Source organism: Methylobacterium sp. Leaf88, assembly GCF_001422795.1.
Taxonomy (GTDB): domain Bacteria; phylum Pseudomonadota; class Alphaproteobacteria; order Rhizobiales; family Beijerinckiaceae; genus Methylobacterium.
This window is the reverse complement of record NZ_LMMK01000055.1, coordinates 52,648-107,671: the sequence shown is the minus strand read 5'-3', so window position 1 is coordinate 107,671 and position 55,024 is coordinate 52,648. Positions and strand designations below refer to the sequence as shown.

Sequence of the window (55,024 nt, the reverse complement as noted above, 5' to 3'; positions counted from 1 at the left end):
GGCGAGGGCTTCCTGCACACCGTGGTGGCCTTCGCGCGCCCGTTCCGCATCCCGGACTTCTTCCTGCTGTCGGGCCTGTTCCTCGGCCGGGTCATCGACCGCGACTGGCGCCTGTTCCTCGACCGGCGCCTCGTGCACTTCGTCTACTTCTACGTCCTCTGGGTGCTGATCCAGTCGGCCTTCAAGTACGGCCCGATCACCGACGGAGCCGGGCCGGGCGCCTTCGTCGTCCACCTCGCCCTGGCGGTGGTCGAACCCTACTCGACCTTGTGGTTCATCTACCTGCTGGCGGTGTTCTCGGTGCTGACCAAGGCGCTGCGGCCGGTGCCGACGGCCTGGCTCCTCGGCGGGGCGGCACTGCTGCAGGTCCTGCCGATCCATACCGGTTTCGAACTGATCGACGAGTTCTGCGACCGCTACGTCTGGTTCCTGGTCGGCTACCTCTTCGCCGCGCGCATCTTCACCTTCGCCGATCTCGTGCAACGCCACGCCCGCGCCGCGCTGCTCGGCCTGGCGCTCTGGGCCATGGTCAACACCGCGATGGTCTTCGTCCCCACGGGCTTCCCAGCCGTGCCGGTCCTGGCGAACCTCCCGGGCCTCGCCCTCGTCCTGAGCGGCGCCGGCGCCCTCGCGATCGTCGCCATCGGGGCCCTGATGTCCCGGGCCGGCGGGCCGGTGACGGCGGCGCTGCGGGCCTGCGGCCAGCGCTCGATCGTGATCTACCTCGCGTTCTTCTTGCCGATGGCCCTCACCCGCACGCTGATCGTGCGGTCGGGAGCGATCACCGACATCGGCTGGGCGAGCCTCGTCGTCACGGTGGTGGCGATCCTGGTTCCGCTGGGCTTCGAGCGGATGATCCGTCACACGCGCCTGTCGTTCCTTTTCGTGCGACCGCGGGCCTTCCACATCGTCGGCGCCCGCCCGCGGCCGGGCGCTCCCGCCCTGCGCGCGGTCTGAGCCCTCAGGCCGCGGCCTCGACCCGCGGCCGGACGAGACGGTCGAGGAAGTTCCCGATCTCCGCCCGCCGGCGGGCCGGCTCCAGCAGGTCTGGGCCGAGCCGGTGGCGGGCGATCCGGTCCCGGTGTCCCTCCGGGTCAGCATGGATGCGGCAGAGGTCCGCCGCATAGGCCTCCACCGCCGCGCGGTCGGGCAGCGCGCCCGCCTCCACCACGTCCTCGGCGCTGAGGCGCAGCATCGCGGCCAGGGCGTCGAGATCGAGTTCGGGGTGGTACTGCGTGCCCCAGAACACGCCGGCCCCGTGCCGGATCTCGATCGCCTGGACCGATAGGACCGCGTTGCCCGCCAGCACCGTGGCGTGGGCCGGCGGCGTGATGACGGCGTCGAGATGCATGGCGGGAGCATCGAAGCGCTCGCCCCGCCCGGCGAGGAGAGGGTGCGCCCGCCCGGCCTCGGTGCGCACGAGATCGCGCGAGAATCCGTATTCCGGACCCTTCGGGTTGCGGGCCGCATGGCCGCCGGCCACCACCGCGGCGACTTGGACGCCCCAGCACGAGCCGAAGACCGGAAGCCCGGCGCCGAGGGCTTCGCGCACGAGGTCGATCTGGCGCCGCACGGCGTCGGACGCGTCGCAGACGTGGAGCGTCGATCCCGTGAGGAAGAGGGCGTCGAAGCCGGCGAGCCGCGTCCCGGGGGATAAAGCCGCATCAGCGTCGGCCGGGGTGATCAGGGTGCAGTCGACCCCGGGCGAGATCTGGCGCAGGACCTCCGCATAGGCTTCCGCCGAGGTGACGCCGGTGGCTGAGACGTGATCGGCCCGTCCGGACCGGTCGTTCCCATCGGCCACGAGGAGGTGCAGCATGGATGCGGTCCCATCCGGCCCCGGGGGCCGGCCAAAGGGACGGGGAACGATCCCTGCCTGCCCTCGTTCCCGTCAGGCGGGACGCCGGATCGCCGCATGGCGGTCGGCGGCGATTCGCACCGAGAGCCCACGATCGGAGGCTTCGATGGCCACGCGACGTCCCGCGACCGCCCCACTCGGTCGCGCCCGCCCTCGGTGGGCCTCCCTGGGTCTCGCCCTCGCCGGTCTGGTGCCCGGCCTCGCTCCGGCGCCCGCCGCGGCGCAGTACATGGCCCTGACCGCCCCCGCGCCGAAACCGGCCGCGCCCGAGCCGCCGAAGCCGGTTCCGCCGCCGACCCGCGCGGCGGAGCAGGCCTTCGACGGACACCTGCCGAACCAGCGCACGGGACACGGGCGCGAGCGCGTGGTGCGCGACATCTGCATCGGCTGCGACCGCTGACCCCGATCGATCAGGTGTCCGCGCGGGCGCCTCGCGTGATCGCCTCCACCATGCCCTGCGACAGCCGCACGAACTGGCCGGTGCCATGCCCGCGCGCATCGAGGAGTTCGGCGAAGACTGGCTTGGCCGGCTCGTAGGCCAGGGCGTCGCGGGACCGCGGCCTTCGGCGCTTCTCCCGGAGGCGGTCGGCAAGGGCGGCAGGAACGAACGGATCGCGCAAGTCCGGCAGGCTCCTCGTCACGGCCCGCGCGGGTGGGAACCCGCCGGGCGAGGCCCGGGCTTAGGTCCAGGGTGGTTGCGGGAAGCTTAAGGCCGGGCCGCCCGTCACGCTCAGAACCCGCGATCACGGAACCGTATTCCCGCGGCCGTGGTTGGGTCTGCCGAACAGGGAGAAAACTTGATGTCTGACAGCGTGTTGGCGACCGTGACCGTTCCGTCTCTCAGGGCCGCCCGCGTGGCACGGGATCGTCTGTCGCGCGCCGGCTTCGCCCGCAACAGCATCGAGATCGACCGCGTGGACGACGACGCCTTCGAAGTGTCGATCGCGACCCGGCCGGAGAACCATGCCCGGGCCGAGCGCATCCTCAGCGGCTCGCCCCTGGGCAACGACCTGCGGGCCGCAGGACAGGCCGCGGCGAGCCGCTTCCAGGACAATCGCGGTCTCGCCCTCGGTCTCGCGGCCCTGGCGGGCTTCGCCCTGTTCGGCCTGATGCGCCGGGACTAGAACCACCCGCAAGACCCTCGCTCCGCCGGCTCCGGCCGGGGGAGCCGACCGGAGCGATGCGTGGCGAGCCGTTACGGGCTGGAGATGCGGTCGGCGAACGGCAGCGACGCGGCGGGCCTCGCCGAACTCCTGCGCGGCTCCGGCCACCCCGCCGCGAGCGAGACTTTGGCCGAGCGGATCGAGGCCCTGCGGCACGGCTCGGGCGCGGCCCTCGTCGCGGTCGAATGGGGTCCGCCGAGCGGCCTTGTGGTCCTGCACTGGTATCCCTCCCTCACGGCCAGCCTGCCCACGGCGCAGATCACCACCCTGCTGGTCGATCCCGAGGCCCGACGGCGCGGTATCGGCCGCCTTCTCCTTAAGGCGGCCTCGCAGGCGGCGCGCTCGGCCGGATGCGGCGAGATCCAGTTGCTGGCCCGCCACGACCAGGCGGATCTGCAGGCCTTCGGCGCCGCCACCGGATTCAGCGATCACGGCTCCGTCTCGGTCCGGCCCCTGCGCAAGAAGGGGTGAGCAGGCCCACCGGGTTGCGGGGGTCGAGCGGGCGCCCGCGCGGCCGCTCCCGCCGCCCCGGTCGCCCCCTGAACATCCGGTGCACGAACCGCGCGGGCCGTCGAATTTCCCCTGGTTTTTCAAGGCTTTGAAAAATCAGCCGGTTAACACCCCTTAAACCCGCCGCAATTACCGTGCGCAAGCAGGGTCGCTCGAATCGCGAACGAACCTTGGGGCAGACGGGACGCATGGCGAAGGGACGTGGAGGCGCGGGCAGGGGGGAGCCGAACTTCGACGTGCCCGAGGGCCGTGTCGGGGACCCGGCCGATCTCGATCTGCGGCTCTCGCGCGCCGATCGCGCGGGAGGCGGCGTGGCACGAGGCGAGTCAGGTTCACGGGGCGGCCGCGGCGCGAAGAGCCGTGCCCCCGCCCCATCACGGGCGCTGCGCAAGGCGCCGCGCCGGGCCCGCCGCTCGATCCTCGGCCGGCTCGTCTACGGCGTCCTCGTCCTCGGCCTCTGGGGGGTGATCGGCATCGCGGGGCTCGTGGCCTACCACGCGTCGCAGCTGCCGCCGATCGACCAACTCGCGGTCCCCAAGCGCCCGCCCAACATCGCCATCCTGGCGAGCGACGGTTCGCTCCTGGCCAATCGCGGCGAGACCGGCGGCCGGGTGGTCGGCATCAAGGAACTGCCGCCCTACCTGCCGCGTGCCTTCGTGGCCATCGAGGACCGGCGCTTCTACAGCCATTTCGGCGTCGATCCCGTCGGCATCGCCCGCGCGGTCGCCCAGAACGTGACCCGCCGCGGCGTGTCGCAGGGCGGCTCGACCCTGACGCAGCAGCTCGCCAAGAACCTGTTCCTCACCCCGGAACGCTCCGCATCGCGAAAGATCCAGGAGGCGATCCTGGCCCTCTGGCTGGAGCACAAGTACAGCAAGGACGAGATCCTCGAGCTCTACCTCAACCGCGTCTATTTCGGCGCCGGCGCCTACGGCGTGGAGGCCGCGGCCCAGCGCTATTTCGGCAAGCCCGCCAAGGCCGTGACGCTGGCGGAGGCGGCCATGCTCGGCGGCCTCGTGCAGGCGCCGTCGCGCCTGGCGCCGAACCGCAACCTGCCCGCCGCCCAGGCCCGTGCCGCCCAGGTGCTCGCCGCCATGGAGGAGCTGGGCTTCGCCAAGCCCGCCGACGTCAAGCTGGCGCTCGCGACCCCGGCCCGGCCCGCCGGCGTACGCGGCGGCGGCTCGGCCAACTACGTCGCCGACCTCGTCATGGATGTCCTCGACGACTTCGTGCCGAAGTTCGAGAGCGACATCGTCATCGCCACCACCGTCGAGACCGGCCTTCAGGCCGCCGGCGAGAAGGCGCTGGTGGACGAGCTGAACCAGAAGGGCGGCCGCTACAACGTCGCCCAGGGCGCCCTCGTCTCGATGAAGCCGGACGGGGCGATCCGCGCCCTGGTGGGCGGGCGCGACTATGCCCAGAGCCAGTTCAACCGCGCCACCACGGCCAAGCGCCAGCCCGGCTCGTCGTTCAAGCCCTTCGTCTACCTCGCGGCGGTCGAGCACGGCCTGACCCCCGATTCCGTGCGGGAGGACGCCCCGATCAGCATCAGGGGCTGGAGCCCGGAGAACTATTCCCGCGATTACCGGGGCGCGGTGACCCTGCGCGACGCCCTCGCGCTCTCCCTCAACACCGTGGCTGTCCGCCTCGGCCAGGAGGTCGGGCCCAAGACCGTGGTGCAGACGGCCCAGCGCCTCGGCATCTCCTCCCCGCTGCAGGCCAACGGCTCGATCGCGCTCGGCACCTCGGAGGTGACGCCCCTGGAGATGGTGGGCGCCTACGCCGCCTTCGCCAATGGCGGCACGGGGGTGATCCCCTACGTCATCGCCAGCGTGAAGAGTGCCGACGGCAAGGTGCTCTACCGGCGCAAGGACGGCGGCCTCGGCCGCGTCATCGACGCCAGCGCGGTCTCGATGATGAACGCCATGATGCACGAAACCTTCGTGAGCGGCACCGCCAGGAAGGCGGAGGTTCCGGGCTGGGATCTCGCCGGCAAGACCGGCACCAGCCAGGACTTCCGCGATGCCTGGTTCATCGGCTACTCGGCCACCCTGGTGACCGGCGTCTGGCTCGGCAACGACGACGGCGAGCCGACGAAGAAGGTCTCGGGCGGCAACCTGCCGGGCGAGATCTGGAAGGCCTACATGACCGTGGCGCTGAAGGGCCAGAGCCCGGTGATGCTCCCCGGCGCCAATCGCTGGCGCAACCGCGGCCCGTCGTCCGAGCCCGCCGTCACCAACAGCACCCCGGGCGGCCTGATCGGCGCCCTCCTGGGCGAGCCGCAGGCCGCCGCCCCGCCGCGCCCGGCCGCCCGCCACGCGGATGCGAGCCGCGGCCCAAGCCAGGACGACCGCAACTTCCTCGAGAAGCTGTTCGGGGTCGGCGAGTAGCGCCGGCTCCGGATCCCCTCCAATCGTTACTGCGGGGTGACAGGTCCGCGCTTCGCCCAGGCGCAGCGCGAGCCGGCGGATACGGTCCTGGCTCCGGTCCAGCCGGACCAATGTCAGTCGTCCGGTCCCCAGGTCAGCCCGTGCTGCGCCTGGAAGGCGGCCAGCGTCGAGACGGAGGCTTGCCCATCGGCGAGGGCCACGTAGCCGTCGGGCCGCACGAGGTAGAGGGCGTCCCGGGCAAGACCGACGCGCTCGGCCTCGGGGCTCCAGGCGCAGACGTGCAGGCGCAGACCCTGCTGACCGCACCAGCGCGCCAGGTCCGGCGCCGCCGCCCCGTGGACCCGCACCCGCCATTCCGGGTCGTCCACGTCCGCGCCCGGCACCCAAGGCAGCCGGTCCCCGCCATGGATCCGGCCCGCCCGGCCGGCGCTGAGCGCGCTGTGCCGGTAGGCCAGGGCGATCTGCGCGATCGTTCGGAACAGGTAGCGCCGAAGGGCCGGGGAACCGGCGACGAGCCGTGCCAGCAGAGGCGCGAGGGTGGTCCGCCCGAGCTGCGCCAGCGGGGTCTCCGACGTCGCCAGGGTAAACACCCGGTCCGTCGTCGCGACGAGCCGGCGGGCAAAGCCGATCCGCTCGGTCTCGTAGGTGTCGAGCAAAGCGTCGTCGGCCCGCCCCCGGAGACAGGCGGCGAGCTTCCAGCCGAGATTCATCGCGTCGCCGATGCCGGTGTTCATGCCCTGCCCGCCGGCCGGGCTGTGAATGTGTCCCGCATCCCCGAGCAGGAAGGCGCGCCCGTCGCGAAAGCGGTCGGCGACCCGGTGATGCACCCGGTAGGTCGAGAACCAATTCACGGTCCGCGGCGCGATCCGCAGCCGCTCCAGCGCAGTGACGGCGATCTCGTCGAAGGTCAGGCGCTCGCCGCGACCGGCCTGATCGTCGCGCATCGTTCCGACGAGACGCGCCCGCCCGCGCTCCGCCAGGGGGAACACGGCGAGGAAATCGGCGGCCCCGTCGAGGTTGATATGGATCTCGCCGTCGATGGCCGGGCCGTCCGCGGCGAGATCGGCGACGTAGAAGAAGCGCTCGTAGGTGCCGCCCGGGAACCCGATGCCCAGGGTCTCGCGCACCGTCGAGCGTGCGCCGTCGCACCCGGCGAGGTAGGCGGCCGCCACCTGGGCCGGCGCTCCCTCGGCCGTGCGCAGGGTGGCGACGACGCGCGCCCTGTCCTGCGTGAACCCGATGAGTTCGGTGCCTCGCTCAACCCGGATCCCGGCCGCGGCGAGGCGATCGATCAGGAGCCGCTCGTGCGCGTCCTGCGGGTAGATCAGCAGGAAGGGATAGGGCGTCGGGTCCCGCGGGTCGGCCGCGAAGGCCACGCGGGCGCGCCGGGTGCCGGCGGCCCAGACGTTGACGGCCGGCACCCGGTGCCCCGCGGCGGCGACCGCCTCGGCGAGGCCGAGGAGGCGGTAGAGTTCGAGGGTGCGCGCCTGGATTCCGAGCGCCCGGGAGGCGGTGCCGGGCCCCGCTGTCCGGTCGATGATCCGGACGCGGATGCCGAGCCGTGTCAGCCACAGGGCGAGGACCAAGCCCGTGGGCCCGGCGCCGACGATCAGGACTTCCGTGCGTTCCATGGATCGTCATGCCGACCCGGATCGCCGGGCGCGGCCCGGCCTGCCGGCGCATCGTAGCATCGCCCCGGGGGCCGGCCGCAAGCCTGCCCAACGGGCTTAGGCCATCCCGAACCGCCTACCAGTAGAGCTGAAACCGCCCGATGAAGCTGTCCGCGTCGATGGTGCGGCCGCCCTGCACCGCCGACGGGCTGGTATGCGAGCGGACGTAGTCGGCGACCACGCGGATGTTGCGGTCGGGGTACCAGTTCAGTCCGACCGTGACGTCGCGCTCGATGCCGCCGCGAATGCCGGCATCGTCGAGGTCGATGGCGCTGAAGCGGGTGCCGAGTTCGAAGACGCCGATCCCGCCCCGCGAGACACGGTCGGCCTCCGCCACCTGCACGCCGGAGAAGATCGCGTAGGTGGCACCGTAATCGGGGGCGAGCTTGTAGGCGCGGCCCTTGCCGTTGAGAATGAGGCTGGCCTGGACGTAGCCGCCCTGGAAGCCGACCGTGCGGGCGCCCCCGAAGCGCTCCACCTCCGTGCGGATGTACTCGGCCTGGACCAGGAACGGGCCGTCGCGATAGGCCGTCTCGAGGCCGATGCGGCGGACGCCCGACGCGTCGCGGATGGCGCCGGTGTCGACGAAGTCGCGCTGGTACAGGAACGCCTCGGACCGGCTCGACAGCGACAGCCCCTGCCCGTCGCGGGGCAGATCGCGAAAGCTTCCGGCGAGGCCGAGATGCAGCACCCGGTCGTCCTCGTGGATCGGCGCGTAGGTGGCGCGCCCCGTGGCGGCGACACCCTCGCTGCCGACCCCGGTATTGGCGTTGCCGCCGAAGACGCTGGCGACCACCGTCCAGTCCTCTCCGTGGCGGCCGAGCGCGAAACCGAAATTGCGGGCCGGCGCGAAGGCGTCGGCGAGCGAGCGCTCGGTGAACAGGGTGTTGTTGTCGCCGGTCAGCTGGTCGAGGCTGAAGGGCTCCTTCATGTTGCCCACCGTCAGGAGGGTGTTCGCGAAGCCCGTATAGGCGGCGGCCGCGTCGTTGATCGGCCGCATCGGGTCGGCGAAATCGTACTGGAGGGCGAGCTCCAGGCTCTTGCCGAGGGTGAGATAGCTCTCAATCCAGGCCCGGCGCACCGCGAAATTCTCCGGGAAGGGCTCGGGAAAGCCGGGCTGCCGGATGGCCGCCGCCCCGTAATCGAGCTGCAGCTTGCCGCCGATGCGCAGCTTGGCGACATCGGGGAAGCGCAGGGTGATGCCCTTCTCGTCGATCGTCAGGGTCTCGCCGTTGGGCTGGTCGGGATTGCGCGTGTCGGGCCGGCTCTTGTCGGTCTTGGCGTCCTCGGACAGCGCAGGAGTGCCGGCGAGGCAGCACAGGCCGAGGACGACCGAATCCAGCCATCGCACCATCGCACGCATTCCTCACAGGGGCCCGGCGCGGACCGTCCGCGCCGGATCGTCCCCGGCCATTGGCCACAACTTCGCCCCGGCCGCTACAGCATCGGCAGGCTGCGCGGGCGCGGACCGCGCGGGAAGGCCGCCTCGAGGGCGGCGCGATCCTCCGGCGTCAGGCCGATCGACCCCGCCGCCGCGTTCGCCCGGGCCCGCTCGGGCCGCGCCGTCTTCGGGATGGTGAAGGTGCCCTCCTCCCGTGTCAGGAACGCGACGGCGATGGCCCGCGCCGTGGTGCCGTATGCCTCCGCTAGGCGGGCGAGCACCCGGCCTCCGGCGCTTCCGGCCTCGGGGAAGTCGCCGCTCCCGAAGGGTGAATAGCCGACCAGGGCGACGCCGTTGCGTCGGCACCAGGGCAGCACCGCGTGCTCGATGGCGCGCTCCTTTAGATGGTAGAGCACCTGATTGCAGGCGATCTGGCCCGGCCCCGCGATCGCCAGGGCCTCGTCGAGATCGGCGACGTCGAAGTTGCTCACCCCCCAGAACCGGATCTTGCCCGCCTGCTTGAGGGCGGAGAAGCCCGCGATGGTGTCCTCCAGCGGGTAGCGGCCCGGCCAGTGCAGCAGGTAGGCATCGAGATGGTCGGTGCCGAGGCGCTTCAGCGAGCGCTCGCAGGCGGCGACCACCCCCGCCCGGCTGGCGTTGCCGGGCACCACCTTCGACACCAGGAACACCTCCGCGCGCCGTCCCGCGATGGCCTCGCCCACCAGGGGCTCGGCCTCGCCGTACATCTCGGCGGTGTCGATATGCGTCAGGCCAGCGTCGAGGCCCGCCCGCAGAGTCGCGACCGCGGCGGCGCGGTCCGCCTGGTCGAGGTGCCACGTGCCCTGTCCGATGACGGGCACCGCCGGCCCCGCCGTCCCGAAGGTTCTACTCCGCATCCGCCTCGCGCTCCCAGAATGGTGATCTCCTCTGGCAACGCATGGCGGCCACACCGGTCCCCGATCCGCGGGCCTGCGTCACCTTGGCCTTACTCGCGCCATCATGGGGCGATGATCAGGACGGGGTTCGAAGCTCGGCGCGCCAAGGGGCGCCGCCGCCTCCGGACCCATCCCCGAAGGGGTCCATCCGTTGCGCAGCGCTGCACCCTCCCCCATCCTGACCGGATCGCCGCGGCCGGCCCCCGCCGGGGCACCGCACGAGGGACGCCGCTGATGCTGCCGCAGCACCGCTGGTTCTGGCTCCTCATCCTCTTCGCCTGCGGCGGCGCGGGCCTCCTCTACAACGTGCTGTTCGCCGGCGGCGCGACGCCCCTCGCCGGCCTGACCTACGGCCTGGCCGTGGGCGGCACGACGCTCGCCTTCGACCGGGGCATGATCCTGGGCGGCCTGCAGGCGCGGATGCGCCGGATGCCGGCGAAGCTCTACGTGCCGGCGGCCGAGCTCGCGTACGTGCTGATGATCGCCGCCGGGATCGCGCTGGGCGGGTTGCTGGTCTGGGCTCTCGGACTCACCGACGACGACCTCAGCCACGCCGTGCGGATCACCCCGCGGGTGCTGGCCTACTGCCTCGCGGTCTCGGCGATGCTCGTCTTCGTCATCCGCATGCGCGATCTCATCGGCGGCGAGGTGTTCGTGAACTTCCTCGTGGGGCGCTACCACCAGCCCGTGCGGGAGGAACGGATCTTCCTGTTCCTCGACGTCGTCGGATCGACCGCCTTCGCCGAAACCCACGGCGACCTGAAGGCCCAGGCCTATCTCGGCGCGGTCTTCGCGGCCCTCGCCGAGCCCGTCCGGCGCAACGCCGGCTCCATCGACGACTATATCGGCGACATGGCGATGATCACCTGGCCGATGGCCCGCGGCCTGAAGGATGCGCGCTGCGTCGCCTGCGTGTTCGACGTGATGGACCGCCTGGACGCGGAATCCGAGGCCTGGATGGCGCGGTTCGGCACCGTGCCGCGCCTGCGCGCGGCCCTGCACGGCGGCTCGATCGTCACGGCGGAAGTCGGAGTCGACCGGCACAAGATCGCGTATTTCGGCGATGCAGTGAACGTCACCGCGCGCATCGAATCCCTGTGCCGGCCCCTCGGCACCGAGATCCTCGTCTCGGACGACCTGCTGGCCCGGATCGCGCGCCTGCCCGCGGGCATCCGCGCCCGAGCCCTCGGCGCCCACGCCCTGCGGGGGCGCGGCCAGCCCCTCAGCGTCTCGACCCTGGAGCGCGTCGGGACGGAGACGGTGGAGTCCGGCGTACCGCCGCACGCGGTCGCCGCGCAGTGAGCGGGGCCGAGCCGACCCGGTCCATCGTCGTCTACATCGACGCGGATGCCTGCCCGGTGAAGGACGAGACCTACCGGGTCGCCGGCCGATACGGGCTGCACGTCTGTGTCGTCGCCAACAGTTTCCTGGCGCTGCCACGGGAGCCGTGGATCGAACGGGTGGTGGTCAGCGACGGGTTCGACGCCGCCGATGACTGGATCGCCGAGCGAGCCCGGCCCGGTGCCATCGTCGTCACCGCCGATGTGCCCCTGGCCAGCCGCTGCGTGAAGGCGGGCGCCGAGGTGCTCGCCCCCACCGGCAAGCCCTTCAGCGAGAGCGGCATCGGGATGGCGCTGGCCACGCGCAACCTGATGCAGGACCTGCGCGAGGCCGGCGCGATCACCGGCGGGCCGAAGCCGTTCTCGGCCCGCGACCGCTCGGCCTTCCTCGGCGCCCTCGACCGCACCGTGATGCGGCTGAAGCGGGGCGGCTTCGGCTAGGCTTCCGAATCCGAACCGTCGACCGGTGCGGCAGAGCCGATGCCCCCACGACCAGGCCTCGCGGCGGCGTTGCGCCGTGCGGCCCCGGCCTAGAGCCCGGCGGCGGCCTTGAGCGCCGCGTTGATGCGATCCTGCCAGCCCGGACCGTCCTTCTGGAAATGCTCGAGCACGGCGCGGTCGAGGCGCAGGCTGACCATCTCGCGGGCGCCGGGCACGACCGAGGCCGGGGCGGCCGGCGTGGCCGAGATCGTCTTGGCCGTTCCGACGGGCTTGGCGGTCTCGACGGGTTTGGTGGTGGCGGCCTTGAAGGCCGCCTCGGCGGCCTGTCGCGGGTCGCTCGGTCGACGGGAGCGGTCGAATGCCATGGCTTCTCCTCCGCCGGGCCGTCTCAGGACCGCTTGCGCTTGGGCGCGGGCGGCGGGGCGGCAGCCTTCGCCTCGGCGTCGGCGGCCTCCTTGGCCAAGCGCAGGGCCCGCAGCTTAACCGTCCGCTCGTCCACGGCCTTCACCGAGGCGAGATGCTCGGCCATCGCCTGGGCGCCTTCCTTGGCCATCCGCTCGGCCCGCTCGGCGCGCTCCTCGGATCGGGTCCGGGCGTCGGTCTCGTCGCTCATCGCATTCCTGTCCTTGAACCCTCCCGCACGCGCTCGGCGCGGCGTCGCAGATGCCCGTCGGCGCGGCCGCGTGGGCGGTCCGGGCGCCGGATTTCGGTGACCGATCAGGTCGTGACGCGCGCCGGACTCGGCCGGGAGACGGCAATCGGGCGGCACGAGAGGCTGTCCACACACCCTTGACGCGGATCGGCTCCGGGCGGGATCGTCGGAGGTTTAGCACGCCGGGCGCCGAAAAGGCCAACGTTTCCCGGCGGCTGCAACCGCTTGTCCTCAAGCTTCGCGTTTTCGAATACGCAGGGGCCGCTCAAAACACCGAGATCAGCACGATGCCGGCGACCATCAGGGCCGCACCGCCGAGCCGGGCGGGCCCGGCCTTGACCTGCTTCATGCCGACCCAGCCGAAATGGTCGAGGGCCACCGAGGTCAGGAGGTTGGCGGTGATGAGGAGGCCGTTGAAGGCACCCGCCCCCACTTTGTCGACGAAGAGCAGGCCGCCGAACACCGCCACCGCCCCGGTGATGCCGGCGAGCGGCATCCACCAGCGCACGCCGGACACGTCCTGCCGGGTGGGCAGCGGGGTCGGGCGCACGAGGAACACCAGCACGAACACGAACACGACGGGCAGGAAGGAGACGGTGGCGGCGAGCCAAGGGTTCACCAGGGCGCCGCGCAGCTGCGAATTCCAGACGACGCCGACGGCCTGCAGGATGCCCGCCACCACGATGAAGGGATAGAGCAGCTTCGGGTTGAGCCCATGCCCGCCGTCCTTGTCCCCGCCCGTGTCGGCGGTGGTGCGGGCGATGAAGAACACGCCGACCGCCATCAGCAGACCGCCGAGCCAGGGCATGAGCTTGAAGCCGCCGCCCTGGAGCCCGAACAGGCCGAAGGAATCCATGGCGAGGGAGGCCAGGATGTTGGCCGTCAGGGTCAAGCCGTTGAAGGGCCCGGCCCCGACCTTGTCGATGAAGGCGAGCCCGCCGAACACCGCCACCGCGCCGGCCACACCGCCGAGCGGCGCGTACCAGGGCATCTTGCCCAGGGTCTCCAGGGTGGGGAGCGGTGTCGGCATGACAAGGAACAGCGTGGCGAACACGAACACGATGGGCAGGAACGAGACCGAGGCGGCGAGCCAGGGGTTCACGAGCCGGCCGCGCAGCTGCGCGTTCATCGAATTGCCCAGCGCCTGCAGGACGCCCGCGACGAGGATGAAGGGATAGAGCAGTGCGGCGTTCACGGGGGACCTTGGGCTAGGGACTTTGGACCGGAGACTTCGGGCTGAGACGCGAGGGAGCTAGACGAGGAGCAGGCCGGCGAGCGCCAGCAGCAGCGCGGGCGGCATGACGAGCAGGCCGAGCTTGAGGAAGCGCCAGAAGCCGACGTCCTGGCCCTCGCGGCGGATCGCGGTCAGCCACAGGATGGTGGCCAGCGACCCCGTCACCGAGAGGTTCGGACCGATGTCGACCCCGATCAGCACCGCGCCCGCGACCGTGTCGGGCACGTGGGCGGTCTGCACCGCGGCACCCGCGATGAGGCCGGCGGGGAGGTTGTTGACGAGGTTGCAGAGCACCGCGATCAGGGTGCCGGCGCCCCAGGCGGTCTCGACGGGCGAGGCGGCGGCCGCCTGCTTCAGCGCATCGGCGATCATCCGCAGGACGCCGGTCTTCTCCAGTGCCTCGACCAGCACGAACAGGCCGGCGACCAGGGGCAGCACGCTCCAGGACACGTCCTTGGCAACCTCGACGAGGCCGCCGCGCTTCATCAGGAGGACGGCCGCCGTGGTGAGGCCACCGGCCACGAAGGTCGGAAGGCCGAGATCGAGCCCCAGGGCGGAGGCGCCGATGAGGACGCCGCCGGTGGCCACGATGCCGAGGCCGGCGACGAGCCCGGTCCGCGACAGGCGTACCGTTTCGACATCGGTGGCGACCTGCTGGTCGCGCAGAACGGAATTCTGCGTCAGGCGAAGGGTGGCGTAGGTGGCGACGATGGCCAGCACCGAGGGCAGCGCGAACATCGCCAGCCACTGCGTCAGCGGCGGCATGTGCTCGGCGAAGACCACGAGGTTGGCCGGGTTCGAGATCGGCAGCACGAAGCTCGCCGCATTGGCGATGAAGGCGCAGATCAGGAGGTAGGGCAGCGGGTTCTCGACCTTGGCGGCCTTGGTGGCGGCGTAGACGGCCGGGGTCAGCACCACCGCGCAGGCATCGTTGGAGAGGAAGACCGTCACCACGGTGCCGACGACGTAGATCAGGGTGAACAGGCGGGTGGCCGAGCCCTTGGCCGCCCGCACCGCGATGCCGGCGAGCCAGTCGAACAGGCCCTCCTTCCGCGCCACCTCCGACATCAGCATCATGCCGACGAGGAAGAGGTAGACGTCCGTGCCCTTGAGAACGCCCTCCCAGGCGGTCCCGGCCGGCATCAGGCCGAACACCACGAGGGCGGCGGCGCCCAGGACGGCCCAGATCGCCTCCGGCCAGGAGAAGGGACGGGTGATCACCCCCAGGGTGGCCACGGCGGCGATCGCCCATGTGACGAGGTTCGGGGTCAGCGTCAGCGCACCCATCGGGTTCGGAATCCTTGGTCGGAAAGAAAGTCGGGCAAGGCGGATGCGCCCTACCAGTGGCGCCCGTTACGGTTCGGGCCGAGCTGGGTGCCGAGGATGCCCCGGTCCGGCCAGGCGCCGACGGTATCCGCGTCGCTGCCGAGGCCCTTGGAGCGGACGAGGGCGCCGACGTCGCCGGCCGGCTCGATCTGGTCCTGGCCGACGCCGCCTTCGGAATCCTGGGCGCGGACGGTGAGGCGTCCCGCGCCGGGGGGCCAGTCGACCGCGGCGCGGAAACGGCGCTCACCCTCGGCGCGCCGCATCGGGCGCCAGGGACCGCCGTCGATGCTGAACTCGCAGACCGCCGTCCGGCCGGCACCGAGCACCAGGGCGCGGATCTCGGTGGTGCCCGAGACGATGTGGTCCTCGGCATGGGCGAGGCGGCGGTCGGCCGGCGCGGTGATCACCACGAAGGGCCAGCCCTGCGCCAGTTCCTTGAAGCGCCAGCTCACCACGCCCCGGTCGATCGCCGCGATGGTGTAACCGACCGGCCCCTCCTCGATCTGGCCCGTCGAGCGGGTCGCCGCGTAGATGGTCCGGCCGTCATTGGAGAGTTCGTTGTAGTGGGTGTGCCCCATCTCGACGAGGCGGATGCACGAGCCGTGCACGAGTTCTGCGACCGTCGCAGCCTCGCCCTCCCCCGTCAGGTCGGCGGGGTAGCTGTGCATGAACAGGGCGCAGTCGTGCCCTTCCGCCTCGGCGGCGTCCGCCTCCCGCCGGAGCCAGGCGACCTGCCCGTCGCCGAGGCGAAAATCCGGTCCGCCGGAGCCCGGCCCGCACATGTCGAGGAACAGGCAGCGGGTGCCCGACACCGTCACCGCATAGGGCAGCCGCGGCACGCCGAGGCCGGCATAGAACGCCGCGAGGCTCCCGCTTTCCATGTCGTGGTCGCCGGTGATGACGTGGAAAGGCCGGCGCAGGCGGTCGAGTTCGGCGCGCACCAGGGCGTACTGCGCGGGCGTGCCGTTGTCGGCGTTGTCGCCGGGCAGATAGACGAAGTCGACCCCGTCCACGGCGTTGATCTGGTCCACGATGGCGTGGAGGTCGCGGGCGTTGTCGGCGTCCGCATCGGTGAGGTGCAGGTCGCCGATATGGGCGAAGGCGAGGATGTCGTCGGTGGCGGCCATGGGGGTCAGGCCGCCGGCGCGGGGACGGGCGTCAGGCCGCCACCGTCGGCACCGGAGCGGCCGGGCTCGTAGCCGCGCGTCTCCGGCATCGCGAAGAGGTAGAGGGCGAAGCCCAGGCCCGCGATGGCGGCCAGGGACAGGAACGCGGTCGAGTAGCCCGCCGACACGATGATCAGGCCGGCGAGGGTCGCGCTCAGCGCCGCGCCCAGGCTCTGGGCCGTGGCGACGGCCCCCTGGGAGACGTTGAACCGGCCCGTGCCCCGGGTCAGGTCGGCGACGATGACGGGGAAGAGGGCGCCGTAGATGCCGGCGCCGACGCCGTCGAGGAGCTGGACGCCCACGAGATAGAACGGGTTGTCCGACAGGGTGTAGAGCACGCCCCGGATCGCCAGGACGCCGAAGGCCGCGAGGAAGATCGGCTTGCGCCCGATCGCATCGGCCTTGGCGCCGACGAACACCGCCACCGGCACCATCACCAGCTGCGCGGCCACGATGCAGATCGCGATCAGCGACGTGGCGTTGTCCTTGCCGGAGAGCTTCGTGAGCAGTTGCCCCACCGAGGTGAGCATCGCGGCGTTCGAGAGGTGGAACAGCGCGGCCAGCACCGCGAAGAGCAGCAGGTACTTGTTCTTCAGGAGCGCGGTGAGGCCCGACGGTTCCTCCTCGCCCTCGGTCCGGGCCTGCGTCTCGGTCTGGTCGAGACCGCGGGCGAGATCGTCGTCGATGGAATCGGAGGGCACCATCAGCATGGCGCCGATGCTGCACACGGCGAGCAGCGCCATCAGCCAGAACACCACGATCGGTCCGAAGAAGTAGGCGGTGCCGCCGGCGATCGCCGCCGAAGCGGCGTTGCCCGCATGGTTGAAGCCCTCGTTGCGGCCGATGCGCTTGGCGAACAGCTTCGGGCCGACGACGCCGAGGGTGATGGCGGCCAGCGCCGGCGGGAAGATCGCCCCGGCGATGCCGGCCACCGATTGCGTGGCGGCCACCACGTAGAAGTTCGTGATGAATGGCAGGACGAGGCAGCTCAGCGTGACTGCGACGGCCGCCGCGATGACGATGGCGCGCTTGTGATTGGTCCGGTCGATCAGCGCCCCGGCTGGCGTCTGGGCGATGAGGCCGGCGATGCCCGCGATGGTCATGACGAGGCCGGTGGTGGCCTCGTTCCAGCCCTGGTCCGGCCCCCGCACGGCGATCAGGTAGATCGCCAGGTAGGGACCGAGCCCATCGCGGACGTCGGCGAGGAAGAAGTTGAGCGCATCGAGCCCCCGCAGGACACGGGCCGACGGGTTTCGCATCGGAGCGGTGCGGGAGGAGAGCGGCTCGGCCATGAGGGGCCCTTCCGGACGTTCGAGCAGGACGATGTGAGGTCGGGCTCGCAGGGGACCGGATTCCTTGCCCCCACCAGCGGTGGCACAAGCGTGCGCGCCGATGATTGTTCCTGGGGCGGGATTAAAATGTCCGTGATGACGTAAGTGGCTGCGAAACGTCAGGTTTCGGAGGCGCCGCCCGCCCCGCCGCGGAAGCGCCGGCGGACGCGTCCGGCCCCGTCGATGAATTCGAAATGCGGCGTCCGGTTGAGGGTGTGCAGGCCCGTGCCCGGGAAGCGCGGCCCCGCGCGCAGGATCATCTCCACGCTCTGGGCGTAGCCCGCCGCGTCGAGGCGCCGGATCCGCGCGAGGCCGAGCGCCACGCCATAGCCGTCGCGGCAATCCTGCACCGGCCGGAACAGGGCACCGTCCCGGGCGACGATGCGGCCGCCGGACCGGGCGGCGGCGATGTCGATCAGCACCGGATTTCCGGGATGCGCGGTCCACGGCCCGCGGAAATCCGGCGCGGACCAGAGGTGCAGGCTGTCGGAATACGATCCCCAGGCGGCGAAGGGGCCGTCATGCTCGCCGTCGTCGCGCACCGTCGCGAACAGCCACCAGCGGCCGTCGTGCCGGAGAAGAGTCGGATCGCTGGCATTCAGGCCGGAGATCAGGGTCGCCTCCTTGACCCAGCCGCCGGGGAAGGCGGTGGCGCGGTAGAGATCGAGGGTTCCGGTGGCGCCGCTCTCGGGCACCATCCAGTAGGCACCGCCCTCCGCGAAGATGAACGGATAGGAGAGGTGGTGGGCGGCCTCCAGCACCGGCACCGGTGTCCCGAGGGGGCCGTCAGCGCCGAAGCGCACGGCCGAGATCACGCCCTTCTGCAGGACGTGGCTGTAATCCTCCACGAACAGCACCGTGCCGGCGGCATCGGCGATCGGGAACGGATCGGCGTAGAAGCGGCGCCCGTCGTCCGGAAGCGTGTGCCAGCCGGTCTCCGGATGGGCCTGGAGGTCGATGAGGTCGGGACCGGCGAGCCGGCGCCAGCCGACCCGCCAATGGGGCGCCCAGGTGCAGAGGGCGTAGAGCCGGCGGGCGGCCATCCGGGCACAGGTGCGGGTGGCCCGGGCCGTGAGGGCGGCCGCCGTGAAGCCCGTCGGCGCCGGGCCCGGGATCGGGACACCCTCGGGCGCGAGCCGCGGCCCCGCTCCGCCGAGGGCGGCCAGGATCAGGCTCGCGGTCCGAACGAGAGCATCCTCGAAGGCGGTGAGCATGATGCCCCGCGCCTCGGTTCCAACCCGGCCGGAGGCGACGATCCGCCCGTCCTCGGTCAGGCTGACCACGGGCGGGCGCCCGGCCATCAGCGAGGCGAGCAGGGCCGCCTCGCCGCAGGCCCCGTCGAAGGCGAGGCGCCAGACCGGCACGCCCGGCGGACCCGCCGCGTCGCCGCAGAGGTCGAGGACGAGGTCGGGCATTCGGTCGGCCGGGGCGGCACCGGCCAGGAGGTCCGCGCGTTCGACCCGCAGGGCCGGCCCGTTGCGCGGCAGCCTTCGCAGCATCGCCTCGAGCCGGAACAGCAGCGCGGCGTTGGGCGGCAGCGCGCCCGGTCCCGGCGACAGGTCGAGGGACACCGAGAGCCCGGGGCGGCGCAGGAGGCGTTCGATCAGCCGGAGGTGCCAACGGCGGCACATGCCCCCGTCGAGGCGAACGCTCAGGCGCATGGAGACGGATGTCCTCGGACGAGGGAGTGGTGCGGCCCCCCGGCATGGCGCCTCCGGCGGGAGGCGTCAATCCGCGCGTTCGCGCGCCCGAACCGGGTTCCACCGCGGCCAGCCGAGGAGGCGCTGTGGCGCGAAGGGCGCCACCGGAACGGCGGGCGCGGCGCCGGTGGCGAGATCGGCCACCAGGCGCCCCGTGATCGGCCCCGTGGACAGGCCGATATGGCCGTGGCCGAACGCGAAGATCAGGCCGCGATGCCGGGGTGCCGGGCCGATCACCGGCAGGCCGTCCGGGGTCGAGGGGCGCGCGCCCATCCAGGGGCGGTTGTCGAGGCTCGCGCCCAGGCGCAGCGTTCCGCCCGCCTCCTGCGCAGCGGCCTCGATCTGGACGTAGTCGGGGGGAGCCTCGCGGGCATTGAGCTCGACGCCGGAGAGGACGCGCACGCGCCCCTCCCCCATCGGGGCGATGATCGAGCCGGCGCCGGTGTCGAGCACCGGGCGGGTCAGCGGCGGGCTGTCGGGATGCAGGGCGTAGTGGGCGTGGTAGCCGCGCTCCGCCGCGAAGGCGAAGCGGTAGCCGAGGCCGCGGGCGATCTCGCCGGAGGCGGCGCCCGCGGCCAGGACGACCTGGCGGGCCCGCACAGTGCCGCCGTCGTGGCGGATGCACCAGCCCTCCCCCTCGGGCTCGAGGTGCGTCGTAACCATCCTCAGTGTTCGTCCGCCGAGCCCGAGATAGAGGTGTTGATAGGCTTCCAGCAGCCCGCCCGGATCGCTCACGGCGCCGGTCTCCGGCAGGAGCATGCCGTGGGCATAGGCCCGGATCAGGGCCGGCTCCATGGCGCGGATGTCGTCCGGGTCGAGGATCTCGAAGGAGACGCCGTGCCGGCCCAGGATCGCCCGCTCCAGGGCCGCGCCGGCGAAGGCGGCGTGCGTCCGGTAGAGCTTGATCCAGCCGCAGCGGCGCAACAGGTGGCCGGCGCCCGCCCGCTCGGCCAGGGCGAGATGCGCGGGCAGCGCCGCGCTGGTCAGGGGCAGCAGGGACGCGGCGGCCCGCTCCCAGGCGGAGGTTCGGGCGGAGGCCAGGAAATGCGCCGTCCAGGGCAGCACGCGGGCGACGTGGGTGTGGCGCAGGCGCAGGCCCCGGTCGGCGTTGCGCAGGTAGGTCGGCAGCTTGGCCCAGAGGGCCGGGCTCGACATCGGAAAGATCGAGCCCCGGCTGATCACGCCGGCATTGCCGTAGGAGGTTTGGGCACGCGCCTCCCCGGGATCGCAGAGCAGGACGTCGAGGCCCCGGTCCCGCAGGGCAATCGCCGAGGCGAGCCCGACCATGCCGCCGCCGATGACGACCACATCCGCCTTCATTGTCTCGACGCTCATCGGACCTCGTCCCATCCCTGCCGGCGGACTGGCGCGTATCAGGGTGCGGCCCGTTGATCGAGACCGCCCGCACGCACGCCAGCCCCTCGTCCCCCGCGAGGCCGGCCCGCGCGCGGCTCAGGATGCGCCGCGTTCCCCCGCATGCTCCTGCTGGCGGTCGACCTCGTCCCGGATGCCGCGCCCGGCCATCAGGATCTCGACCAGGAAGGCGCAGACCGCGACCACGGTGCAGACCAGCGCCACGCCGAAGCAGGCGAACAGGATCGAGGCGGTCGCGGCATCGCGCAGGGCCCCGACGAACAGGGTGAGAACGGCGATACCGGTCATGACCGCGCCGGTGGAGGCCAGGACCACGGCGCCGTCCAGCATGAAGGAGCGCCGCCGCAGATACGACAATTGCCGGGAGAGGCGGACGGCCTCGTGCGGGTCGGCGGTCCGCAGACCGGCAGCCGCCGCATCGACCTTGTCGGCGACGCGGCCGAGGCGCGTCGAGAAGACGTTGAGCAGGGTCGCGAGCGCCGTCAGCAGGAACGCGGGCGCGAGGGCGATCTGGATGACGTGGGCGATGTCGTCGGGTGCGACGGGCGTGGGGGACATGAAGGCCTGATAGGGCAAAGCGCGACCGACCGGAATACGCTCCGCTGCCCCCGAGACGACGGGGGCAGCGTGTCCCAAGGCTCCGATCCCCGATCCTGCGACGCGACCGGGGAACCGCCCCCCGACAAGACGGTTGACGCTTACATTGGATCTGTTCTAATTCGTATGTAGCAGCGGCGGCACGCCGCGCAGGATGGAGATCACCGACATGGCGAACGCGAAGTGCGAGAGCTGCAAGTTCTTCGACGAGCACAAGGTCAACGGCGCCGCCGCGGCGGCCGACGAGGGCCTGTGCCGGTTCAATCCGCCGGTGAGCCAGCCGGGTCCGTCGGATCACGGCCTGTGGCCGGTGGTCGGCTCGGCCGACTGGTGCGGCCACTTCGCGCCCGAGATGACCGCCGCGGAGTAAGCGGCGGCGTCGATCCCGCTTCGACCATCCCGAAGGCCAGCCGCGAGGCTGGCCTTTCCCGTTCCGGGGTCCTGCGGTTTCGGGTAGCGCCTCGGTTCAGCGCGCCGGCCGCGGCGTCACGCACCGGCCTCGGCGTCGTCCGGGAAGGCCAGCACCTCCAGGGGATCGCCGACGCCGCGCAGGGGAAAGGTCCCGAGGGGCACGAGATGGTGTCCGTCGCTCGAGCGGGCCGCGAAGGCGCCCGAGAACAGCACGCTGACGTCGAGGACCTTGGTCAGGCTTTCCAGCCGAGCCGCCACGTTCACGGCGGGCCCGATGATCGTGAAGTCCAGGCGCGAGCGCGAGCCGATGTTGCCGTACATCACCGCGCCGACATTGACGCCGATGCCGTAGCCGAGGCGCGGCTGCCCGCGCTCGGCCCGCGCCGCGTTCAGCGCCCGCATGGCGGCGCGCGCCTCCAGGGCGGCGGATTGCGCGGCGGTGCAGGCGGCCGGCGTGTCGAGGTGGAAGATCGCCAGCAGGCCGTCGCCCATGAATTTCAGGATCTCGCCCCCGTGCCGCTCGATCGGCAGGGAGATCGCGTCGAAGTAGTCGTTCAGCAGGGCGATGACGTCGTCCCGCGGCCACAGCTCAGAGATCTCGGTGAAGCCGCGCAGGTCGATCACCATGATGGCAGCCTCCACGGTGACGCCGCTGCCGCGCCGGGTCGCCCCGTTGAGGATCATCTCGCTGGCATGCGGTCCGACATAGGTGTCGAGGAGCAGGCGGGTCAGGCGGTTCTTGTGCCGGACCTCCGTGACCACCGACAGGGCCGGCAGGAGCGAAGCCAGGAGATCGAGGTCGTCGGGCGCGAACCCGCCGGGCCGATCGGCCGAGAAGGTGACGATGTGGCTCTTGCCGAGGGTGTAGTGCAGCGGCCAGGCGACGTAGTCGGTCAGGCCCTCCGCGCGCAGGTCGCGGTAGATCCCGTAATCCGTCGCCGGCTGCGCCGGCTCTTCCAGGCGCTTCCGGACCCGCTCCGCGCCGTTGAAGATCTCGGCGGCCGGGCTCAGCTTGAACTGGTCGGTCTCGACGATGCCGTACTCGAAGTTCTGCAACGCAGCCGCCTCAAGGCCGGTCCGCCAGAGGATGCGGGTTCCGAGCCACAGGGGATGATGCGTCCGCAGGTGGATCGTGCCCCGCGCCACCGGGATCCCGGCTTCGCGCAGGCGCCGGCAGAATGCCACGAAGATATCGTCGAGGAAGCGCTCCCCCCGGGTTCCCGCCAGGAGCCAATCGAGCATCTCCCCGCGCAGCTGGGCCCGTGCGAAGCGACGGGTCTCGTCCTGGTGCAGGGGACTGTTCATGGCCGCGCCTCGCTGCCTGCTGTCGCCGTCCGAGCCGGGTCCGGCGTGCCGGGACCGGCCGGTGATTCCGCGATCATGGAGCCGTCGGCCCGCGCGCACCAGGGCGCCTCCACATTAAGGCGCGGTCACGCCGATGCCCTGTCACGCCGAGATCTTTCGGGGATCCACGCCCGGCTCCTCCGGCTCGACCATCCGACGCCAGCGCCCGGGGCTCACACCCGCCTCGCGGGCGAAGACGCGGGTGAAATGGCTCTGGTCGGCGAACCCGCAGGCGAGCGCGATCTCGGCCAGCGACGGGCCGGGCCCCCGCATCAGGGTCTTGGCCCGGGCGATGCGCTGACGGACGAGCCAGACATGGGGCGAAACCCCGAGGGACTGGCGGAACGCCCGGGCGAAGTGGCTCACGGAGAGGCCGCACGCCACCGCGATCGCCTGCAGGCTCGGCGTGTCGCCCAGCCCTGCGCGCAGGCGGTCCTGGGCGCGGCGCAGCTGCCAGGGGGCGAGCCCGCCCCGGGCCGGCTCCGCGGCGAGGCCCGGATCGGCATGGAGGCCGATCAGATGCGCCCCGATGGCCCGGCCGATCTGCAGGCGAAACACGGCCGCGCCGCGATCCGGCCGATCGAGCGTAGCGGCGGCGCTGGCGGCGAGGTCATGGATCGTCGGGTCGACCAGGACCCTGCCGTCGACCGGCTTCAGAGCCTCGAGCGGATCGATGTCCCCGAGGCCCATGCTCGCGGCCACCTCGACGAGGATCCGGCGCGACAGCCAGATCTGCACCGCGACGCCCCGATCGTTGGTTGGGGGCCTGATGCGGCGATCGAGGAGCGTGACGGCGCTGGCGCAGATGCGCTCGGGGGCGGGTCGGAGGGGACCGCCCGCCGGCCAGCCCCCGTCATCGGCCCGCTGCACGCGGATCAGGAGCCCCTCGCCGTAGGTCTGCGGCTGCGGTGCCGTCGTTCGCCCGACGGCAGGGAGCTCCGAGACCACGATGCCGTCCGTCTCCGCATCCGGCGACCGGGTCGTGCGAACGGGTTCGGGACCGGGCTCCCGCGGGGGTTCGACCGCGCGCGGGCGCTGGCCGGGCTCCAGGGCGGGCCGCCGGCGGCGCGGCAGCGGCGGAATCGCGAGCCGGGCCGCAGGGGTGTCGGCTGACCGATGCATCCTCGTCTCCACAGCAGACCTTCGGGTGAGGACACCCTGCCGGCGGGACGGGGCAACGGTCTTTCGCAGACTTGCTCGGCCGTTACGCGATCCTGCTCTTTGCCGGGCGCCTCAGGGCGCAAGCTGCCGGTATTCCCCCGGCGTGCAGCCCGTCACCCGCTTGAAGGCGGTGCTGAAGGCGGCCTGGCTCGAGAAACCGGACGAGAGGGCGACATCCACCAGCGGCAGCTTGCGCTCGGCCAGGAGCCGGCGGGCGCGCGCCAGCCGCTCGGCGCTGACGAAGCCGTAGGGCGTCTTGCCGGTGACGCGCTTGAACAGGCGCGCGAAGTGGAACGGGCTGAGGCAGGCGGCGGCGGCGAGTTCGGTCACGCCGAGGTCGCGATCGAGGTTGTCGCGGATGAAGGCGATCGCCCGCTGGATGCGCTCGGGACAATCGTGGTCGCCGCAGACCGGATCGGCCCGGTCCGGACGGTCGTGGCCGTAGGCCTGCGCCACCCGGGCCGTGAGGGCGAGGGCCGCAGCCTCCACCATCATCCGGCCCGCCGAGGATTCCCGGACGAGTTCGCTGAGGATCGACAGCCCGATCTGGCGGATCAGCGGATCCGGCACATCGGCGAGGTAGCGCACGGTGTCGGCGCGGATGCGGGCATCCCCGTAGAGGTTCGCCAGGGCCGCGAAGCGCTCGGCCGGCAGGTAGATGTGCAGGATCTCGGTCAACGGGGCCGAAATGTTGATGTCGTCCTCCCCGACGCCGACGGGGCAGAGCCAGATCGTGCCCGCCTCGACCGCCGTCCGCTGGCGGAGACCGGCGCCCTTGCGGCTGACATGCGCCCCCGGAACGCGGCGCGTCGCCAGGGTGATCTCCATCTGGGTCGGTACGATCGCCGGCAGATCGCCGGCCGGATGCGAGCGCAGCTCCGCCGCGACCCCCTGCCACTGCCGGCCCCGGGAGGTCGCAAGCAGGCCGGCCTTGGGAAACTTGTGGGCGCTGTGCCGGTGCAGATCCATGCCCGCACCGTGCAATTCTTGCGTCGGGCGCGCCATTATACAGGTGTATCGGAGACCCCCGGGCGCGGTCCCGCTATCCTGTCGGACCCCGGTGGATGAGGTGCATGCGGCACGGTTTCTCGCGGCAACGGTTTGCACGCCCGACGGACTCGCGACAGGCGCTGCCGCGCCAGGTCTTCTCCCGCTGGCCCAGCCGCGCCTCCGCCTCGGCCCATGACGGTCCCATCGGCATCGACGATCTTCCGGCCTGGATGCTGGCCGCGCCGCCGGGGCGGGGCCGGGCCCGGGCGACGGCCATCGGCACGGCGGCCCTGCTGATCCTGCCATCCATGGGCCTCGCCGGCCTCGCCGGCTGGGCCGCCGCGGCCCGGGGCGGGGCGCCCGCCCTCGTCCTCGGCGCACTCGCCCTCGTCGCTGGGGGCGCGGCCCTCGCCGTGGCGGCCCGACAGGCGCAGCGGTACCGGATCGGCGAGACGCGCCTGGAGGCCATCTTCGAGCGGTCCGGCATCTCGATGTGGCGCGAGGACTGGACGGCGGCGGGCGAAGCGGTGATGGCCCTGCGCCGGGCCGGCACGGTGGACATCGAGTCCCACTTCGCGAGCCGGCCGGAGGCGCTTCGCGCCCTGCGCCGGCAGGTCATCGTCACCGACGTGAACGGCTTCACGGTCGAGGAGACGGGCGCCTCCGGGAAGGACGCCTATCTGGGTCCCCTGGACCGCCTCCTGCCGGACACCGACCAGACCTTCGTGCAGTGGCTGGTGGCCTTCGGCCGGGGCGACCGCTTCTTCCGCTCGGAAGCCCACGTGGTGCGCGCCGACGGCAGCGAGATCGACATGCTGTTCACCGCCATGCTGCCCCGGGACCTGGCGGGCTTCTCCGAGATCGTCGTGACGGCCCTCGACGTGACGGCCTTCAAGCAGGCCCAGAAGCGCTTCGCCCGGGCCGACACCGAACTCGCGCGCGCCTCCCGCATCACCACCGTGGGGGCGCTCAGCGCCTCCATCGCCCACGAGGTCAATTCCCCCCTGGCGGCCATCCTGGCCAACGCACAGGCCGCCACCCGCTGGCTGCGGCGCCCGGTGCCGGATATCGGCGAGGCCGCGGCGGCCCTCGACGACGTCGTCACCGAGGCGACCCGCGCCCGCGACGTGATCGCCCGGACCCGGTCCTATCTCGGCAACGCCCCGCGCGCCTCCGCCCCCGTGGACCTCCTCCAAGCGGCCCGCGACGCGAACCTGCTCGTCGAGGGCGAACTGCGCCTGCACCGGGCCGCCGTCCACATCGCGGCCGAGGGCGCGATTCCCTGGATCGACGCCGATGCGATCGGCCTGCAGCAGGTCTTCGTGAACCTGCTCCTGAACGCCGCCCAGGCGATGGCGGAGGGGGACGGACCGCGCGACGTCACCGTGACGATCCGGGCCACGGGCGAGGCGGTGACGGTCGACGTCACCGATACCGGCCCCGGCATCGCGCCCGAGCGGCGCGCCCACATCTTCGAGCCGTTCCACTCGACCCGGGCGGGCGGGATGGGCATGGGCCTCGCCATCTGCCGCAACCTCATCGATGCCCATGGCGGCGACATCTGGGCCGATGCCGCGCCCGGGGGCGGGGCCGCCTTCCACTTCACCCTCCCGGTCGCCGGACCCGCCCATGGCTGAGCCCGCCGCCGGAGATTCCGCCACCCGGAACGCGGCCCCGCGGGCGCCCGTCGTCGCCATCGTGGACGACGACCCGGCGATCCGCTCGGCCCTGTCGCGACTCGCCCGCTCCCTCGGCTACGCCCCCGCCTCCTTCGCCGGGGCCGAGCCGCTCCTGAACGCGGCGGACGATGCGGGGATCGCCGTCGTCGTCACGGACGTGCAGATGCCGGGCCTGAACGGTCTCGACCTCCTGCGGCTCCTGCGCCTGCGCCGACCGACGCTGCCGGTCATCGTGATGACGGCCTATCCGAGCGAGTCGAGCCGTGCGCGGGCGCTGGCCTCCGGCGCCTTCGCCTACCTTGCCAAGCCCTTCGACGCCGAGCAGTTCGAACACTGCCTGGGCAGCGTCCTCGGCATCACGCGCCACCCGTGATACGCAGGTGCCTCATCCGCAGAAGATGCTCCTGGCTGGCGCGTATCTTGTAAGCTTGCCCAGTGTATTCGCTTTCCTTGGAAAGATGTCCGAAGCGACCGTCCACATCGTCGACGATGATCCGGCCCTGCGTTGCGCGCTGATGCGTCTGTGCCGGTCGAGCGGATTGCTTGCGGTCGGCCACGGAGACGCTGCCGCACTCGCCGCGACACGGGTCCGGACGGCACCGGAATGCATCCTCCTCGACGTTCGTCTTGCCGGGGAGAACGGCCTCTCTGTCCAGGAAGCCCTGCGTTCGGCCGGCAGCACCGTGCCGATCATTTTCCTGACTGGCTTCGGCACCATCCCGATGACGGTGCGGGCGATGCGCGGCGGCGCGGTGGAGTTCCTGACGAAGCCGGTGGTGGCCGAGGTCCTGCTCGATGCCGTGCACCGGGCCCTCGAAGCCGATGCGGCGGCCCTGGAGGCCCGCCGCGCCCGGGAGGCTTTGGCCGAGCGTCTGCAGGCCCTGACCCCGCGCGAGCTAGACGTCATGCGCTGCGCCATCGGCGGCCTGATGAACAAGCAGATCGCCGCCGAACTCGGGATCACCGAGATCACCGCCAAGGTCCACAAGCGGCGGGTGATGGAGAAGATGCAGGCCCGATCCCTGGCCGACCTCGTGCGCATGGCCGACCAGATCGGCGTGGCGGCGACCCGCCAGCGCTGAGGCACGGCGCGAAAGTGCAAAGCGAAGCCGGATTCGACAATCCCATCCCCTCCCCCGGCCTTCAGATGCGAGCGGGCCGGCGCCGCCTGCCGGGCGAGGCGGTCGGAACGGGACGATCCGGCTTGGCGGCCATGACACGGGAGGACATCGAATGAGCTGGCACAGTGCGGAGGACCCGATCCCGGGCGACCGCTTCACCTGCGACGCGATCAAGACCCTGATCGTGCCGCGCTCGCGGGACCTCGGCTCCTTCGCGGTCCGGCGTGCCCTGCCGTCGACCGAGTGCCGGATGGTCGGCCCGTTCATCTTCTTCGACCAGATGGGCCCGTCCGAGTTCCTGCTCGGCCAGGGCATGGACGTGCGGCCCCACCCGCATATCGGCCTGTCGACGGTGACCTACCTGTTCGAGGGGGAGATCCTGCACCGGGACAGCCTGGGCACCGCGCTGCCGATCCGGCCGGGCGCGCTGAACTGGATGACGGCCGGGCGGGGCATCACCCATTCCGAGCGCACCGGGGCGGACCTGCGCCGGACCGGCTCGACCCTGTTCGGCCTCCAGAGCTGGGTGGCGCTAAGCCGCCTGGACGAGGAGACCGCGCCGGCCTTCGAGCATTACGAAGCCGAGGCGCTGCCGATCCTCGGCGGCGAGGGCAAGACCGTCCAGTTGATCGCCGGCGAGGCCTTCGGGGCGACATCGCCGGTGCGGACCTCGAGCCCGATGGTCTATGCCGACGTGAAGCTCGAGGCTGGCGCGGTGCTGCCCCTCGACCCGACCTACGACGAGCGTGCCATCTACACGGTCTCGGGCGCCATCGACATCGCCGGGGACGGGTTCGGCCCGGGCCAGCTCCTCGTCTTCCGGCCGGGCGACCGGATCAGCGTGCGGGCGACCGAGACCGCCCGCTTCATGGTCCTGGGCGGCGAGCCGATGGACGGCCCGCGCCACCTCTGGTGGAACTTCGTCTCCTCCCGGCCCGAGCGGATCGAGCAGGCCAAGGAGGATTGGCGCCAGGCCCGCTTCGACACCGTGCCGGGGGAAACCGAGTTCATCCCCCTGCCCGAGCAGCCGGCCCCGGTGCGCTACCCGTGAGCCGGATGCCCGCGCCTCAGACCCTCTCCGGTCGATTCCTCCGGCGCCCTTCGCGCGCGGATCCCCTCTTCTGTAAGGAGAGGGACAGGGCGAGGTGTGTGACTTCCGCGGATGGGGCACGGCGCTCACCCCAACCCTCTCCCCATGGGAGAGGGGGCCTGTCCCGACCGGTCCAATCGACGCGATCGACCGGAAGAACGTTCAGTAGCCGAGGGCGCAGCCGTCCTTGCGCGGATCGGATCCGGCGGCGCGCATGCCCGTCGCCGGGTCGATCCAGATGATCTGGCCGCCGCCGATCGGGACCGGGGCCGGCACCATGACGTGCCCGCGCGCGGCCAGCCCCTCGGCGAGCCCTGGAGCGAAGCCGGCCTCGAACTCGACCCCGCCGCCATAGGCGAAGCTGCGCGGGGCATCGAGGGCCTCCTGCACGTCGAGGCCCCGGTCGATGATGCCCGTGAGCAGCTCGACATGGCCCATGGCCTGGTAGTGCCCGCCCATCACGCCGAAGGGCGCCACCACGGCGCCGTCGCGCATCAGCATGCCGGGGATGATGGTGTGCATCGGGCGCTTCGAGGGCGCGATGGTGTTGGGATGGCCGGGCTCGACCCGGAACGAGAAGCCGCGGTTGTGCAGCAGCACGCCGCTCTCCGGCGCGGTGATGCCGCTGCCGAAGCCCTGGAAGATCGAGTTGATCAGCGAGATCGCGTTGCCATCGCGGTCGACCACGCAGAGGTAGACCGTGTCGGTGTGCCGGATCTCCGGCCACAGCACCGGCGCCTGCGCGTGGGCCATGTCGATGGCGCCGTGCGCCCGCGCCTGCCAGGCCTGGGAGAGCAGGTGCTCCACCGGCACGGCGTTCACGACCGGATCGGCGAAGAGCGCGTCGCGGTGGTGGTAGGCCTGCTTGCAGGCTTCCGCGAAGAGGTGGACCCGGTCCAGTTCGGACAGCGCGCCGACGTCGTACTGCGACAGCACGTTCAGCATCATCAGGGCGGCGAGGCCCTGGCCGCTCGGGGGACATTCGTAGACGTCGTAACCCCGGTAGCGGGTCGAGATCGGCGTCACGTATTCGGGCGCCGCGTTGGCGAAATCCTCCAGCGTGTGCAGGCCGCCGAGTTCGCGCAAGGTGCGCACCATGTCCTCGGCCACCGGGCCCTCGTAGAAGCCGGGGGCGCCGTGCTCGGCGATGCGCCGCAGGGTGGCGCCGAGCTTCGGGTGGCGCATGATCGTGCCGACCTTCGGCGCCTCGCCGTCGACGAGGTAGGCGGCGGCCGAGCCGGGATCGGCCCGCAGCTTGTCGCGGTTGCGCGCCCAGTCGTAGGCGACACGCGGCTGCACCGGATAGCCCTCCTCGGCGTAGCGGATCGCCGGCTGCAGCAACTCGCCCAAGGTGCGGGTGCCGTGATCGGCGAGCAGCCGCGCCCAGGCCGCGACGGCGCCCGGAACCGTGACGGCGTGCGGCGAGGTCGCGTCGATCGCCACCTGGTTCTCCACGTACCAGGCGTCGTGCGCGGCGGCCGGGCTGCGGCCGGAGCCGTTCAGCGTGACCGGCACGGCGGCGCCCTTCGGCGCGTAGAGGGCGAAGCAGTCGCCGCCGATGCCGGTCATGGCCGGCTCGACCACGCCCTGCACCGCCACCGCCGCGATGGCGGCGTCGACGGCGTTGCCGCCGGCCTTCAGGACCTCGATGGCGGCCAGCGAAGCGAGGGGATGGGAGGTCGCGACCGCGGCGTTGGCGGCATAGACGGGCGAGCGGCCCGGTTTCGAGAAGTCTCTCACGGCGTCGGGTCCTTGGGGGTCAGGAATAGCGGGTGTCGGCGACCCAGTGGCCGGGAGCGACCTCGACCAGGCCGCCGATGGCATCCGGATCGGCGGGGGGCAGGAGGGAGGCGGCGCGCAGGCGGGCGCGCTCCTCCACGGGGTTGGGCACCGGCACGGCGCTGAGGAGGCGCCGGGTGTAGGGATGGCGCGGATCCTCGTAGAGGGCATCGGCCTCGGCGAGTTCCACCACCCGGCCGTGCCAGAGCACGGCGACGCGCTGGCAGAGGTAGCGCACCATGCGCAGGTCGTGGGAGATGAACAGGTACGAGATGCCGAGCTCGTCCTGCAGGTCCTGCAGCAGGTTGACGACCTGGGCCTGGATCGAGACGTCGAGGGCGGCGATCGGCTCGTCGGCGACGATGAAGCTGGGTTTCAGCGCGATCGCGCGGGCGATGCAGATGCGCTGGCGCTGCCCGCCGGAGAACTGGTGCGGGTAGCGCCGGGCGAAGCGCGGATCGAGTCCGACCCGGGCCAGCAAGCCCTCGACCTCGTCGCGGCGCTCGCCCCGGGCCATGCCGGGCCGGTGCAGCCGGAACGGCTCGGCCACGTAGTCGCCGATGCTCATGCGCGGGTTGAGGGCCGCGTAGGGGTCCTGGAACACCATCTGGATGCGAGCGCGCATCCGGCGCATCTCCCCGGCGGAGAGCTTGGCGAGGTCGGTGCCCTCGAAGGCGACGGTGCCGGCGCTCGGCGGGTTCAGCATGGTGACGGCACGGCCGATGGTGGACTTGCCCGAGCCGGATTCCCCCACGAGGCCCAGCGTTTCGCCCGGCCGGATGTCGAAGCTGACATCCTGGACCGCCCGGAACACCGCGCTTTTGCCGCCCCACCAGCTGCGCAAGGGGTAGTGCTTGCTCAGGTTGCGCACCGAGAGCAGCGGATAGCGGTCGGCGGGCTCGGGCCTCATCGTGCGGCTTCCTCGGCGGCGAGGCGCACCGGCAGGTCGTACCACGCCGCCACGAGGTGGCCCGGTGCGGCGCCGGGGGCCTGGACCAGGGGCGGCGCCTCGGTGAGGCAGCGCGACGTCGCGTACGCGTTGCGCGCGGCGAAGGGGTCGCCCGGCGGCGGATGGCGCATGTCCGGGGGAGCGCCCTCGATCTGATGCAGGCGCCGGCGCCCGGCCCGGCCGCGGCTGAGGTCGGGCAGCGAGCGCAGCAGCCCGAGGGTGTAGGCGCTGCGCGGATCGCGGAAGAGGTCGTCCACCGGGCCCCGCTCGAGGATGCGGCCGGCATACATGACCTGCACGGTGTCGGCGATGCCCGCCACCACGCCGAGATCGTGGGTGATCCAGATGATCGCCATGCCGATCTCGCGCTTGAGCTCCTGCACCAGACCGATGATCTCCGCCTGCACGGTGACGTCGAGGGCGGTCGTCGCCTCGTCGGCGATGAGGAGCTTGGGGCGGCACGACAACCCGATGGCGATCATCACCCGCTGGCGCTGGCCGCCGGAGAACTCGTGCGGGTACTGGTCGAGGCGGGCGCCGGCGTTCGGGATGCGCACGAGGTCGAGGAGGTCGCGGGCCCGGGCCCGCGCCGCCCGGCCGTCGAGGCCGAGATGGATGCGCAGGGGCTCGATGATCTGCGCGGCCACCGTCATGCCGGGGTTGAGGGAGCTCATCGGGTCCTGGAAGACGAAGCCGATCTGCCCGCCGCGCACCTTCCGCAGGTCGCGCTCCGGCAGGCGCAAGAGGTCGCGGCCGGCGAACAGCACCTGCCCGCCGGTGATGCGGCCGGGCGGGCGCGGGATCAGCCCCAGCATCGCCAGCACGTGCACGCTCTTGCCCGAGCCGGATTCGCCGACGATGCCGAGGGTCTCGCCCTCCTTGAGCGCATAAGACACGCCGTTGACCGCGTGGACCGCGCCGCCCTCGCTGTCGAAGGCGACGCCGAGTTCGCGGACGTCGAGCAGGGGCTTCGGGCTCTCCGGAACCATGGTCAGGTCCTCTGCCGGGGGTCGAGGGCATCGCGCAGGCCGTCACCGAGGAGGTTGAAGGCCAGCACCGCAAGGAAGATCGAGGCCCCGGGCCAGATCGCCATCCAGGGCGCCTGCTCGAGGAAGTTCTTGGCGACGTTGAGCATCGAGCCCCAGGACGGCTCGGGCGGCTGCTGGCCGAGGCCGAGGAAGGACAGGCTGGCCTCGGCGATGATCGCCGCCGCGATGGTCAGGGTCGCCTGGACCAGGATCGCCGGCACGATGTTGGGCACGATGTGGCGGATGGCGATCCGCCAGGGCGGGTTGCCGACGGCGCGGGCAGCCTCCACGAACTCCTCCGCCGCCACCGCCTGCACCTGCGCCCGGGTCAGGCGCACGAAGGTCGAGGTGGCCGAGAGGCCGATCGCCACCATGGCGTTGGTCAGGCTCGGACCGAGGAAGGCGGCGAGCGCGATGGCGAGAATCAGGAACGGGATCGCCAGGAGGGCGTCGGTCAGGCGCATGATCGCCAGGTCGACCATGCCGCCGGCATAGCCGGCCAGCAGGCCGAACGGCAGGCCGAGCGCCACCGCGAGAGCCACCGAGGTCAGGCCGGCGCCGAGGGAGGCCCGCGCCCCGAAGACGATGCGCGAGAGCACGTCATGCCCGACCTCGTCGGTGCCGAAGGGATGCGCCCAGCTCGGCGGAGAGCGGATGGCGCCCCAATCGGTGGCGATGGGATCGTAGGGCGCGATCCCGTCGGCGAAGATTGCCATCAAGATCAGCGCCACCACGATGACGAGGCCCACCATGGCGGTGCGGCGCGCTTTCAAGCGCGTCCAGAATTCGTGGATCGGGCTCGGCTCGGCGCGGAGCGCGGGCTCGGCGGCCGGCAGGGCGATGTCGGGCGTGGCGATAGCGGCCTTGGTCATCGGGCGCCACTCCCGTCGATCGGTTCCTGCCAGGCGATCACGCGCTTCCCTCCCCCTCGTGGGGAAAGATCGAGGGTGGCGCCGTCAGCCTCCGCCGCCTGAGGGTCACCCAACCACCCCCAACTCCTGCTCCTGCCCACGAGGAGGAGGAGAGACGCGCTCGATATCCCCGCGATGCGGTGCTCCTGCACAACGCCCATGCTCACGCGCGCCTCAGCTTCGGGTTGACGAAGGCCGCGAGGAGGTCGGCCGCGAGGTTGAGGAGGACGTAGGTGGTGGCGGTGCAGATCACGACGCCCTGCACGGTGGCGTAGTCGCGGTTGAACACCGCATCGACCATCAGCTTGCCGAAGCCCGGCACCGAAAACACCTGCTCGGTGAGCACCGCGCCGGAGAGAAGCTGCCCGAATTCGAGGGCGCCCAGGGTGATGATCGGGATCGCGGCGTTGGGCAGGGCGTGGCGCAGGATCAGGCGCAGGGGCGAGACGCCCTTGGCCCGGGCGGTGCGGACGTAGTCCGAGCCGAGCACGCCCAGCATCGCCGCGCGGGTGTGGCGCATCATCACCGCCGCGATGGCGTTGCCGAGGACGAAGGCCGGCATCGCCATGGAGCGCAGGTTCTCGGACAGGCTCTCGAAGGGCGAAACGTAGCCGGACGCCGGGAGCCAGCCGAGCTGCACGGAGAACAGCAGGATCATCAGGATGCCGAGCCAGAAATTCGGTACCGACAAGCCCCAGAGGGCGATGCCGTTGGCCAGGGTGTCGGCAGCCGTTCCGCGCTTGACCGCCGACAGGATCCCCATCGGCACGCCGATGACGAGCGCCACCAGCATGGCGAGGCAGGCGAGTTCGAGGGTGACCGGCAGCTTCTCGATGACGAGGTCGAGGACCGGCTTCTGCAGGCGGATCGACTCGCCGAGATCGCCCTGCAGCACGCCGCCGGCCCAGAGGGCGTAGCGCACGGGCAGGGGCTGATCGAGGTGGTACTTCTGCCGGATGAAGGCGATGACCTCGGGGTCGCGCTCCTCGCCGGACAGGGCCGTCGCGGTGTCGCCCGGCAGCAATTGCTGCAGGGTGAAGATGATCATCGAGGCGATCACCAGGGTTGGGATCGCGAGCGCCAGGCGCTGGACGAGAAAGCGCAGCATCGGCCGGGCCCCCGCCTCAGTTGAGCGTGAGGCCGGTGAAGCGCACGAGGCCGTCGGGATAGGGCGTGAAGCCGGTGAGCTTGGTGCTGTAGGCCCAGAACAGCTTGCGGTGGAACAGGTAGATCAGCGGCCGGTCGGCCATCACCCGGTCGGCGAGCTGTTTCCAGGCCTCGGCGCGCTGGCCGGGATCGACCGTGGCACGCTCGGCGCCGAGCGCCGCGTCCGCCTCCGGGTTGCAGTAGCGGGCGTAGTTCAGGGGCGTCTTGCAGGCGAGGAAGCTGAAGGTGTTGCCGTCGGGATCGGGCCGGCCGCTCCAGGAATAGAGGTAGGCGTCGAAATTGCCCTTGTCGGCGGCGTCCAGCGCGGTGGTGAAGTCGGTGGCCTGGAGCTTCACATCGAAGCCGGCCTCACGGGTCATCGCCTGGATGACCTGGCCCACCTGGGGCGCCTCGTTGTTGGCGTAGACCGTGAGGGTCACGCTCGGCTTCGGCACCCCGGCCTCCGCCAGCAGGGCCTTGGCCTTGGCCACATCCCGCTTCGGGATCGGATACGCCTGCACGTAGGCCGGGTGCTTGGGCGAGACCCACTGGTTGCCGGGCAGGAACTCGCCGCTGAACACCACCTGGTTGAGGGCGTTGCGGTCGATGGCGAGGTCGAAGGCGGCGCGCACGCGCGGGTCGGCCACCGCCGAGCCCGCCCTGTTCGGGTTGAACACGATGGACTGGAAGCCGAGCTCGATGGTCGAGCCGATCTTGAGCTTCGGGTCGCGGCTCACCTGCGGCAGGTCGGTCGGGGTCAGCCGCTCCAGCAGGTCGAGCTGGCCGGCGCGGAGGTTCGTCAGACGCACGGTGCCGTCGGGGATCGGCCGGAACTCGATGCGCTGAAGGTGGATCTGGTCCTTGTTCCAGTAATCGTCGAAGCGCTCGACCACGATCCGGTCCTGCGGCACCCGCTCGACGAACTTGAACGGCCCGGCGCAGACGGGAGCGGTGGAGAACTTGTCGCCCAGGCGCTCGGCGGCCTTGGGCGAGACCATCATGCCGGCGCGGTCGGTGAACTGCGCCATCAGGGGGGCGAACGGCGTCTTGAGGAGGATCTTGAAGGTCAGGTCGTCGACGACCTCGACCCGGTCGATCGGTGCGATCTCGCCGCGCCGCTGCGATCCGGGCAGCTTCATGTGCCGCTCGAGGCTGTACTTGGCCGCCGCCGCGTCGAGCTTCTCGCCGTCGTGGAACAGCACGCCGGGCCGCAGGGTCATGGTGAGGGTCTTCTGGTCCTCCGACAGGCTCCAGCCGGTGGCGAGCAGCGGCACCGGCTTCAGGTCGGGGCCGATATCCACGAGCTTGTCGCACAGGGCAGCGAAGACCATGCGGCCGGCGAAGGTGCGGGCCAGCGTCGGGTCGAGGGCGTCCGGGTCCTCCATCAGGCCGAAGCGCAGGGTCTGGGCCTGCGACGCCCCGACGAGAACGGGCGACAGCGCGGCAATGCCCGCGACGAGGCCGATAGCGAACAGACGCAGCATCAAGCTTCCTTCAGAACAGGGATCGGTCCGGATCGCGGATCGGTCGCACCCGAGGGCCGATCGGCACGAGCCGGGAAGACGTTCGAAAGTGCATACATTATCCGTGCCAGCGGATGCCGGCGCAAGCGCGGCCGGTTACCAAACCGCCACTTGCCCATCGCGGCGCGGATCGCTGGCGCCGACATAGCCCTCGGTGCCCGCATCCCCCATGCGCCAGATGAACTGGCCGGCGCCGAAATCCTGGTAGCTGTCCTGGATCACGTCGACCCGGTGGCCGCGCTCCACGAGGCCCTGCAGGGTCGCGGCCGGCATCGTCGCCTCGGCGTTGATCTCCAGGCCCGCGTTGAAGCGCCAGCGCGGCGCGTCGCAGGCGGCCTGCGGGTTCTGGCCGTGGTCGATCATCCGCACCAGGGTCTGCAGGTGGCCTTGCGGCTGCATGTTGCCGCCCATCACACCGAAGCTCATCACGGGCGCGCCGCCCTGCGTGAGGAAGCCCGGGATGATGGTGTGGAAGGGCCGCTTGCCCGGCGCCACCACGTTCGGACTGCTCGGCTCCAGCACGAAGCCGTAGCCGCGGTTCTGCAGCGACAGGCCCCATTCGGGCACGACCACGCCCGAGCCGAAGCCCATGAAGTTCGACTGGATGAAGCTCACCATCATGCCGGATTCATCGGCCGCCGTGAGGTAGACGGTGCCGCCGCGCACCGGGTTGCCGGCGCCGAAATCCTGCGCCCGGCGCGGGTCGATCAACTTGGCGCGGTCCGCCAGATAGGCGGGGTCGAGCATCGCCTCCGGGCTGACCTCCATGCTGCGCGCGTCGGCGACGTAGCGGTAGGTGTCGGCGAACGCGAGCTTCATCGCCTCGATCTGAAGGTGCTGCGCCGCCGGCCCGTCGGGGGCCAAGCCCGCGAAATCGAAGGAGTCGAGGATGCCGAGGGCGATCTGGGCGGCGATGCCCTGCCCGTTCGGCGGGATCTCGTGCAGGGTGTAGCCGCGGTAGTCCTTTGCCGTCGGCGTCACCCATTCGGGCCGGAAAGCGGAAAGGTCCGCCACCGTCATGGCGCCGCCATGGGCCGCGGCGTGGCGGGCCATGGCCTCGGCGATCTCGCCCTCGTAGAAGGCCCGCCCCTTGGTCTCGGCGATGGCCCGCAGCGACCGGGCGATGCCCGGCAGGGTGACGCGCTCGCTCACATGGGGGGCGCGGCCGCGGGGCAGGAAGGTTTCGGCGAAGCCGGGCTGGCTCACGAGATCGGCGACCGTCGCGGCGGCCGCCCATTTCTGCTGCACCACGACCGGCGCGAGGTAGCCGCGCTCGGCGATCTCGATGGCGGGCTGCAGGAGATCGGCGAAGGGCAGCGTCCCGAAGCGCTCGCTCAGGGCCACCCAGGCCGCGACGGCGCCCGGCACCGTGACGGAATCCCAGCCCCGCATCGGCGGGCGCTCGGCTGCCCCGTATTTCCGGGCGAAGTAGTCGGGGGTCCAGGCCGCCGGCGCCCCGCCCGAGGCGTTGAGGCCGTGCAGCGCCTTGCCGTCCCACAGGATGCAGAAGGCGTCCGAGCCGAGGCCGTTGCTGCAGGGCTCGGTGATGGTCTTGGCCGCCGCCGTGGCGATGGCGGCATCGACCGCATTGCCGCCCTGCCACAGCATGCGGATGCCGGCCTGGGCCGCGAGCGCGTGCGAGGTCGAGACCATGTTGCGGCCGAAGATCGGCATCCGCACGGTGGGGTAGCCGGTGGTCCAGTCGAACGGCTTCATCGGATCGGGGTCTCGCGCATCGGGGGATCCGGCGATGATGGAGACAAACGCCGGGTCCGCCAAGTCGCGGGCGAAGCCCCGGCCGGTGGCGGATGTCAGGGAATGACCCGCTCCGCCCGCAGGCGGGCGAACAGGTCGAAGAACGCGTCGTCGGTGGCCTGGTAGTCCAGGAAACCGAGGCGCCGGCTCTTGCTCATGTCGGTGACGACCTCGATGGGGCGGCCGAGATCCGCATCCGTGTGCCAGGCCGAGGCGAGGCGCCCGAGATCGGCCTCCTTGAGGCCGTGCCGGGCGGCGAGTTCGGCCCAGAGCGGGGCGGCGCCGTCCATCTGCTGCTCCAGGGGCAGGACCGTGCCGTCGAAGGGCGCCGGCTGCACGCCGAACCAGTCGGCGATCCGGCCCCACATCCAGCTCCAGCGGAAGACGTCGCCGTCGACGATGTTGAAGGCCTCGTTGCGGGCTGCCGGCGTGGTGGCGGCCCAGGCGAGCTGGCGCGCCAGGATGCGCGCATCCGTCATGTCGGTGAGCCCGTTCCACTGGGCGGCCGAGCCCGGGAAGCGGAACGGCCGACCGGTCTCGCGGCAGAGCGTGGCGTAGACCGCCAGGGTCACGCCCATGTTCATGGCGTTGCCGAGCGCGTAGCCGATGATGGTGTGGGGCCGGTGCACGCTCCAGCCGAAGCCGTCCCGTGCTGCGGCGGCGAAGACCTCGTCCTCCTGCGCGTAGTAGAAGTTCTCGACGTCGAGGCGGCCCTGCTCCTCGCGGAACGGCGTGGCCGGCAGGGTGCCCTTTCCGTAGGCCTCGAACGGCCCGAGATAGTGCTTGAGGCCGGTGACCAGGCCGACATGCGCCACGCCGCCGTTCGGCCGAAGGGCGTCGAGGAGATTGCGCACCATCGTCCCGTTGACGCGGATGTTCTCCGCCTCCGTCTCCTGGCGGAGCCAGGTCGTGATGAAGACGTCGGTGGGGCGGACCTCCGCCAGCGCGCCGCGTAGGCTCTCGGGGTCGAGGAGGTCGGCGGCCACCGGCGTGACGCCGGCCAGGTCGGCGGGCGGGCGCCGGGCGAGGCCGGCCACGGACCAGCCCTCCGACACCAGGTGACGGGCGAGGTTGTTGCCGACGATGCCGCTGACGCCGGCGATGAGGGCCGTCCTGGTCATGGAAGTCTCCGTCTTGATCTGAGACCGACCTATGGAGACAGTCCGCCCCTGACCAGACGGCACCGATTGGGGTCATAGGCACCAAACGGTAACCAGCAAAGGGCGACGACCATGGAGAGGCTGAGTGCGGACGAGACGTGGCGCGAGGACTGCGCACCGCGCCGGGTGCTCGACCTGTTCGCCACCAAGTGGACCAGCATGGTCCTGCATACGCTGCACGCCCGCCACGGCGGGGCGGCGCGCACCGGCGTGCTCCAGCGCAGCCTGCCCGGCATCTCGAAGAAGATGCTGACCCAGACCCTGCGCGACATGGAGGCGAGCGGCCTCCTCACCCGCCACGTGGCCGGCACGGTGCCGCCCGCCGTGGACTATCGCCTGACCGCGCTCGGGGGCCGCTTCGTCGAGCCGGTCGAACTCCTCTACGCCTGGGGCCGCGCCAATGCCGACGCCCTCGACGACCTGAAGCCCCGGCCGACCTCCCGCCGCTGACGGGCGGACGCTCAATCCGGCAGGCCTCCTGCATGGGGGCCGTCCGTACCGTAAACAGGAACGGAGACGACGACACGATGGCGACGCGATCCAAGGTGGCCTTCATCGGCACGGGCGGGACGATCGCGTCCCTCGGCTGGGATTCCCTCGACGTCCTCGACTACACCGCCACCGGGCAACGCCTCGCGGCCGACGCGATCCTCGAGCGGGTGCCCGAGGCGCGCACCGTGGCCGAGGTGGTCGCGGTGCCGTTCCGCGCGGTGGCGAGCCCCGCCATCGGCTTTGCCGAGTGGCGTGCCCTCGCCGCCCTCTGCGCGGAACTCGCGGAGGCCCATCCCGACCTCGCCGGCATCGTGATCGGGCACGGCACCGCGACCCTGGAGGAGACCGCCTACGCGCTCGGCCTCACCCTGACGGTGGCCTGTACGGTGGTCCTCGTCGGGGCCCAGCGCCCGATCAGCGCCCTGTCGAGCGACGCCGGCCTCAACCTCATCGCGGCCCTGCGGGTCGCCGCCGACCCGGCCTCGCGCGAGCGCGGGGTGCTGGTGGTGCTCAACGACGAGATCCAGGCGGCCCGCGAGGTGACGAAGACCTCGGTCGGCCGGCTCCAGACCTTCCGCACGGCGGATTTCGGCGTCCTCGGCCACGTCGATGGACCGCATGTCCGCTACTACCGCCGCCCCGAGCGACGGCATGCCCCGGGCACGCCCTTCACCCTGGAGGGGCGGGCCGCCCTGCCCCGGGTCGACGTCGCCTACGCCTATGCCGACGCGGACGGCACCGCCGTGCGCGCCTTCGTGGCAGCCGGCGCGCAGGGACTCGTCTCGGCGGGCCTCGCCCCCGGCATGACGCCCCCGGGCGAGGCCGACGCCCTGGCCGAGGCCGTGGCCGCCGGGGTGGTGGTGGTCCAGTCCACCCGCGCCGGCAGCGGCGTGGTGCCGGTCACGACCCGCCTGCGCGAACGCGGGATCCTCAGCGCCGACAACCTGACGCCGCAGAAGGCGCGGATCCTGCTCGCGCTGGCGCTGACCCGCACCCGCGATCCGGTCGACATCGCCGCGATGTTCGCGACCTACTGAGCGGCAGGGCGCGCTGTTCGACGGGTGCGGATGGCGCGTGCGGCCGGCCCCAAACGCGTCGACGCCGATCGCCCGCAGAGGGCACGCGAAGACGCGCAAACGGAAGGCGGAGCGCCGCCCGAACCACCCGCGCCCGCGCCTATTCCAGCGAAGTCTGTGACCTTTCGGCGTTTCGGCCGTTGATGAGACATGCCGAACCGGTCGCGACGGCGTGACCGGCCATCCCGAACCATAGACGCGAGGTCCCTTTCATGAAGTCATTCGTCATCGCCACCGCCCTCCTCCTCACCCCCGTCGTCCTCGCGGGCACGGCGCAAGCCCAGGGCACCATCCGGGGCGCCGAGCGCGGCGTCGAGGACGGCAACCGCGCGGCCGGCCCGATCGGCGGCGTGGTGGGCGGCGCCGTCGGCGCGGCCACTGGCACGGTCGGCGGCGTCCTCGGTGTCGATCCGGATCGCCGTGAGGACCGGATCGAGCGTCGCGAGGAGCGTACCACCATCACGCGCGAGCGCCGCGACCGCTAAGCCGACCGCCTCGGCCCCGTCTCGGGGCCGAGGCCTTTCCGGGCCTGTCCGCCCAATCCCCGCCGGACCGCATGCGCCCCGATTCCGATCCGCACGCCCACCTCCTGGCCACCGCCCGGGGGTTGTCCCATGCCCTGCACGACGCCCTCGCGCGCCTCGGGCCTGTGCCGGTCGAACCGCCGACCCACGCCCATGTCGCGGACCGCCTCGCCCTCGAGGTCGTGAACCAGCAGATCTCGACCCGCGCCGCGGCAGCCATCTGGGCCCGCGTCGAGGCCGCGGCGCAGCTGCGGAGCGTGGCCCCCCGCGACCTCTTCGTCGAAGCCCATGCCGAGACCCTGCGCGGCTGCGGCCTCTCGGGCGCCAAGGTGCGGGCGGTCCAGGCCATCCGCGCCGCGGACGAGGCGGGCCTGTTCGGCCCCGACCTCGCCACCCTGCCCCACCCGGACCGCGCGGCGATCCTGCGCAGCATCAAGGGCGTGGGCCAGTGGACCGCAGACATGATCGGCATCTTCCACTATCACGACCCGGACATATGGCCGGCCGGCGACGTCGCCGCCGTCGGCAGCCTCCGGCGCCTGACCGGCTGCACGGACACGCAGGCGTTCACGCGCCCCTTCGCACCCTATCGCTCCCACCTCGCCCGCGCGATGTGGCGGGTGCGTGATCTGGTGCCGGCCCCGACCCGCGCGGCCTGATCAGCGCGCCCCGAGGGGCGGCGTGCTCGCGGGCAGCCGACGCAAGGTCGTCGCCTGCTCGAAGGCGTAGGCGAGACCGAGGAGCTTCGCCTCGCTCCAGGGCTGGCCGAGCAGGTCCATGCCGACCGGCACGCCCTCGGGCGCAATCGCGGTGGCGGCCGAGAACCCGGCGGGGACGTCGATGGCGGGGAAGCCCGTCAGCCCCGCGACGATCCCGTTGCGATCCGCCTGGTTGAGTTCGCCGATGGGCACCACGAGCCGCTTCTGCAGCGGGTAGACCAGGGCGTCGAGCTTCTGCGCCGCGAAAACCTCGGTGACATGCGCCTTCAGAGCCGCGATCCGTCCGAGACGGGCCCTGTACTCGGGCTCGGCCATGCCGTCCTGGCGCGCCTCGGCGGCCGTCAGGAACGACTCCAGGGCGGCGCGGTGGAACCGGCCCGAGGCCAGGATGCCGGCGAGATCCTTGTGCGGCGCATTCGGGATCGTGGCCAGATAGCCGTTCATCAGCGCCTTGTACTCGTAGGTCTGAACGTCGTCCTCGCGGTTGAGGGCGTCGGCCTCGAAGGCCGGATCGTCGATCCGCACCAGGGTGGCGCCCGCCGCCTCCAGGGCGTCGAGGGCCGTCTGCATGACGCGGTTGACCTCCGCGTGCTCCGGCTTGGTCCCGAACAGGGCCCGGACGACGCCGAGGCGGGCGCCCTTGAGGGCGTCGGGCTTCAGCGCATCGGCGTAGCTCCGCGCGACCTTGCCGATCGCCGCGGCCGTGAGGGGATCGGCCGGGTCGGGGCCGGCCATGGCCTGCAGCAGGGTCGCCGCATCCGCCACCGTGCGGGTGATCGGCCCGATGGCATCCTGCGTCTTCGAGACCGGCATGATGCCCGCGAGGCTGATCAGCCCCTGGGTGACGCGCAGGCCCACGAGGTTGTTGGCCGAGGCGGGCGAGCGGATGGAATTCACGGTGTCGCTGCCGAGCCCCCCGAGGGCGAAGCCGGCAGCCAGCCCCGCGCCGACGCCGCCGCTGGAGCCGCCGGGGGTGCGGGTCAGGTCGTAGGGATTGCGGACCTGTCCTCCCAGCGAACTCACCGAGACCCCGCCGAGGGCGAGTTCCTGCATGTTCGCCTTGGCCAGCACGATGGCGCCGGCGGCGCGCAGGCGGGCCACCGCCGTGGCGTCCTGCGCCGGCTGCGCGCCCGCCAGCGCCGCCGAACCACCGGTCGTCGGCAGTTCGACGGTGTCGTAATTGTCCTTGAGGAGCAGGGGGACGCAGCCGAGGGGCTTGGCCGCGCCCGCCGTGCGATCCGCGTCGTAGGCCTCGGCCTGGGTCAGGGCCTGCGGGTTCAGCGCCCGGATCGCCGCGAGCTTCGGACCGGCCTGATCGTAGGCGGCGATGCGGTCGAGATAGCCCTGGACCAGGTCGCGGCAGGTGATCCGCCCGGAGGCGAGGGCCTCGCGCGCCCCCGCGATCGTCGCCGCCTCGACTCGGAAAGGCGCCGAAGCCGGATCCTGCGCCGCGACGGGGGCGGCTTGGGCGAGGACGGCGCCCGCGAGGGCGAGGATGCAGGCAGGTCCGGGAAAAGCGATCTTGGGCATGGGATTCCGATGCGGATCGAAGAGGTCCGCGATCAGGCAGGTTTCGGGCCGGAATGGTCAAGGCGCTTCGTTGACGGCGGGCCGCTCGCGGGTGATCCCGTCGCCCGGTGATACGCGCCGGCCCCGAGGAGATCCGACTCCATGCCCTCCCCCCTCCTTCTCGTGACCAGCCTTCCCGCCGCGGACGAGGCGGCCTGGCGGGACGCCCTGGGCGCCGCCATGCCGGGGGAGCGGATCCAGACGGCCTCCGCGGGCACCCCGGCGCACGCGGTGGAGGTCGCCATCGTGGCGAACCCACCACTGGGGTCCCTCGCGGGCCTGCCGAACCTGCGCTGGATCCAGAGCCTCTGGGCCGGCGTCGACCGCCTCGTCCTCGACGACACGCTGCCCGACGTGCCCGTGCGGCGCCTCGTCGACCCGACCCTGGCGCGCGCCATGGCGGAGGCGGTGGCGGCGGCGGTCCTGCACCTGCACCGCAACTTCCCGCTCTATGCCGCCCAGCAGCGCGCGGGAACGTGGCACCAGCACCCCGTCCGCTTAGCCGGCGCGCGCCGCGTGACGCTCCTCGGCCTCGGCGAGATGGGCCGGGCCGCGGCCGACCTCCTGCGCCCCCTCGGCTTTCCCGTCCGAGGCTGGAGCCGGTCCGGCACCGCACACGGGACGATCCCGGTCGCCAGCGGCCCGGACGGCTTCGTGCAGAGCCTCGCGGCGGCCGACATCCTGGTCAACCTGCTGCCCCTGACCCCGGACACCCGCGGCATCCTGAACGCCGACGCCTTCGGCCACCTGCCGCCGGGCGCCGCCCTGGTGAATTTCGGGCGCGGCGCGCACGTGGTCGAGGACGATCTCCTCGCCGCCCTGGCGACGGGCGCCCTCGGCCACGCCATCCTCGACGTCTTCCCGGAGGAGCCCCTGCCCCCGGATCACCGCCTCTGGACCCATCCGGCGATTACGATCCTGCCCCACGTCGCGGCCCCAACGAACATGGCCTCGGCCGCCGCGCTCGTCGCCGAGGCAGTGGCGGAGTTCCGGCGCACCGGCCGTGCGCCGGCAGGGATCGACCGGAGGCGGGGCTACTGAGGGCCTGCGCCTCCGCGTCAGCCATGGGGCCCGGCCCGCGCCCCGCGGGGGGACGCGGACACGCTTCGTTACGCTGGCGGCAACGGCGCGACAAACGGGCCGGCTATCTCCCGGTTCGAAGCGGCCATCGCCGCTCCGACTTCGGAGACAGACCCATGAAGACCACGATGTTCGCCCTCCTCACCGCCGGCCTGCTCGCGGCGGCCCCGGCCCTCGCCGTCGACGGACACGGCAACGCGTCGAACCCCGAGCAGGTGAAGCCGAACCTCGGCACCGTCTCCGGCGGACCGAACCACAGCGACGATCCCCGGGTGCGGGAGACGCAGGACAAGGGTCCCGACGGCAAGCCGCTGCATTCCGACACGGACGGGCATGCCCACGGCCACGGCCACGGCAAGAAATAGTCCCGCCGCCCCGGCCCGACGCCGCCCCCGCTTCCCGCAGGCTCACCCGCCTGCGGGAAGCGGGCCCGAGGGGCGAAGACCCTGGCGCTGCCGGAGGCCGTGAGGACCACCCGCGGCGGCGGCGGCAGGGGAAAGCCCCGACGATGATGAGCGCGAGGGAGCCGCCGTTGCCGCCCAAGGGAGAAGCCGCGTTCGGTGCGCGGGGAAGTCGCCGGCCCGCGCGTCACCGCGGCGTCGCCGTCATGGGCGCCGGTGGCGGGGACATGAGCGCCGGTGGCGGGGACATGGGCGCCGCTGGCGAGGACATGGGCGCCGCTGGCGAGGAGGAGTCCCACCCGGGTGACGCGCAGGTGCGCCGGGGCGAAGATCGACAGGGCGGTGGTCGGCACGGAAGGGCGCGGACCGGCGCCGGGCTCGGGCAGGGGCCGGCGCCCCCAGACCACCGGGCGCGCCGGCTCGAGGGGACGCACGGGGCGGCGCCGCGTTTACACCGGACGACCACGGCACGATCACACCCATCCGAACGGATCCCCCATGACCACGAACAGACGCAACGCCCTCAGGGTCGCGGCCGCGGCCGCCGCCGGCACTGCCCTTCGGTCCACCGGGGCGACGGCCGGGGAAGCCGGGACGGCCCCGGGCGGCGCCGCGCCCCGGCCGCTGTTCGCCCTGCCCCCGGCCACGATCCCCATCGTCGGCAGCGCCGAGGTCTTTCCGGTGCGGCGGATCTACTGCATCGGGCGCAACTACGCCGCCCATGCCCGCGAGATGGGTTCGGACCCGACGCGCGAGCCGCCGTTCTTCTTCCAGAAGCCCACGGACGCGATCCAGGTCGTGCCCGTCGGCCACGTGGCCGACCACCCCTACCCGTCCCTGACCCGGAACTACCACCACGAGCTCGAACTGGTGGCCGCCCTCGCGTCGGGAGGCCGCAACATCCCGAAGGAGGCCGCCCTCGACCATGTCTACGCCTACGCGATCGGCCTCGACATGACGCGGCGCGACCTGCAGCGCGGCATGGGCGACCAGAGGAAGCCCTGGGAGATCGGCAAGAGCTTCGACCAGGCGGCGCCGATCGGGCCCCTGCATCCGGTCTCGGCCCTCGGCCACCCGGTGCGCGGCGCCATCCGCCTCAGCGTGAACGGCACGGTCCGCCAGGACGCCGACCTGTCGCAGATGATCTGGTCGGTGGCCGAGCAGATCGCCAACCTGTCCGAGGCCTTCGAGCTGAAGGCCGGCGATCTGATCTATTCGGGCACGCCGGAGAATGTCGGGCCGGTGGTGCCGGGCGACGTGCTCCTCGGGCAGATCGCCGGCCTGCCCGACCTGTCGATCCGCATCACCGACCGGGCCTGACCGCCCGTCGTCGGCGCGATGACGAAACCGCGCGGCTGAATGGCCGCGCCGCGCGTTGATGCCCCGACACTCGCGACTTGGAGCCGCATCGATGACCGAATCCCACACCATATCCACAGCCGATTGGGCCGGGATCGTCGCCCAGGGCTACGCCGACGCGGCGGCACCGCCGCTGACGCCGGAATTGCTGGAGACGGTTCGGGAAACCCTGCGCGGGGCCGGCCTCGACCGTCCCCAGGCGGAGTCCCTCGATGCCGCCACCGTGGCGCGGGTCAACGAGGCCCTGGACGCCTTCGAACTCGAGATCAACGCCGTGGTCGGGCCGCGCGTCGCCGCGCTGCCGGCCGGCGCGCCGCCGTCCTTCGTCCAGCGCTCGGAGGCCGGGCGGCCGCTGCGCGCGTTCGGCGGCCAGTGACGCGCGACCAAATTCACTTCCGAATTTTTCTCATGTGCTGCTATGGGGAGGCCTATAAGAACACTGCGCAGAATCTGGTATTTTGAATACCAAAGGGGTAGGATGAACGCATGAGCGCGCATGACATCGGCGAGGTTCGCCGCTTCGAGCACCCTGGCAAGGGACGCAACCGAGCCAGGCCCGTCCCCAAGGGACGGCAGGTCGAACCCGTGGCCAAGGTCGAGATCGAGCGCCTGCTGGGCGATCGGTCGCGGCAGCGCGACCTGCTGATCGAGCACCTCCACCTCGTCCAGGACACCTACGGGCGGATCAGCGCCGCCCACCTTGCGGCCCTGGCCGACGAGATGAGCCTGGCCTTCGCCGAGGTGTTCGAGACGGCGACGTTCTACGCGCATTTCGACGTGCTCAAGGACGGCGACGCCGACCTGCCGGCCCTCACCGTGCGCGTCTGCGACAGCCTCACCTGCGCGATGTTCGGCGCCGAGCCCCTGCTGGAAGCCCTGCGCGAGACCCTCGGCAGCGGGGTGCGCGTGGTGCGCGCGCCCTGCGTCGGCCTGTGCGACCACGCCCCGGCGGTCGAGGTCGGCCACAACTTCCTGCACAAGGCGGACGTCGCCAGCGTCACGGCGGCCGTCGAGGCCGGTGACACCCACGCCCACCTGCCCGCCTATCCCGATTACGACGCCTACCGTGCGGGGGGCGGCTACGCCGTCCTCGACCGGCTGCGCTCCGGCGAGCTTGGCATCGACGCGATCCTGCAGGTCCTCGACGACGGCGGCCTGCGCGGCCTCGGCGGCGCCGGCTTCCCCACGGGGCGCAAGTGGCGTTCGGTGCGCGGCGAGCCCGGTCCCCGCCTCATGGCGGTGAACGGCGACGAGGGCGAGCCCGGCACCTTCAAGGACCAGCTCTACCTCAACGCCGATCCGCACCGCTTCCTCGAGGGCATGCTGATCGGCGCCCACGTGGTGGAAGCAGCCGACGTCTACATCTACCTGCGCGACGAGTACCCGATTTCCCGCGAGATCCTGGCCCGCGAGATCGCCCGGCTCCCCGCCGGCGGCCCGCGCATCCACCTGCGCCGGGGTGCGGGCGCCTATATCTGCGGCGAGGAATCCTCGCTGATCGAGTCCCTGGAGGGCAAGCGCGGGCTGCCGCGGCACAAGCCGCCCTTCCCGTTCCAGGTTGGCCTGTTCAACCGGCCGACCCTGATCAACAACGTCGAGACGCTCTACTGGGTCAGGGACCTGATCGAGAAGGGCGCCGATTGGTGGAAGAGCCACGGCCGCAACGGCCGGGTCGGCCTGCGCTCCTACTCGGTGTCGGGGCGCGTGAAGGAGCCGGGCGTCAAGCTCGCCCCCGCCGGCCTTACCATCCGGGAGCTGATCGAAGAATATTGCGGCGGAATCAGCGAGGGGCACCGCTTCGCGGCCTACCTGCCGGGCGGCGCCTCGGGCGGCATCCTGCCGGCCAGCATGGACGACATCCCCCTCGATTTCGGCACCCTTGAGAAATACGGCTGCTTCATCGGCTCGGCCGCCGTCATCGTCCTGTCGGACCAGGACGATGTGCGCGGCGCGGCCCTGAACCTGATGCGGTTCTTCGAGGACGAGTCCTGCGGGCAGTGCACGCCCTGCCGCTCCGGCACGCAGAAGGCGCGCGTGATGATGGAGAACGACGTGTGGGACACCGATCTCCTCGGCGAGCTTTCGCAGTGCATGCGCGACGCCTCGATCTGCGGCCTGGGCCAGGCGGCGTCGAACCCGCTCACCACCGTGATCAAGTACTTCCCGGACCTGTTCCCGTCGCCGCAGCGGATCGCGGCTGAATAGCGATCCATCCCCGATCCGACGGCGCGGCTGCCCCCTCGCGGCAGCGGCCCGACCCCGATTTTCCTGCGCCATGACTGGAGCGGAACCATGAGCAGCGGCACACAGAACAGTGGTCTCAGCGGAGCCCACGCCACCACCCCCACCGGCCCCCAGGATGCGGGCGGCAAGGCGGACGGCGCCAACCCGGGCGCCGGGAGCACCTATTCCGAGGGCACCCAGTCGGGCGGCCAGGCAGGTCCGGCCCCGAGCGGCACCTTCGGCCTCAAGGAGATGCCGGCCGGAATCCCGGGCGTGATCTTCGAGTTCGACGGGCAGCAGGTCGAGGCCGCCCCGGGCGAGACGATCTGGGCCGTCGCCCAGCGGCTGGGCACGCACATCCCCCACCTCTGCCACAAGCCCGCACCGGGCTACCGGCCGGACGGCAATTGCCGCGCCTGCATGGTCGAGATCGAGGGCGAGCGCGTGCTCGCCGCCTCGTGCAAGCGGGTGCCGGGCGTCGGCATGAAGGTGAAGTCCGCCTCGGAGCGGGCGACCAAGGCCCGGGCCATGGTGATGGAACTCCTCGTGGCCGACCAGCCGGCACGGGAGATCTCGCACGACCCGACCTCGCATTTCTGGGCGCAGGCCGACCATGTGGCGGTCACCGAGAGCCGCTTCCCGGCCGCCCAGCGCTGGGAGGGCGACTGGAGCCACCCGGCCATGCGGGTCAACCTCGACGCCTGCATCCAGTGCAACCTCTGCGTCCGCGCCTGTCGCGAGGTGCAGGTCAACGACGTCATCGGCATGGCCTACCGCTCGGCGGACGCCAAGGTGGTGTTCGACTTCGACGACCCGATGGGCCAGTCGACCTGCGTCGGCTGCGGCGAGTGCGTCCAGGCCTGCCCGACCGGCGCGCTGATGCCGTCGGCCTACCTCGACGACAGCCAGACCCGCACCGTCTATCCCGACCGCGAGGTGGACTCGCTCTGCCCCTATTGCGGCGTCGGCTGCCAGGTCTCCTACAAGGTCAAGGACGACAAGATCGTCTACGCCGAGGGGCGTGACGGACCGGCCAACCAGAACCGCCTCTGCGTGAAGGGCCGCTTCGGGTTCGACTACGTCCACCACCCCCACCGGCTGACCAAGCCCCTGATCCGCCTCGACAACGTGGCCAAGGATGCCAACGACCAGGTCGATCCGGCCAATCCCTGGACCCATTTCCGCGAGGCGACCTGGGACGAGGCGCTGGAGCGCGCCGCCGGCGGACTCAAAAAGATCCGCGACACCGTCGGCCGCAAGGCGCTGGCGGGCTTCGGCTCCGCCAAGGGCTCGAACGAGGAGGCCTACCTCTTCCAGAAGCTGGTGCGCCTCGGCTTCGGCTCGAACAACGTCGACCACTGCACCCGGCTCTGCCACGCCTCCTCGGTGGCGGCCCTGATGGAAGGCCTGAACTCCGGCGCCGTCTCGGCCCCGTTCTCGGCGGCCCTCGATGCCGAGGTCATCGTCATCATCGGCGCCAACCCGACGGTGAACCACCCGGTGGCCGCGACCTTCATCAAGAACGCGGTCAAGGAACGCGGCGCCAAGCTGATCATCATGGATCCGCGCCGGCAGGTCCTGTCCCGGCACGCCTACAAGCACCTCGCCTTCAAACCGGGCTCCGACGTGGCGATGCTGAACGCCATGCTCAACGTCATCGTGACGGAGAAGCTCTACGACGAGCAGTACATCGCCGGGTACACCGAGAACTTCGAGGCGCTCAAGGAGCGCATCGTCGAGTTCACGCCGGAGAAGATGTCTCCGGTCTGCGGCATCGACGCGGAGACCCTGCGCGAGGTGGCCCGCCTCTACGCCCGCTCCCGGGCCTCGATCATCTTCTGGGGCATGGGCGTCAGCCAGCACGTCCACGGCACCGACAACTCGCGCTGCCTGATCGCGCTCGCCCTCACCACGGGTCAGATCGGCCGTCCCGGCACCGGCCTGCACCCCCTGCGCGGCCAGAACAACGTCCAGGGCGCCTCCGATGCCGGCCTGATACCGATGGTCTATCCGGACTACCAGTCGGTGGAGAATGAGACCGTCCGCGACCTGTTCGAGACGTTCTGGGGCCAGTCCCTCGATCCGAAGAACGGCCTGACCGTGGTCGAGATCATGCGCGCCATCCACACGGGCGAGATCAAGGGCATGTTCGTCGAGGGCGAGAACCCCGCGATGTCGGACCCCGACCTCAACCACGCCCGGCACGCGCTCGCCATGCTCGACCACCTGGTGGTGCAGGACCTGTTCCTGACCGAGACCGCCTTCCACGCCGACGTGGTGCTGCCGGCCTCCGCCTTCGCCGAGAAGGCGGGCAGCTTCACCAACACCGACCGGCGCGTGCAGATCGCCAAGCCCGTCGTCCCGCCGCCGGGCGACGCCCGCCAGGATTGGTGGATCCTGCAGGAGCTCGCCCGACGCCTCGGCCTCGACTGGACCTATACCGGCCCGGCCGACATCTTCACCGAGATGGCCCAGGTGATGCCTTCCCTGAAGAACATCACCTGGGAGCGGCTGGAGCGCGAGGGCGCCGTGACCTACCCGGTCGACGGTCCTGATCAGCCCGGCAACGAGATCATCTTCTACGCCGGCTTCCCGACGGCGAGCGGGCGGGCCAAGATCGTGCCGGCCCACATCGTGCCGCCGGACGAGGTGCCCGACACCGAGTACCCGATGGTGCTCTCCACGGGCCGCGTGCTGGAGCACTGGCACACCGGCTCGATGACGCGGCGCTCGGGCGTCCTCGACGCCCTGGAGCCGGAGGCGGTGGCCTTCATGGCGCCGAAGGAGCTCTATCGCCTCGGCCTGGAGCCCGGCGACACCATGCGCCTGGAGACCCGCCGCGGCGCGGTGGAGCTCAAGGTCCGGTCCGACCGCGACGTGCCGGTGGGCATGATCTTCATGCCGTTCTGCTACGCCGAGGCCGCCGCTAACCTCCTGACCAATCCAGCCCTCGATCCCATGGGCAAGATCCCGGAGTTCAAGTTCTGCGCCGCCCGGGTCGAGGCGGTCCGGCCCCGGCAGATCGCCGCCGAGTAGGGCGGGCGCCCCTCACCACGCGACGGCCGGGGGCCGGAGGCGACGCGCATCGGCGTCGCCTCCGGCCCCTTTTTCGAGGGCGGGGCGGCCTTCGCCTGGGGAAGGCCCTGAACCGATGCCAAGGTTGGCCGTTGGTCCTCGTCGACCGCGATCCGAGGAGCCTCGATGTCCCACAGCCCTGATTCCCACGCCGGAGAGTCGGTGGCCGTCACCTTCCGGGGGCGCGGCTTCGCCCGCCTGCGCGGCCAGACGCTGTCCGTGCTGGTCTGCCCCCGCTGCTCGCAGCGCAACGCACCGAAGGTCGCCGACAAGGGCTACTGCCACTGGTGCGCCTACGAGCCCTCCCGCGAGGACATCGAGCCGGCCCAGGCGGCCTGAGCCGGGGCCTGCGCCTTAAATCCTGCAGCGCGGACAGGAACAGGCGCGTTTCCCGGATGCGCGGGGCGTCAGAAGGATGCCGGCCCGTCCACAAAGATGGGGCTTCGGCGACCCCGGCGACCTGGCCTCGTCCCCGCCGCGTCCAGAACCATCGGCGTCAGCGTGGCGTTACCCGAGGCGTGCATCACGCCAATCATTCGGGAGAAACGCCATGAAGGCCCTCGCACTCGCCCTGGCCGGCACCTTCGCCCTCGGTTCGGTCGCCCTCGCGGCCGAGGGCGGCTCCGGCACCACCCGGTCCGGGACCATGAATACCACCGGTCCGAACGATGCCGGGGCCGGCTCCTCCCCGGGCGCGGCCGGCAGCGGCCCCTCCACCGGGGACAAGAGCCGGTCCGGCACCTCCAACAGCACCGGCGCCAACGATGCCGGATCCGGCGCCTCGCCGGGTGCCGCGGGCAAGGGCACCGGCGCGCCCACCCGCTGATCCGCGACGCGGCGCGCGATGGCGCGCGCCGCAGGCTCGCCCCGGCCGGCCCGGCACCCCATATCGGTCCCGCGCCGCCCGGCGGCCGCGCGGACGGGAACGGACATGGCTGGCCTCAAGGACAAACGCGGCTTCATCGACAAGGATCGCCTCGACCTCTCGGAGCGCAAGGCGGTGGAGTTCTGGATGAAGCGCTGGGGCGTCACCCAGGACCAACTCGCCGCCGCCCACCGCAAGGTCGGCCGGATGACGAAGGACATCGCGGCCGAACTGGGCAAGAAGCGCTAGCGACCGGCCCGCGCCCGCCCCTGCCCGGCCCGCCCGCCCCTATCTTTCCGCGCAGGTCATGCGCGCGGGTCACCGCGCCGAACGGGAGCCGGCTTCGATGCCACGCTACTACTTCCATACGCATATCGGGGACGACGTGGTGGTGGACCCGGACGGCCGGGACCTGTCGAGCCCGGACGCCGCCTGGGCCGCGGCCCAGATCCTGGCCCGGCAGCTCCTCCAGGGCGCCGACAGCGACCCGCAGCTCCTGCGCGCGGTGCTGTTCGTGGAGGACCAGACCGGAGAGATCGTGCTGGAGTTTCCCCTGACCGAAGCCCTCGGGATCGAACCCCTGTCCGACCCGCCGGACGGTACGTGGCACTGAGGCCGGCTGAGCGCCCCGGCGCGCGATCGATTTGGAGCAAGGGCCGAGACGGGCTAGGACAGGTCTCGTCAGGAACAGTGTCTCGCCGGGCACCCCGTTCCAGGCCTCTGCGAGTCCTGGCGGAGTCCCGCCAGCGTCCTGGTCACGGTCACGTGAGTCCCGCGCGGCGCGATCGGCTGCCGATCCACCATCAAAAGCTTGCGAGGGTGGTCTTAAAAGCACAGCCTGCACGTTCGCACATTCGATTCCACAACGCGCATTGCGCATTTTCCATGGTCGTAGCAGCATGCTCCGCAGCCGTGCCGTCCGTGCGCGGAGAGGAAGCGCAAGACGCCATGTTCGCCTACGTCACGATCCATCTTGCGTGCTTCGCGCTCGTGCTGGAGATGGCCGCCCGCGTACCGCTCTGGCCCGACGAAGTGCCGGTTAGCCCGCGCCGCTGAGCGCCAGTTGGCCCGCGCAGCTAGGCGCCGATCAGCCAGAGCGCTCCCCAGCCCAACAGCCCGACCCATCCCAGTTCCAAGACGGCAAGCGACCCCAGAACGATGGGGGTCAGGTAATCGCGTGGGGGCTTGCCTTCTGCGGACGTGGTGTCAGCCGTCGCGGCCAGGGCTTGTTCCGCCATGAGCATGTCCGATGTGAGAGGTGGATGTGTCCGTAACGCGGTCCCGACGGAACCGTTTCAAAGTTTATCCAAAATTGGGTTCAAGTTCCGCGCCGGGCAACCATTGCGGCAAAACTGCGACACGAACCGTTTTCGTACGCGGGTGCTGTCCCTCGACGATCTCCACCGGTCCATCGGGCGGTTTATCCCGGTTGATTGCGGCGGCACTCTTGCGGTTGTGATCGCGACCGACCCGCGGCTCGTCGCCAGCGCGCCCTCCGAGCAGGTGGTTGCGGGGCGTCGGCTCCCCATGCGACACCGCACGACGCGTCCTGCCGGGGGTCAGCGAAGGTCGTGGCGGCCCACGCGTCGAAACCGGCGATCCCCCAACAGGCGGCCCGGCCCCGGCGATGCCATAAGGCCCCCCGCATCCGGCCGGACCGGAGGGCGCACCACCGGGGCGCGGCACCTGAACTCGCCCGCGCCCGCTTGCCCCATGAGCCCAGGGCGCTACCCTGTCGCGCATCAGGTGCGATCGAAGGCACCGCGTGGGCGTCCGTTCCCGGACGGCGCGCGACGGGGCACAGGCAGAAAGGGACCTGGGATGAGAGATGAGGTTCGGTACCCGCAGGTCATTCCCATGGTGCAGGCCGTGCTCGATACCCTCCGGGCGGGCATCGCGGCGGAGGAAGCGGCCGCGTCGGAGCTCGCCGCACTGGCCGACACGATGCGCGACGCGCAACCGGAGACGGCGGCCGCGATCCTCACGACGAGCCGCAACCATGCCATCAAAGCGCTGGCGCTGCGCGGCAGGCGGGCGGCGCTCCTGGCAGAGTACGGTCTGGAGTCGATGTGATCTCCGCGCGCCGCACCGGCGCGGCGGCCGCGATCTCCGGCAGGCCCCGGGCGTAGAGCCTCGCCACGGCGGACCAGAAGCGCCCGGCATCCTCACCCTGGAGGAGGCGCAGGCGCCGATCGATGGCCTCGCGCGCCGCCTTCGCCATCGCGTCCAGGTCTTCGGCGGCTTCGAACAGCAACGACATCGCGGCATCCTCATGCTGTGACGCACCATGGGGAACGTCCGCGCCGCACGAACCGATCCCTCGCGGGGAAGGCGGGCGCCCAACGGCGTCGCCGGACACCCGCGGGCCGCCTCGATCGTCACCGTCCGGATCGTGCGCAAGCCTCTGGATCAGGTCGGCTTCGCCGTGCATCCGCGCCGGTGGTGGTCGAGCGCTTCTTCGGGTGGATCAGCCGCATCCGCCGCCTCTGGAAAATCCCCGAAGCGACCCTCTCTTCCGCTCAAGCC

54 protein-coding genes and 1 pseudogene (1 of these 55 cut by a window edge) are annotated in these 55,024 nt (G+C 71.7%); 28 read left to right on the top strand and 27 right to left on the bottom strand.

The window, feature by feature from the left end; genetic code table 11:
* On the top strand, positions 1–957 hold the 3' portion of the coding sequence (locus ASF20_RS22100) for an acyltransferase family protein (protein WP_056278487.1). It extends 138 nt beyond the left edge of the window; the window shows 957 of its 1,095 coding nt (coding positions 139–1,095); its start codon lies beyond the left edge, outside the window; it ends in the stop codon at positions 955–957.
* 4 nt (positions 958–961) lie between these two features.
* On the opposite strand, the gene ASF20_RS22095 is transcribed toward ASF20_RS22100, so the two are convergent.
* Positions 962–1,819 (bottom strand): gamma-glutamyl-gamma-aminobutyrate hydrolase family protein, encoded by an 858-nt coding sequence (locus tag ASF20_RS22095; RefSeq protein ID WP_056278051.1) that lies wholly within the window; start codon positions 1,817–1,819, stop codon positions 962–964.
* Positions 1,820–1,964: 145 nt separating this feature from the next.
* Here ASF20_RS22095 and ASF20_RS22090 point away from each other — a divergent pair, with 145 nt between their 5' ends.
* Positions 1,965–2,258 carry a hypothetical protein gene (locus ASF20_RS22090; protein ID WP_056278047.1) on the top strand — a complete coding sequence of 98 codons (294 nt, stop codon included), beginning with the start codon at positions 1,965–1,967 and terminating at the stop codon, positions 2,256–2,258.
* A 10-nt stretch (positions 2,259–2,268) separates the two neighbouring features.
* Here ASF20_RS22090 and ASF20_RS22085 read toward each other — a convergent pair whose 3' ends face one another.
* A complete protein-coding gene (locus tag ASF20_RS22085) occupies positions 2,269–2,478 on the bottom strand; it encodes a hypothetical protein (protein ID WP_056212257.1) in 210 nt (69 codons plus the stop codon).
* Positions 2,479–2,658: 180 nt separating this feature from the next.
* Here ASF20_RS22085 and ASF20_RS22080 point away from each other — a divergent pair, with 180 nt between their 5' ends.
* From ASF20_RS22080 to ASF20_RS22070, 3 genes are all read left to right on the top strand, one after another.
* A complete protein-coding gene (locus ASF20_RS22080; protein ID WP_056212260.1) occupies positions 2,659–2,982 on the top strand; it encodes a hypothetical protein in 324 nt (107 codons plus the stop codon).
* Positions 2,983–3,042: 60 nt separating this feature from the next.
* The gene (locus ASF20_RS22075; RefSeq protein ID WP_056278044.1) at positions 3,043–3,492 is read left to right on the top strand and encodes a GNAT family N-acetyltransferase; all 450 of its coding nucleotides are present in this window, start codon (positions 3,043–3,045) and stop codon (positions 3,490–3,492) included.
* A 227-nt stretch (positions 3,493–3,719) separates the two neighbouring features.
* Positions 3,720–5,921: a PBP1A family penicillin-binding protein gene (locus ASF20_RS22070; RefSeq protein ID WP_056278041.1), complete on the top strand. Its 2,202-nt coding sequence runs from the start codon at positions 3,720–3,722 to the stop codon at positions 5,919–5,921.
* Positions 5,922–6,034: 113 nt separating this feature from the next.
* On the opposite strand, the gene ASF20_RS22065 is transcribed toward ASF20_RS22070, so the two are convergent.
* The 3 genes from ASF20_RS22065 to ASF20_RS22055 all read right to left on the bottom strand — a co-directional run bounded on the left by ASF20_RS22065 (position 6,035) and on the right by ASF20_RS22055 (position 9,868).
* On the bottom strand, positions 6,035–7,552 hold the full coding sequence (locus ASF20_RS22065) for an FAD-dependent monooxygenase (protein WP_056278038.1): 1,518 nt from the start codon (positions 7,550–7,552) through the stop codon (positions 6,035–6,037).
* 115 nt (positions 7,553–7,667) lie between these two features.
* Positions 7,668–8,945, bottom strand: coding sequence for a porin (locus ASF20_RS22060; RefSeq protein WP_082501529.1), 1,278 nt, complete (start codon positions 8,943–8,945; stop codon positions 7,668–7,670).
* An 83-nt stretch (positions 8,946–9,028) separates the two neighbouring features.
* The gene (locus tag ASF20_RS22055; RefSeq protein WP_056278035.1) at positions 9,029–9,868 is read right to left on the bottom strand and encodes an aldo/keto reductase; all 840 of its coding nucleotides are present in this window, start codon (positions 9,866–9,868) and stop codon (positions 9,029–9,031) included.
* Between the two features lie 273 nt (positions 9,869–10,141).
* On the opposite strand from ASF20_RS22055, the gene ASF20_RS22050 reads away from it, so the two are divergent.
* Both ASF20_RS22050 and ASF20_RS22045 read left to right on the top strand, forming a co-directional pair.
* A complete protein-coding gene (locus tag ASF20_RS22050; protein ID WP_056212270.1) occupies positions 10,142–11,209 on the top strand; it encodes an adenylate/guanylate cyclase domain-containing protein in 1,068 nt (355 codons plus the stop codon).
* Entirely contained in the window at positions 11,206–11,688 is a 483-nt protein-coding gene (locus ASF20_RS22045; RefSeq protein WP_056278032.1) for a YaiI/YqxD family protein, read from the top strand. The genes ASF20_RS22050 and ASF20_RS22045 overlap by 4 nt, the downstream gene beginning before the upstream one ends.
* An 89-nt stretch (positions 11,689–11,777) precedes the next feature.
* On the opposite strand, the gene ASF20_RS22040 is transcribed toward ASF20_RS22045, so the two are convergent.
* From ASF20_RS22040 to ASF20_RS22000, 9 genes are all read right to left on the bottom strand, one after another.
* Complete coding sequence (locus ASF20_RS22040) at positions 11,778–12,053, bottom strand: BrnA antitoxin family protein (protein ID WP_056278029.1); 276 nt, start codon at positions 12,051–12,053, stop codon at positions 11,778–11,780.
* A 23-nt stretch (positions 12,054–12,076) separates the two neighbouring features.
* The gene (locus ASF20_RS22035) at positions 12,077–12,301 is read right to left on the bottom strand and encodes a hypothetical protein (RefSeq protein WP_055956977.1); all 225 of its coding nucleotides are present in this window, start codon (positions 12,299–12,301) and stop codon (positions 12,077–12,079) included.
* A gap of 304 nt (positions 12,302–12,605) precedes the next feature.
* Positions 12,606–13,535 carry a DMT family transporter gene (locus ASF20_RS22030; RefSeq protein ID WP_056278025.1) on the bottom strand — a complete coding sequence of 310 codons (930 nt, stop codon included), beginning with the start codon at positions 13,533–13,535 and terminating at the stop codon, positions 12,606–12,608.
* A 57-nt stretch (positions 13,536–13,592) separates the two neighbouring features.
* Positions 13,593–14,861 carry an arsenic transporter gene (locus ASF20_RS22025; protein ID WP_056278021.1) on the bottom strand — a complete coding sequence of 423 codons (1,269 nt, stop codon included), beginning with the start codon at positions 14,859–14,861 and terminating at the stop codon, positions 13,593–13,595.
* A 50-nt stretch (positions 14,862–14,911) separates the two neighbouring features.
* Positions 14,912–16,027 carry a metallophosphoesterase gene (locus ASF20_RS22020; RefSeq protein ID WP_056278018.1) on the bottom strand — a complete coding sequence of 372 codons (1,116 nt, stop codon included), beginning with the start codon at positions 16,025–16,027 and terminating at the stop codon, positions 14,912–14,914.
* A gap of 5 nt (positions 16,028–16,032) precedes the next feature.
* Positions 16,033–17,358 (bottom strand): MFS transporter, encoded by a 1,326-nt coding sequence (locus ASF20_RS22015; protein ID WP_056212282.1) that lies wholly within the window; start codon positions 17,356–17,358, stop codon positions 16,033–16,035.
* Between the two features lie 158 nt (positions 17,359–17,516).
* Positions 17,517–19,058 carry a hypothetical protein gene (locus ASF20_RS22010; protein WP_056278014.1) on the bottom strand — a complete coding sequence of 514 codons (1,542 nt, stop codon included), beginning with the start codon at positions 19,056–19,058 and terminating at the stop codon, positions 17,517–17,519.
* Positions 19,059–19,124: 66 nt separating this feature from the next.
* On the bottom strand, positions 19,125–20,432 hold the full coding sequence (locus ASF20_RS22005; protein ID WP_056278011.1) for an FAD-binding oxidoreductase: 1,308 nt from the start codon (positions 20,430–20,432) through the stop codon (positions 19,125–19,127).
* A gap of 117 nt (positions 20,433–20,549) precedes the next feature.
* Positions 20,550–21,029 carry a DUF2721 domain-containing protein gene (locus tag ASF20_RS22000; RefSeq protein WP_056278481.1) on the bottom strand — a complete coding sequence of 160 codons (480 nt, stop codon included), beginning with the start codon at positions 21,027–21,029 and terminating at the stop codon, positions 20,550–20,552.
* Positions 21,030–21,237: 208 nt separating this feature from the next.
* On the opposite strand from ASF20_RS22000, the gene ASF20_RS21995 reads away from it, so the two are divergent.
* Positions 21,238–21,438: a hypothetical protein gene (locus tag ASF20_RS21995; RefSeq protein WP_056278476.1), complete on the top strand. Its 201-nt coding sequence runs from the start codon at positions 21,238–21,240 to the stop codon at positions 21,436–21,438.
* 116 nt (positions 21,439–21,554) lie between these two features.
* Here ASF20_RS21995 and ASF20_RS21990 read toward each other — a convergent pair whose 3' ends face one another.
* The 3 genes from ASF20_RS21990 to ASF20_RS21980 all read right to left on the bottom strand — a co-directional run bounded on the left by ASF20_RS21990 (position 21,555) and on the right by ASF20_RS21980 (position 24,953).
* Positions 21,555–22,721 carry an adenylate/guanylate cyclase domain-containing protein gene (locus ASF20_RS21990; protein WP_244476532.1) on the bottom strand — a complete coding sequence of 389 codons (1,167 nt, stop codon included), beginning with the start codon at positions 22,719–22,721 and terminating at the stop codon, positions 21,555–21,557.
* A 204-nt stretch (positions 22,722–22,925) separates the two neighbouring features.
* Positions 22,926–23,945, bottom strand: coding sequence for an AraC family transcriptional regulator (locus tag ASF20_RS25180; protein WP_056278004.1), 1,020 nt, complete (start codon positions 23,943–23,945; stop codon positions 22,926–22,928).
* A gap of 111 nt (positions 23,946–24,056) precedes the next feature.
* Entirely contained in the window at positions 24,057–24,953 is an 897-nt protein-coding gene (locus ASF20_RS21980; protein WP_056278001.1) for an AraC family transcriptional regulator, read from the bottom strand.
* A gap of 104 nt (positions 24,954–25,057) precedes the next feature.
* Between ASF20_RS21980 and ASF20_RS21975 the strand changes: the two genes are divergently transcribed.
* From ASF20_RS21975 to ASF20_RS21960, 4 genes are all read left to right on the top strand, one after another.
* Positions 25,058–26,611 (top strand): ATP-binding protein, encoded by a 1,554-nt coding sequence (locus tag ASF20_RS21975; RefSeq protein WP_056277998.1) that lies wholly within the window; start codon positions 25,058–25,060, stop codon positions 26,609–26,611.
* Entirely contained in the window at positions 26,604–27,026 is a 423-nt protein-coding gene (locus ASF20_RS21970; protein WP_056212298.1) for a response regulator, read from the top strand. Before ASF20_RS21975 ends, ASF20_RS21970 begins: the two co-directional genes overlap by 8 nt.
* Positions 27,027–27,111: 85 nt before the next feature.
* A complete protein-coding gene (locus ASF20_RS21965) occupies positions 27,112–27,735 on the top strand; it encodes a response regulator (protein WP_056212301.1) in 624 nt (207 codons plus the stop codon).
* Between the two features lie 151 nt (positions 27,736–27,886).
* Positions 27,887–28,825, top strand: coding sequence for a pirin family protein (locus tag ASF20_RS21960; RefSeq protein WP_056277995.1), 939 nt, complete (start codon positions 27,887–27,889; stop codon positions 28,823–28,825).
* Between the two features lie 201 nt (positions 28,826–29,026).
* Here the strand turns inward: ASF20_RS21960 and ASF20_RS21955 are convergent, their stop codons facing one another.
* From ASF20_RS21955 to ASF20_RS21915, 8 genes are all read right to left on the bottom strand, one after another.
* A complete protein-coding gene (locus ASF20_RS21955) occupies positions 29,027–30,604 on the bottom strand; it encodes a gamma-glutamyltransferase family protein (RefSeq protein WP_056277993.1) in 1,578 nt (525 codons plus the stop codon).
* A 19-nt stretch (positions 30,605–30,623) separates the two neighbouring features.
* Positions 30,624–31,553, bottom strand: coding sequence for an ATP-binding cassette domain-containing protein (locus ASF20_RS21950; protein WP_056277990.1), 930 nt, complete (start codon positions 31,551–31,553; stop codon positions 30,624–30,626).
* Complete coding sequence (locus ASF20_RS21945; RefSeq protein ID WP_056277985.1) at positions 31,550–32,581, bottom strand: ABC transporter ATP-binding protein; 1,032 nt, start codon at positions 32,579–32,581, stop codon at positions 31,550–31,552. The genes ASF20_RS21950 and ASF20_RS21945 overlap by 4 nt, the downstream gene beginning before the upstream one ends.
* 2 nt (positions 32,582–32,583) lie before the next feature.
* Positions 32,584–33,414 carry an ABC transporter permease gene (locus ASF20_RS21940; RefSeq protein ID WP_280136515.1) on the bottom strand — a complete coding sequence of 277 codons (831 nt, stop codon included), beginning with the start codon at positions 33,412–33,414 and terminating at the stop codon, positions 32,584–32,586.
* Between the two features lie 280 nt (positions 33,415–33,694).
* A complete protein-coding gene (locus ASF20_RS21930; protein WP_056277975.1) occupies positions 33,695–34,639 on the bottom strand; it encodes an ABC transporter permease in 945 nt (314 codons plus the stop codon).
* Positions 34,640–34,655: 16 nt separating this feature from the next.
* A complete protein-coding gene (locus tag ASF20_RS21925) occupies positions 34,656–36,161 on the bottom strand; it encodes an ABC transporter substrate-binding protein (protein WP_056277970.1) in 1,506 nt (501 codons plus the stop codon).
* Positions 36,162–36,296: 135 nt separating this feature from the next.
* The gene (locus ASF20_RS21920) at positions 36,297–37,916 is read right to left on the bottom strand and encodes a gamma-glutamyltransferase family protein (RefSeq protein ID WP_056277967.1); all 1,620 of its coding nucleotides are present in this window, start codon (positions 37,914–37,916) and stop codon (positions 36,297–36,299) included.
* Between the two features lie 95 nt (positions 37,917–38,011).
* Positions 38,012–39,076, bottom strand: coding sequence for an SDR family oxidoreductase (locus ASF20_RS21915; protein ID WP_056277964.1), 1,065 nt, complete (start codon positions 39,074–39,076; stop codon positions 38,012–38,014).
* Positions 39,077–39,187: 111 nt separating this feature from the next.
* Between ASF20_RS21915 and ASF20_RS21910 the strand changes: the two genes are divergently transcribed.
* From ASF20_RS21910 to ASF20_RS21895, 4 genes are all read left to right on the top strand, one after another.
* A complete protein-coding gene (locus ASF20_RS21910) occupies positions 39,188–39,565 on the top strand; it encodes a helix-turn-helix domain-containing protein (protein WP_056212318.1) in 378 nt (125 codons plus the stop codon).
* 77 nt (positions 39,566–39,642) lie between these two features.
* Positions 39,643–40,644, top strand: coding sequence for an asparaginase (locus ASF20_RS21905; protein WP_056277961.1), 1,002 nt, complete (start codon positions 39,643–39,645; stop codon positions 40,642–40,644).
* A 251-nt stretch (positions 40,645–40,895) separates the two neighbouring features.
* Positions 40,896–41,168 (top strand): hypothetical protein, encoded by a 273-nt coding sequence (locus ASF20_RS21900; protein ID WP_056212321.1) that lies wholly within the window; start codon positions 40,896–40,898, stop codon positions 41,166–41,168.
* Between the two features lie 71 nt (positions 41,169–41,239).
* Positions 41,240–41,866, top strand: coding sequence for a hypothetical protein (locus ASF20_RS21895; RefSeq protein ID WP_056212324.1), 627 nt, complete (start codon positions 41,240–41,242; stop codon positions 41,864–41,866).
* Here the strand turns inward: ASF20_RS21895 and ASF20_RS21890 are convergent, their stop codons facing one another.
* Entirely contained in the window at positions 41,867–43,456 is a 1,590-nt protein-coding gene (locus ASF20_RS21890) for an amidase family protein (RefSeq protein WP_082501523.1), read from the bottom strand.
* Positions 43,457–43,597: 141 nt separating this feature from the next.
* Between ASF20_RS21890 and ASF20_RS21885 the strand changes: the two genes are divergently transcribed.
* The 10 genes from ASF20_RS21885 to ASF20_RS21840 all read left to right on the top strand — a co-directional run bounded on the left by ASF20_RS21885 (position 43,598) and on the right by ASF20_RS21840 (position 53,111).
* Positions 43,598–44,536, top strand: a complete 939-nt coding sequence (locus tag ASF20_RS21885) for a glyoxylate/hydroxypyruvate reductase A (RefSeq protein WP_056277958.1) — start codon at positions 43,598–43,600, stop codon at positions 44,534–44,536.
* 155 nt (positions 44,537–44,691) lie between these two features.
* On the top strand, positions 44,692–44,940 hold the full coding sequence (locus ASF20_RS21880; protein WP_056212328.1) for a hypothetical protein: 249 nt from the start codon (positions 44,692–44,694) through the stop codon (positions 44,938–44,940).
* Between the two features lie 534 nt (positions 44,941–45,474).
* Complete coding sequence (locus ASF20_RS21875; protein ID WP_056277955.1) at positions 45,475–46,296, top strand: fumarylacetoacetate hydrolase family protein; 822 nt, start codon at positions 45,475–45,477, stop codon at positions 46,294–46,296.
* 91 nt (positions 46,297–46,387) lie between these two features.
* Positions 46,388–46,711 carry a hypothetical protein gene (locus tag ASF20_RS21870; protein ID WP_056277952.1) on the top strand — a complete coding sequence of 108 codons (324 nt, stop codon included), beginning with the start codon at positions 46,388–46,390 and terminating at the stop codon, positions 46,709–46,711.
* 110 nt (positions 46,712–46,821) lie between these two features.
* Entirely contained in the window at positions 46,822–48,540 is a 1,719-nt protein-coding gene (locus tag ASF20_RS21865) for an NAD(P)H-dependent oxidoreductase subunit E (protein WP_056212335.1), read from the top strand.
* Positions 48,541–48,822: 282 nt separating this feature from the next.
* Positions 48,823–51,594, top strand: coding sequence for a formate dehydrogenase subunit alpha (gene fdhF / locus ASF20_RS21860; RefSeq protein WP_156394062.1), 2,772 nt, complete (start codon positions 48,823–48,825; stop codon positions 51,592–51,594).
* 165 nt (positions 51,595–51,759) lie between these two features.
* On the top strand, positions 51,760–51,972 hold the full coding sequence (locus ASF20_RS21855; RefSeq protein ID WP_056212340.1) for a hypothetical protein: 213 nt from the start codon (positions 51,760–51,762) through the stop codon (positions 51,970–51,972).
* A gap of 211 nt (positions 51,973–52,183) precedes the next feature.
* Positions 52,184–52,459, top strand: coding sequence for a hypothetical protein (locus tag ASF20_RS21850; protein ID WP_056277948.1), 276 nt, complete (start codon positions 52,184–52,186; stop codon positions 52,457–52,459).
* A gap of 105 nt (positions 52,460–52,564) precedes the next feature.
* Positions 52,565–52,747, top strand: coding sequence for a DUF3606 domain-containing protein (locus ASF20_RS21845; RefSeq protein WP_055957170.1), 183 nt, complete (start codon positions 52,565–52,567; stop codon positions 52,745–52,747).
* 97 nt (positions 52,748–52,844) lie between these two features.
* On the top strand, positions 52,845–53,111 hold the full coding sequence (locus ASF20_RS21840) for a hypothetical protein (protein WP_056277946.1): 267 nt from the start codon (positions 52,845–52,847) through the stop codon (positions 53,109–53,111).
* 463 nt (positions 53,112–53,574) lie between these two features.
* Here ASF20_RS21840 and ASF20_RS24335 read toward each other — a convergent pair whose 3' ends face one another.
* Positions 53,575–53,736, bottom strand: coding sequence for a hypothetical protein (locus ASF20_RS24335; RefSeq protein WP_156394060.1), 162 nt, complete (start codon positions 53,734–53,736; stop codon positions 53,575–53,577).
* Positions 53,737–54,355: 619 nt separating this feature from the next.
* Here ASF20_RS24335 and ASF20_RS21835 point away from each other — a divergent pair.
* Together ASF20_RS21835 and ASF20_RS23695 are read left to right on the top strand one after the other, a co-directional pair.
* Complete coding sequence (locus ASF20_RS21835; protein ID WP_056277942.1) at positions 54,356–54,571, top strand: hypothetical protein; 216 nt, start codon at positions 54,356–54,358, stop codon at positions 54,569–54,571.
* Positions 54,572–54,866: 295 nt separating this feature from the next.
* Positions 54,867–55,024: pseudogene (locus ASF20_RS23695) on the top strand (IS5/IS1182 family transposase); the annotation flags it as partial.

Excerpts from the sequence above, each read along its gene's own strand:
- ASF20_RS22035 (WP_055956977.1), bottom strand. The coding sequence starts at position 12,301 with ATGAGCGACGAGACCGACGCCCGGACCCGATCCGAGGAGCGCGCCGAG.
- ASF20_RS21845 (WP_055957170.1), top strand. The coding sequence starts at position 52,565 with ATGGCTGGCCTCAAGGACAAACGCGGCTTCATCGACAAGGATCGCCTC.
- ASF20_RS21965 (WP_056212301.1), top strand. The coding sequence starts at position 27,112 with ATGTCCGAAGCGACCGTCCACATCGTCGACGATGATCCGGCCCTGCGT.
- ASF20_RS22055 (WP_056278035.1), bottom strand. The coding sequence starts at position 9,868 with ATGCGGAGTAGAACCTTCGGGACGGCGGGGCCGGCGGTGCCCGTCATC.
- ASF20_RS21915 (WP_056277964.1), bottom strand. The coding sequence starts at position 39,076 with ATGACCAGGACGGCCCTCATCGCCGGCGTCAGCGGCATCGTCGGCAAC.
- ASF20_RS21995 (WP_056278476.1), top strand. The coding sequence starts at position 21,238 with ATGGCGAACGCGAAGTGCGAGAGCTGCAAGTTCTTCGACGAGCACAAG.
- ASF20_RS22025 (WP_056278021.1), bottom strand. The coding sequence starts at position 14,861 with ATGGGTGCGCTGACGCTGACCCCGAACCTCGTCACATGGGCGATCGCC.
- ASF20_RS21875 (WP_056277955.1), top strand. The coding sequence starts at position 45,475 with ATGACCACGAACAGACGCAACGCCCTCAGGGTCGCGGCCGCGGCCGCC.
- ASF20_RS21920 (WP_056277967.1), bottom strand. The coding sequence starts at position 37,916 with ATGAAGCCGTTCGACTGGACCACCGGCTACCCCACCGTGCGGATGCCG.
- ASF20_RS21835 (WP_056277942.1), top strand. The coding sequence starts at position 54,356 with ATGGTGCAGGCCGTGCTCGATACCCTCCGGGCGGGCATCGCGGCGGAG.
- ASF20_RS22060 (WP_082501529.1), bottom strand. The coding sequence starts at position 8,945 with ATGGTGCGATGGCTGGATTCGGTCGTCCTCGGCCTGTGCTGCCTCGCC.
- ASF20_RS21950 (WP_056277990.1), bottom strand. The coding sequence starts at position 31,553 with ATGAGGCCCGAGCCCGCCGACCGCTATCCGCTGCTCTCGGTGCGCAAC.
- ASF20_RS21880 (WP_056212328.1), top strand. The coding sequence starts at position 44,692 with ATGAAGACCACGATGTTCGCCCTCCTCACCGCCGGCCTGCTCGCGGCG.
- ASF20_RS21840 (WP_056277946.1), top strand. The coding sequence starts at position 52,845 with ATGCCACGCTACTACTTCCATACGCATATCGGGGACGACGTGGTGGTG.
- ASF20_RS21930 (WP_056277975.1), bottom strand. The coding sequence starts at position 34,639 with ATGCTGCGCTTTCTCGTCCAGCGCCTGGCGCTCGCGATCCCAACCCTG.
- ASF20_RS21970 (WP_056212298.1), top strand. The coding sequence starts at position 26,604 with ATGGCTGAGCCCGCCGCCGGAGATTCCGCCACCCGGAACGCGGCCCCG.
- ASF20_RS22005 (WP_056278011.1), bottom strand. The coding sequence starts at position 20,432 with ATGAGCGTCGAGACAATGAAGGCGGATGTGGTCGTCATCGGCGGCGGC.
- ASF20_RS22010 (WP_056278014.1), bottom strand. The coding sequence starts at position 19,058 with ATGCGCCTGAGCGTTCGCCTCGACGGGGGCATGTGCCGCCGTTGGCAC.
- ASF20_RS25180 (WP_056278004.1), bottom strand. The coding sequence starts at position 23,945 with ATGCATCGGTCAGCCGACACCCCTGCGGCCCGGCTCGCGATTCCGCCG.
- ASF20_RS21975 (WP_056277998.1), top strand. The coding sequence starts at position 25,058 with ATGCGGCACGGTTTCTCGCGGCAACGGTTTGCACGCCCGACGGACTCG.
- ASF20_RS22080 (WP_056212260.1), top strand. The coding sequence starts at position 2,659 with ATGTCTGACAGCGTGTTGGCGACCGTGACCGTTCCGTCTCTCAGGGCC.
- ASF20_RS21990 (WP_244476532.1), bottom strand. The coding sequence starts at position 22,721 with ATGCTCGATTGGCTCCTGGCGGGAACCCGGGGGGAGCGCTTCCTCGAC.
- ASF20_RS21980 (WP_056278001.1), bottom strand. The coding sequence starts at position 24,953 with ATGGATCTGCACCGGCACAGCGCCCACAAGTTTCCCAAGGCCGGCCTG.
- ASF20_RS22070 (WP_056278041.1), top strand. The coding sequence starts at position 3,720 with ATGGCGAAGGGACGTGGAGGCGCGGGCAGGGGGGAGCCGAACTTCGAC.
- ASF20_RS22090 (WP_056278047.1), top strand. The coding sequence starts at position 1,965 with ATGGCCACGCGACGTCCCGCGACCGCCCCACTCGGTCGCGCCCGCCCT.
- ASF20_RS22050 (WP_056212270.1), top strand. The coding sequence starts at position 10,142 with ATGCTGCCGCAGCACCGCTGGTTCTGGCTCCTCATCCTCTTCGCCTGC.
- ASF20_RS22040 (WP_056278029.1), bottom strand. The coding sequence starts at position 12,053 with ATGGCATTCGACCGCTCCCGTCGACCGAGCGACCCGCGACAGGCCGCC.
- ASF20_RS21925 (WP_056277970.1), bottom strand. The coding sequence starts at position 36,161 with ATGCTGCGTCTGTTCGCTATCGGCCTCGTCGCGGGCATTGCCGCGCTG.
- ASF20_RS21865 (WP_056212335.1), top strand. The coding sequence starts at position 46,822 with ATGAGCGCGCATGACATCGGCGAGGTTCGCCGCTTCGAGCACCCTGGC.
- ASF20_RS21960 (WP_056277995.1), top strand. The coding sequence starts at position 27,887 with ATGAGCTGGCACAGTGCGGAGGACCCGATCCCGGGCGACCGCTTCACC.
- ASF20_RS21870 (WP_056277952.1), top strand. The coding sequence starts at position 46,388 with ATGACCGAATCCCACACCATATCCACAGCCGATTGGGCCGGGATCGTC.
- ASF20_RS21905 (WP_056277961.1), top strand. The coding sequence starts at position 39,643 with ATGGCGACGCGATCCAAGGTGGCCTTCATCGGCACGGGCGGGACGATC.
- ASF20_RS24335 (WP_156394060.1), bottom strand. The coding sequence starts at position 53,736 with ATGGCGGAACAAGCCCTGGCCGCGACGGCTGACACCACGTCCGCAGAA.
- ASF20_RS21895 (WP_056212324.1), top strand. The coding sequence starts at position 41,240 with ATGCGCCCCGATTCCGATCCGCACGCCCACCTCCTGGCCACCGCCCGG.
- ASF20_RS22020 (WP_056278018.1), bottom strand. The coding sequence starts at position 16,027 with ATGGCCGCCACCGACGACATCCTCGCCTTCGCCCATATCGGCGACCTG.
- ASF20_RS21850 (WP_056277948.1), top strand. The coding sequence starts at position 52,184 with ATGAAGGCCCTCGCACTCGCCCTGGCCGGCACCTTCGCCCTCGGTTCG.
- ASF20_RS22095 (WP_056278051.1), bottom strand. The coding sequence starts at position 1,819 with ATGCTGCACCTCCTCGTGGCCGATGGGAACGACCGGTCCGGACGGGCC.
- ASF20_RS21885 (WP_056277958.1), top strand. The coding sequence starts at position 43,598 with ATGCCCTCCCCCCTCCTTCTCGTGACCAGCCTTCCCGCCGCGGACGAG.
- ASF20_RS22015 (WP_056212282.1), bottom strand. The coding sequence starts at position 17,358 with ATGGCCGAGCCGCTCTCCTCCCGCACCGCTCCGATGCGAAACCCGTCG.
- ASF20_RS21855 (WP_056212340.1), top strand. The coding sequence starts at position 51,760 with ATGTCCCACAGCCCTGATTCCCACGCCGGAGAGTCGGTGGCCGTCACC.
- ASF20_RS22065 (WP_056278038.1), bottom strand. The coding sequence starts at position 7,552 with ATGGAACGCACGGAAGTCCTGATCGTCGGCGCCGGGCCCACGGGCTTG.
- ASF20_RS21900 (WP_056212321.1), top strand. The coding sequence starts at position 40,896 with ATGAAGTCATTCGTCATCGCCACCGCCCTCCTCCTCACCCCCGTCGTC.
- ASF20_RS21890 (WP_082501523.1), bottom strand. The coding sequence starts at position 43,456 with ATGCCCAAGATCGCTTTTCCCGGACCTGCCTGCATCCTCGCCCTCGCG.
- ASF20_RS21945 (WP_056277985.1), bottom strand. The coding sequence starts at position 32,581 with ATGGTTCCGGAGAGCCCGAAGCCCCTGCTCGACGTCCGCGAACTCGGC.
- ASF20_RS22000 (WP_056278481.1), bottom strand. The coding sequence starts at position 21,029 with ATGTCCCCCACGCCCGTCGCACCCGACGACATCGCCCACGTCATCCAG.
- ASF20_RS21910 (WP_056212318.1), top strand. The coding sequence starts at position 39,188 with ATGGAGAGGCTGAGTGCGGACGAGACGTGGCGCGAGGACTGCGCACCG.